Annotated in this window: 47 protein-coding genes and 2 pseudogenes (1 of these 49 running past the window's edge); 20 read left to right on the forward strand and 29 right to left on the reverse strand. The window is 60.2% G+C overall.

The window, feature by feature from the left end; genetic code table 11:
• Positions 1-153: 153 nt before the first annotated feature.
• The 3 genes from IOD40_RS18445 to IOD40_RS18455 are packed head-to-tail and all read right to left on the reverse strand — an operon-like array spanning position 154 to position 2,651.
• Complete coding sequence (locus IOD40_RS18445) at positions 154-1,032, reverse strand: DMT family transporter (RefSeq protein WP_233714047.1); 879 nt, start codon at positions 1,030-1,032, stop codon at positions 154-156.
• Positions 1,033-1,050: 18 nt separating this feature from the next.
• Entirely contained in the window at positions 1,051-1,917 is an 867-nt protein-coding gene (locus IOD40_RS18450; RefSeq protein ID WP_198478177.1) for a prephenate dehydratase, read from the reverse strand.
• Positions 1,914-2,651: a 3-deoxy-manno-octulosonate cytidylyltransferase gene (locus tag IOD40_RS18455; protein ID WP_198478178.1), complete on the reverse strand. Its 738-nt coding sequence runs from the start codon at positions 2,649-2,651 to the stop codon at positions 1,914-1,916. The genes IOD40_RS18450 and IOD40_RS18455 overlap by 4 nt, the downstream gene beginning before the upstream one ends.
• A gap of 209 nt (positions 2,652-2,860) precedes the next feature.
• Here IOD40_RS18455 and IOD40_RS18460 point away from each other — a divergent pair, with 209 nt between their 5' ends.
• The 13 genes from IOD40_RS18460 (at position 2,861) to IOD40_RS18520 (ending at position 21,010) form a co-directional block, all read left to right on the forward strand.
• A complete protein-coding gene (locus tag IOD40_RS18460; protein ID WP_198478219.1) occupies positions 2,861-3,631 on the forward strand; it encodes a c-type cytochrome in 771 nt (256 codons plus the stop codon).
• Between the two features lie 152 nt (positions 3,632-3,783).
• Positions 3,784-5,661, forward strand: a complete 1,878-nt coding sequence (locus IOD40_RS18465; protein WP_233714048.1) for an extracellular solute-binding protein — start codon at positions 3,784-3,786, stop codon at positions 5,659-5,661.
• On the forward strand, positions 5,658-7,535 hold the full coding sequence (locus tag IOD40_RS18470; RefSeq protein WP_198478179.1) for an extracellular solute-binding protein: 1,878 nt from the start codon (positions 5,658-5,660) through the stop codon (positions 7,533-7,535). The genes IOD40_RS18465 and IOD40_RS18470 overlap by 4 nt, the downstream gene beginning before the upstream one ends.
• A 70-nt stretch (positions 7,536-7,605) precedes the next feature.
• The gene (locus IOD40_RS18475) at positions 7,606-8,697 is read left to right on the forward strand and encodes a microcin C ABC transporter permease YejB (protein WP_198478180.1); all 1,092 of its coding nucleotides are present in this window, start codon (positions 7,606-7,608) and stop codon (positions 8,695-8,697) included.
• Entirely contained in the window at positions 8,697-9,845 is a 1,149-nt protein-coding gene (locus tag IOD40_RS18480) for an ABC transporter permease (protein ID WP_198478181.1), read from the forward strand. Before IOD40_RS18475 ends, IOD40_RS18480 begins: the two co-directional genes overlap by 1 nt.
• Complete coding sequence (locus tag IOD40_RS18485; protein ID WP_198478182.1) at positions 9,842-11,470, forward strand: ABC transporter ATP-binding protein; 1,629 nt, start codon at positions 9,842-9,844, stop codon at positions 11,468-11,470. Before IOD40_RS18480 ends, IOD40_RS18485 begins: the two co-directional genes overlap by 4 nt.
• A 22-nt stretch (positions 11,471-11,492) precedes the next feature.
• Entirely contained in the window at positions 11,493-12,443 is a 951-nt protein-coding gene (locus IOD40_RS18490) for a 2-hydroxyacid dehydrogenase (RefSeq protein WP_198478183.1), read from the forward strand.
• 346 nt (positions 12,444-12,789) lie between these two features.
• On the forward strand, positions 12,790-14,370 hold the full coding sequence (locus IOD40_RS18495; RefSeq protein ID WP_198478184.1) for an ABC transporter substrate-binding protein: 1,581 nt from the start codon (positions 12,790-12,792) through the stop codon (positions 14,368-14,370).
• A 169-nt stretch (positions 14,371-14,539) separates the two neighbouring features.
• On the forward strand, positions 14,540-15,517 hold the full coding sequence (locus tag IOD40_RS18500) for an ABC transporter permease (RefSeq protein ID WP_198478185.1): 978 nt from the start codon (positions 14,540-14,542) through the stop codon (positions 15,515-15,517).
• 6 nt (positions 15,518-15,523) lie between these two features.
• Complete coding sequence (locus IOD40_RS18505; RefSeq protein ID WP_198478186.1) at positions 15,524-16,474, forward strand: ABC transporter permease; 951 nt, start codon at positions 15,524-15,526, stop codon at positions 16,472-16,474.
• Positions 16,474-18,102 (forward strand): ABC transporter ATP-binding protein, encoded by a 1,629-nt coding sequence (locus IOD40_RS18510; protein ID WP_198478187.1) that lies wholly within the window; start codon positions 16,474-16,476, stop codon positions 18,100-18,102. Before IOD40_RS18505 ends, IOD40_RS18510 begins: the two co-directional genes overlap by 1 nt.
• A gap of 13 nt (positions 18,103-18,115) precedes the next feature.
• Positions 18,116-18,670: a DUF924 family protein gene (locus tag IOD40_RS18515; RefSeq protein ID WP_198478188.1), complete on the forward strand. Its 555-nt coding sequence runs from the start codon at positions 18,116-18,118 to the stop codon at positions 18,668-18,670.
• Positions 18,671-18,760: 90 nt separating this feature from the next.
• A complete protein-coding gene (locus IOD40_RS18520) occupies positions 18,761-21,010 on the forward strand; it encodes a long-chain-fatty-acid--CoA ligase (RefSeq protein WP_210336977.1) in 2,250 nt (749 codons plus the stop codon).
• Between the two features lie 265 nt (positions 21,011-21,275).
• Here IOD40_RS18520 and IOD40_RS20120 read toward each other — a convergent pair whose 3' ends face one another.
• The 7 genes and pseudogenes from IOD40_RS20120 to IOD40_RS18550 all read right to left on the reverse strand — a co-directional run bounded on the left by IOD40_RS20120 (position 21,276) and on the right by IOD40_RS18550 (position 28,458).
• Positions 21,276-21,533: a formate dehydrogenase subunit delta gene (locus IOD40_RS20120; protein ID WP_325099776.1), complete on the reverse strand. Its 258-nt coding sequence runs from the start codon at positions 21,531-21,533 to the stop codon at positions 21,276-21,278.
• Positions 21,523-22,349 (reverse strand): annotated as a pseudogene (gene fdhD / locus IOD40_RS18525) (formate dehydrogenase accessory sulfurtransferase FdhD). Before fdhD ends, IOD40_RS20120 begins: the two are co-directional and overlap by 11 nt.
• Positions 22,346-22,495 carry a hypothetical protein gene (locus tag IOD40_RS18530; RefSeq protein ID WP_198478190.1) on the reverse strand — a complete coding sequence of 50 codons (150 nt, stop codon included), beginning with the start codon at positions 22,493-22,495 and terminating at the stop codon, positions 22,346-22,348. The pseudogene fdhD and the gene IOD40_RS18530 overlap by 4 nt, the downstream one beginning before the upstream one ends.
• 2 nt (positions 22,496-22,497) lie before the next feature.
• Positions 22,498-25,389 (reverse strand): formate dehydrogenase subunit alpha, encoded by a 2,892-nt coding sequence (gene fdhF, locus IOD40_RS18535; RefSeq protein ID WP_198478191.1) that lies wholly within the window; start codon positions 25,387-25,389, stop codon positions 22,498-22,500.
• Between the two features lie 10 nt (positions 25,390-25,399).
• Entirely contained in the window at positions 25,400-26,956 is a 1,557-nt protein-coding gene (locus IOD40_RS18540; protein WP_198478192.1) for a formate dehydrogenase beta subunit, read from the reverse strand.
• Positions 26,953-27,426: a formate dehydrogenase subunit gamma gene (locus IOD40_RS18545; RefSeq protein ID WP_198478222.1), complete on the reverse strand. Its 474-nt coding sequence runs from the start codon at positions 27,424-27,426 to the stop codon at positions 26,953-26,955. The genes IOD40_RS18540 and IOD40_RS18545 overlap by 4 nt, the downstream gene beginning before the upstream one ends.
• A gap of 135 nt (positions 27,427-27,561) precedes the next feature.
• Positions 27,562-28,458 carry a LysR family transcriptional regulator gene (locus IOD40_RS18550; RefSeq protein ID WP_198478193.1) on the reverse strand — a complete coding sequence of 299 codons (897 nt, stop codon included), beginning with the start codon at positions 28,456-28,458 and terminating at the stop codon, positions 27,562-27,564.
• Between the two features lie 134 nt (positions 28,459-28,592).
• Here IOD40_RS18550 and IOD40_RS18555 point away from each other — a divergent pair, with 134 nt between their 5' ends.
• The gene (locus IOD40_RS18555; RefSeq protein WP_233714049.1) at positions 28,593-29,156 is read left to right on the forward strand and encodes an NADPH-dependent FMN reductase; all 564 of its coding nucleotides are present in this window, start codon (positions 28,593-28,595) and stop codon (positions 29,154-29,156) included.
• 75 nt (positions 29,157-29,231) lie between these two features.
• On the opposite strand, the gene IOD40_RS18560 is transcribed toward IOD40_RS18555, so the two are convergent.
• Positions 29,232-29,636: a YciI family protein gene (locus IOD40_RS18560; protein WP_198478194.1), complete on the reverse strand. Its 405-nt coding sequence runs from the start codon at positions 29,634-29,636 to the stop codon at positions 29,232-29,234.
• Positions 29,637-29,817: 181 nt separating this feature from the next.
• On the opposite strand from IOD40_RS18560, the gene IOD40_RS18565 reads away from it, so the two are divergent.
• A complete protein-coding gene (locus IOD40_RS18565; RefSeq protein WP_198478195.1) occupies positions 29,818-30,999 on the forward strand; it encodes an Mrp/NBP35 family ATP-binding protein in 1,182 nt (393 codons plus the stop codon).
• Here the strand turns inward: IOD40_RS18565 and IOD40_RS18570 are convergent, their stop codons facing one another.
• Both IOD40_RS18570 and pgi read right to left on the reverse strand, forming a co-directional pair.
• Positions 31,000-31,710 (reverse strand): HAD family hydrolase, encoded by a 711-nt coding sequence (locus IOD40_RS18570; protein WP_198478196.1) that lies wholly within the window; start codon positions 31,708-31,710, stop codon positions 31,000-31,002. It lies immediately after the preceding gene.
• Between the two features lie 5 nt (positions 31,711-31,715).
• Positions 31,716-33,368 (reverse strand): glucose-6-phosphate isomerase, encoded by a 1,653-nt coding sequence (gene pgi / locus IOD40_RS18575; protein WP_407649224.1) that lies wholly within the window; start codon positions 33,366-33,368, stop codon positions 31,716-31,718.
• 186 nt (positions 33,369-33,554) lie between these two features.
• On the opposite strand from pgi, the gene pdxR reads away from it, so the two are divergent.
• Together pdxR and IOD40_RS18585 are read left to right on the forward strand one after the other, a co-directional pair.
• Complete coding sequence (pdxR, locus tag IOD40_RS18580; protein ID WP_198478198.1) at positions 33,555-35,051, forward strand: MocR-like pyridoxine biosynthesis transcription factor PdxR; 1,497 nt, start codon at positions 33,555-33,557, stop codon at positions 35,049-35,051.
• Positions 35,052-35,166: 115 nt separating this feature from the next.
• Positions 35,167-36,747 (forward strand): trimethylamine methyltransferase family protein, encoded by a 1,581-nt coding sequence (locus tag IOD40_RS18585; RefSeq protein WP_198478199.1) that lies wholly within the window; start codon positions 35,167-35,169, stop codon positions 36,745-36,747.
• Here the strand turns inward: IOD40_RS18585 and IOD40_RS18590 are convergent, their stop codons facing one another.
• Positions 36,748-37,149, reverse strand: a complete 402-nt coding sequence (locus IOD40_RS18590; RefSeq protein ID WP_198478200.1) for a hypothetical protein — start codon at positions 37,147-37,149, stop codon at positions 36,748-36,750. It lies immediately after the preceding gene.
• 114 nt (positions 37,150-37,263) lie between these two features.
• Here IOD40_RS18590 and IOD40_RS18595 point away from each other — a divergent pair, with 114 nt between their 5' ends.
• Entirely contained in the window at positions 37,264-37,713 is a 450-nt protein-coding gene (locus IOD40_RS18595; protein WP_198478201.1) for an SRPBCC family protein, read from the forward strand.
• 384 nt (positions 37,714-38,097) lie between these two features.
• On the opposite strand, the gene IOD40_RS18600 is transcribed toward IOD40_RS18595, so the two are convergent.
• The 7 genes and pseudogenes from IOD40_RS18600 to IOD40_RS18630 all read right to left on the reverse strand — a co-directional run bounded on the left by IOD40_RS18600 (position 38,098) and on the right by IOD40_RS18630 (position 46,684).
• On the reverse strand, positions 38,098-39,558 hold the full coding sequence (locus tag IOD40_RS18600) for an aldehyde dehydrogenase family protein (protein WP_198478202.1): 1,461 nt from the start codon (positions 39,556-39,558) through the stop codon (positions 38,098-38,100).
• A 1,127-nt stretch (positions 39,559-40,685) separates the two neighbouring features.
• Positions 40,686-41,387, reverse strand: a pseudogene (locus IOD40_RS20125) (ABC transporter ATP-binding protein); the annotation flags it as partial.
• Positions 41,380-42,111, reverse strand: coding sequence for an ABC transporter ATP-binding protein (locus IOD40_RS18610; protein WP_198478204.1), 732 nt, complete (start codon positions 42,109-42,111; stop codon positions 41,380-41,382). The gene IOD40_RS18610 and the pseudogene IOD40_RS20125, both read right to left, overlap by 8 nt.
• Complete coding sequence (locus IOD40_RS18615; protein ID WP_198478205.1) at positions 42,108-43,097, reverse strand: branched-chain amino acid ABC transporter permease; 990 nt, start codon at positions 43,095-43,097, stop codon at positions 42,108-42,110. Before IOD40_RS18615 ends, IOD40_RS18610 begins: the two co-directional genes overlap by 4 nt.
• Complete coding sequence (locus tag IOD40_RS18620) at positions 43,094-43,960, reverse strand: branched-chain amino acid ABC transporter permease (RefSeq protein ID WP_198478206.1); 867 nt, start codon at positions 43,958-43,960, stop codon at positions 43,094-43,096. Before IOD40_RS18620 ends, IOD40_RS18615 begins: the two co-directional genes overlap by 4 nt.
• 70 nt (positions 43,961-44,030) lie before the next feature.
• Positions 44,031-45,230, reverse strand: coding sequence for an amino acid ABC transporter substrate-binding protein (locus IOD40_RS18625; RefSeq protein ID WP_198478207.1), 1,200 nt, complete (start codon positions 45,228-45,230; stop codon positions 44,031-44,033).
• Between the two features lie 53 nt (positions 45,231-45,283).
• A complete protein-coding gene (locus tag IOD40_RS18630; protein WP_198478208.1) occupies positions 45,284-46,684 on the reverse strand; it encodes an aldehyde dehydrogenase in 1,401 nt (466 codons plus the stop codon).
• A 205-nt stretch (positions 46,685-46,889) separates the two neighbouring features.
• Here IOD40_RS18630 and IOD40_RS18635 point away from each other — a divergent pair, with 205 nt between their 5' ends.
• On the forward strand, positions 46,890-47,759 hold the full coding sequence (locus tag IOD40_RS18635; protein ID WP_198478209.1) for an AraC family transcriptional regulator: 870 nt from the start codon (positions 46,890-46,892) through the stop codon (positions 47,757-47,759).
• Here IOD40_RS18635 and IOD40_RS18640 read toward each other — a convergent pair whose 3' ends face one another.
• Positions 47,760-48,020, reverse strand: a complete 261-nt coding sequence (locus tag IOD40_RS18640) for a hypothetical protein (RefSeq protein WP_198478210.1) — start codon at positions 48,018-48,020, stop codon at positions 47,760-47,762.
• 118 nt (positions 48,021-48,138) lie between these two features.
• Here IOD40_RS18640 and IOD40_RS18645 point away from each other — a divergent pair, with 118 nt between their 5' ends.
• A complete protein-coding gene (locus tag IOD40_RS18645; protein ID WP_198478211.1) occupies positions 48,139-48,651 on the forward strand; it encodes a CAP domain-containing protein in 513 nt (170 codons plus the stop codon).
• 6 nt (positions 48,652-48,657) lie between these two features.
• On the opposite strand, the gene IOD40_RS18650 is transcribed toward IOD40_RS18645, so the two are convergent.
• The 7 genes from IOD40_RS18650 to yidC form a co-directional block, all read right to left on the reverse strand.
• Positions 48,658-49,941: an amidohydrolase family protein gene (locus IOD40_RS18650; RefSeq protein ID WP_198478212.1), complete on the reverse strand. Its 1,284-nt coding sequence runs from the start codon at positions 49,939-49,941 to the stop codon at positions 48,658-48,660.
• Entirely contained in the window at positions 49,938-50,882 is a 945-nt protein-coding gene (locus tag IOD40_RS18655; RefSeq protein WP_198478213.1) for an ABC transporter permease, read from the reverse strand. Before IOD40_RS18655 ends, IOD40_RS18650 begins: the two co-directional genes overlap by 4 nt.
• A gap of 262 nt (positions 50,883-51,144) precedes the next feature.
• Positions 51,145-52,194 carry an ABC transporter permease gene (locus IOD40_RS18660; protein ID WP_198478214.1) on the reverse strand — a complete coding sequence of 350 codons (1,050 nt, stop codon included), beginning with the start codon at positions 52,192-52,194 and terminating at the stop codon, positions 51,145-51,147.
• Between the two features lie 66 nt (positions 52,195-52,260).
• Positions 52,261-53,781, reverse strand: coding sequence for an ABC transporter ATP-binding protein (locus IOD40_RS18665; RefSeq protein ID WP_198478215.1), 1,521 nt, complete (start codon positions 53,779-53,781; stop codon positions 52,261-52,263).
• A gap of 117 nt (positions 53,782-53,898) precedes the next feature.
• Positions 53,899-54,906, reverse strand: a complete 1,008-nt coding sequence (locus tag IOD40_RS18670; protein ID WP_233714050.1) for a BMP family protein — start codon at positions 54,904-54,906, stop codon at positions 53,899-53,901.
• A gap of 310 nt (positions 54,907-55,216) precedes the next feature.
• The gene (gene yihA, locus IOD40_RS18675) at positions 55,217-55,873 is read right to left on the reverse strand and encodes a ribosome biogenesis GTP-binding protein YihA/YsxC (RefSeq protein WP_198478217.1); all 657 of its coding nucleotides are present in this window, start codon (positions 55,871-55,873) and stop codon (positions 55,217-55,219) included.
• 98 nt (positions 55,874-55,971) lie between these two features.
• Positions 55,972-57,671, reverse strand: the 3' portion of a protein-coding gene (gene yidC / locus IOD40_RS18680; protein ID WP_198478218.1) for a membrane protein insertase YidC. Its footprint extends 115 nt past the window's final position; only the last 1,700 of its 1,815 coding nucleotides appear in the window; its start codon lies beyond the right edge, outside the window — the gene reads right to left on this strand; its stop codon occupies positions 55,972-55,974.

Here is a 57,671-nt window from a genome sequence, read left to right on the forward strand (position 1 = left end):
GCTCCCCCACGGGCTTGGTGTCCCCAGGTGGCTGCGGCCTCGCATCCGCCACCGCACCAACAATGATAGCAGATGCGGCGGGATTTAACTTACAAGGTGTCGAGGAGCGACGGAGGGGGCACCCTATGCGCCTGAGCCCGAAGGCTCCCCCTCCTACTCCCCGCCCCGGTCCCTCATCGACTTCTTCGGCTGCAATTCACTCACAATCACGCCGACGACGATAAGCGCCGCGCCGAGCAAGGCGAGCGCGGGAAGGCGCTCGCCGGCGATGCGTCCGAAGATGCCCGCCCAGACGGGCTCGCCAGCGTAGATGACCGTGGCGCGGGTCGGCGAAACCTCCTTTTGCGCCCAGTTCATCGTCAGCTGGATGATGCAGCTCGCAAACCCCATGCCGAGGGCAGCTCCTGCCCATATCCAGGAAAATTCCGGGATCGCCTCGCCGGTCACCGGCATGGCCAGCAACGAAAACACTCCGCCGCTCAGAAGTTGAACCGCTGTGATACGCCTGCTGTCGACGTCATTGGCGAGGCGGCCGATCAATATGATCTCGGCGGCAACTGCGACCGCACAAAGTATCGTCGCGATCTCCCCGGAGCTGAGCGAGATGGTGCCTGCATCCGGCCCTGCCAGCAGCACGAGCCCAACGAAGGCGAACACAACCCCGACCCAGCTCATCAACCGTGGTGGACGACCGAGCACCATCCACTGCAGCAAGGGGACGATGGGGACATAAAGCGCGGTGAGGAAGGCAGACTGGCTCGAGCTGATGGTCTGCAACCCGTAGGTCTGCAGGCCATAGCCAATGGCAAGGGTAAAGCCGATAGCCGAGCCACCGACGATCTCCGTGCGCGTAAAGCCGCGCATCGCCTTGTGAAACAGGAGGCAGGTGATGAGCCCGGCGGTCAGAAAGCGCACGCCGACGAAGAAGGCGGGACCGCTGACCGTCATCGCTGCCTGGACGACGAGGAAGGTCCCGCCCCACACGATGGTGATGGCGATCAGCGCAAGCTCATGGCGCGTGAACTTCAACATTCCCGCGCCCGTCATAAATCAGTCGTCCTGAACTTGTGTCAGGCGGAACGGATGGGCGTTGTAGACGCCGAGAATGCGCACTTCCTTGGAGAAGAAGGCGAGTTCCTTTAGCGCTTGCGCAACATTCTTGTCGTCAGGATGCCCTTCAATGTCGACATAGAACTGCGTCGAATAGAACTTGCCTCCAAGCTGGTAGCTTTCCAGCTTGGTCATGTTGACGCCGTTGGTGGCAAAGCCGCCCATCGCCTTGTACAGCGCGGCCGGGATATTGTGGACGCGGAACACGAAGGTGGTCATCATCAACCGCTCGGCGTCGGTGCGCGGGGTCCAGCGCTTTTCCTTCGACAGGACGACGAAGCGGGTGACGTTGTTGTCCGAATCCTCGACATTCTCCTCGATGATGTCGAGGCCGTAGAGGGAAGAGGCCAGGCGCGGGGCCAGAGCCGCCCGCGTTCGATCACCCTCCTCGGAAACAATGCGGGCTGCACCCGCCGTATCGCCAGAGACAACCGGCTTCCAGCGGTTCTTGCGGATTACCTTGCGGCACTGCCCGAGAGCATGGATGTGGCTGTGGACCGATTTGATCTCCTCTTTCGTCACACCCGGCAGCACCATGAGCTGGAAGTGAATCGGCAGGAAATACTCATCGACAATGTGCAGTCGTGATTCCGGCAAGAGGTAGTGAATGTCGGCCACGCGCCCTGCCAGCGTATTCTCGATCGGGATCATCGCAAGGTCAGCCTTGCCCGATTCAACCGCGTTGAATGCATCCTCGAAAGACGGGCAGGGCATCGGCTCCATGTCCGGGAACATGTCACGGCATGCGATATCGGAGTTGGCCCCAGGCTCGCCCTGGAACGCGATTTTGTTGGTTTTCGCGATCATGAATTACGGCTTTCGATGAGAGCGCGGGCGCGCTCGAGATCCTCAGGTGTATCGACGCCCAGCGGCACCGAATTGACGATTTCAGCGTCGATCCGCATGCCCGCCTCCAAGGCGCGCAATTGCTCCAGGCTCTCACGCTTCTCGAGCGTGGACTGCTCCAGCGAGACGAAACGTGCAAGAGCTGCACGGCGCCAGGCATAGATACCGACGTGATGGTAAAGTGGCCCCTCCCCCCAGGGAGCAGTAGCACGCGTGAAGTAAAGTGTCCGCAAACGTGTCTCGTTTAGCGGCGAGCCGACGATTTTCACCACGCTTGGCGCGGTCTTTTCCGCCTCGTCCACGATCGCCACTCCGAGTGTGCCGATATCGACAGCCGGATCTTCAAGCGGTGCAAGCGCTGCCTGAATAACCGCCGGATCAATGGTCGGCAGATCACCCTGAAGATTAAGTACCGTCTCAATGTGACCTTCGGGGTCAAGCGTTTGCAACGCCTCGAACACGCGATCCGAACCCGACTGATGCTTTGCATCCGTCATCACGGCCTCATGGCCGTATGCGTGCGCAGCATCAGCAATTTCAGCCGAATCGGTAGCGATAACCACGCGGCCCAGGCCGCTTCGGCGTGCCCGTTCCGCGACATGGATGATCATTGGCCGACCGCCAATGTCTGCAAGAGGCTTCCCCGGCAAACGCGTCGACGCCATGCGGGCTGGGATAAGGATCAGAACTGACATGCGTTTTTAGTGCTCAATCGCTGGAAAAGTGGCAAAACGTCTCACCGGGATGCGTTCTTATATGTGTTGCAAGGAACGAGCAAAAGACCTAGTTTCCGCGCGATTTTCACCGGCACCCGCCGCACGGGGGTTTTCGCCTGCGCAATGCACAGGTTGAAGTGACGCACGGCGGGCCTAGTTAGCCGGATCAAGGGAGCCTTTGGCAGATGATGGATTCGTTCGAGCTCAATAAGGTGATCGGTGCGTTCCTTGCGGTGGTGTTCGTGATGTTTTCGGTCAGCCTTGCGTCCGATACCATCTTCTCCACCCATGCACCTGAGACGCCGGGTTATGCAATCGAAGTCGCGGAAGACACCGGCGGCGGCGCTGGCGGCGCACCAGTAGAGGAAGGTCCGTCGATTGCGGAACTCCTGCAGACGGCTGATGCAGATGCCGGCGCGAGCGCATTTCGTCCCTGCGCTGCCTGCCACACCGCTGAAGAAGGCGGCCCGAACAAGGTTGGTCCGAACCTCTGGGGTATCTTGAACCGTCCGATCGCGTCTCACGAAGGCTTCAGCTACTCGGCGGCCATGCGTGAGTTCTCCCAGGGCGGCTCGGTCGCCTGGGACTATGAGCACCTGAGCGAGTTCCTGAAGGCTCCGCGCAGCTACATTCAGGGCACCTCGATGGCCTTCGCCGGCATCAAGAAGATCGAGCAGGAAGCAAACCTGATCGCATATCTGCGCACCTTGTCGAACGATCCGGCTCCGCTGCCGGAAGTGATCAGCGAAGAAGCAGCTCCGGCAGAAGAAGCCGCACCAGCTGAAGACGCAGCGCCTGCTGAAGAAGCTGCTCCGGCTGAAGAGGCAGCGCCTGTACAGGAAGAAGCTCCGGCTGAGACCACGCCTGCACAGCCTGACACGCAGGACGATGGCACCTCGGCTTCGCCTGAGACCTCTCCGGCAACGGAGACCCCGGCAGAAGAGCCGGCTGCGCAATAACGCAGTTGTAATCATCCGATCACGAAAAAGCCGGGTTTCGCCCGGCTTTTTTGTTACTGTCGAATCGGCGGAGGCAAATCGACAGGACCGGCAGTTCCATTCCTGGCGCAAGCGTTTAGTCTCCCCAAACCAGAGTGCGGGGCATGAGGATGATGATGGGAATTTCGAGCTGGCGTAAGTTTGCCATTGGCCTGACAGCTATCGCGACCTTATCGGCAACGACGCTTCCGTCCCGGTCCGACGAATGGCGCACCACCTCATCCCTCATTGCGGACCAGACCGAGAGCGCCACCTTCGAGCGCTACCCTTATGTCAATCCGGATGCGCCCAAGGGCGGCACGCTGAGCAGCACCGCTTTCGGCACTTTCGACAGCTTCAACCCCTTCATCGTTCGCGGCACACCCGGCGCTGGCATCTCCCTTCTCTTCGAGACGCTGATGGAGCAGTCGACGGACGAGTCCGGCACCAGTCACGCATTGATCGCCGAAGCTTTCAAATATCCCGATGATTATTCGTCAGCCACCTATCGCCTGAGCAAGGATGCACGCTGGCATGATGGTCAGCCGGTGACCGCCGAAGACGTGATCTGGTCCTTCAACATGCTGAAGGAAATCAGCCCTCTATACAGCCGCTATTTTGCGAATGTGACGGAAGCCATCGCGCTGAACGAGCATGAGGTCGAATTCAAATTCGATCAGGCCGGCAACCGGGAGCTGCCCCACATCATGGGCGACCTCTATGTCCTGCCAAAACATTGGTGGGAGGGCGAGAACGCCAAGGGCGAAAAGCGCGACATCCGCAACCCGACGCTTGAAGCGCCACTCGGCAGTGGCCCCTACAAGATCAAATCCTTCACTCCGGGATCTCGCATCGTCATGGAACGGGTCAAGGATTATTGGGGCGAAAAAATCCCGGTGAATGTCGGTCGCCATAATTACGATGAGCTGGTCTACACCTATTTTCAGGATGACAACGCCGCCTTCATCGCCTTCACCAAAGGCGGGCTGGAAGATGTCCGCCGCGAGTTAAGCACCAGGCGCTGGTCGGTTGAATACAACTTCCCCGCCTTCGAACGTGGAGATGTGATCAAACGCGAGTTTGAGCAGGGCGGCGTCCAGCAGATGCAGGCTTTCGTCTTCAACATGCGCCTGCCCCGCTTCCAGGACCGGCGAGTACGCAAGGCCCTGACGCTCGCCTATAATTTCGAAGAGCAGAACCGGCTGCAGTTTTTCGGGCTGAACAAGCGGCTCTCAAGTTATTTTCAAAACTCCGAGCTTGCCTCCAGCGGCATGCCTGAGGGTAAGGAACTTGAGATCCTGGAGCCCTTCCGTGACCAGCTCCCGCCAGAGGTCTTTACCGACGAATTCAAGCTGCCCGCATTCGAGACCCGCACCGCCGAGCGCGATCATCTGCGCGAGGCCGTGAAGCTGTTCGATGAGGCTGGCTGGACCATCAAGAATGGCCGGATGGTCAACAAGGAAAGCGGCGAGCAGTTCGCGATTGAATTTCTCGGTGGCTCGCCGACTTCGGAAGTCATTTCGGGCGGCCTGATCGCGACATTGAGGCGCCTTGGCATCGATGCCTCGCTGCGGATCGTTGATACCTCGCAATATGTCCAGCGCTACCAGGCATTCGAATTCGATGCGGTGACCGCAGGCTTTCCCCAGACGGAATCGCCTGGGAACGAGCAGCGCGACTATTGGAGCACCAAGGCTGCGGACTCTCCAGGTTCTCGCAACGTCGCCGGCATCAAGGACCCCGCCGTTGACGCCCTGATCGACAAGATCATCTTCGCCAAGGATCGCGAGGAGCTCGTTGCCGCAACGCGCGCGCTTGATCGGGTCCTGCTCTGGAACTACTACGCGATCCCGCAATATTATCAGCCGACCATGCGCTACGCTTACTGGAACAAGTTCCGCATCCCCGATCAGCAGCCGCGCTATGCCGGTATCGATCTGATGTCGTGGTGGGTGATCCCGCAGCGCGAGGCGGCGATCGAAGAAAGTATCGAGAACGAGGCAGCCGAATGAGGAACGGCAACTGCCTTCACCGTCGCGGCTTTCTGGCCCTCGGCGGCGCAGCAATCCTTGCTCCGCAACTGCCAAGCCTTGCCGAAGCAAAGATCAGCACCCAGACGCCGCTGTACGGAATTTCGGTGTTTGGCGACCTCAAATATCAGTCAGACTTCAAGCACCTGGAATATGTGAATCCAGACGCTCCGAAGGGCGGCCGGATCGTGCCCCAGGCGTCTTCGATCGTCTACAATCAGAACTTCAACACGTTCGACACGCTGAACATGTTCGTCCTGCGCGGCAATGGGCCATATGGGATGGGGCTCACCTTTGCCAGCCTGATGCAGTCGCCCGCCGACGAATTGTCCAGTGCATACGCCTATGTCGCCCGCTCGGTCACGGTCAGCGACGACAAGCTCACCTGGCAGTTCGAGATCGACCCGGAAGCGCACTTCCATGATGGCACGCCTATCAGCCCTGCCGATATCGTGTTCTCGCTGAAGGTCCTTCGAGACAAGGGCCACGAGAACCTGGCCAGCTCGCTGCGCCAGATGGAAAGCGTCGAAGCTTTAGGCAACGACAAGGTCGTCGTCAGCTTGCTGCCTGACAGCAACATATCCACGGTCCTCACCATCGTCGGATGCCCGATCTTCTCCGAGAAATGGTGGGAAGGTCGCGATTTCGAGGCGACGCTTTCCGAAGCTCCCCTGGGCTCCGGCCCTTACCGGCTCCGCCAATATTCGTTCGGCTCATATATCGAGTTCGAACGCGTCCCGGACCACTGGGCGGCAAAAAAACCGATCATGATTGGTCGGTACAATTTCGACCGCATCCGCTACGAATATTATCGCGACCGCACCGCCAGCTTCGAGGCTTTCAAGGCGGGCCACATTCAGTTCAGAGAGGAGTTCACCTCAAGGAGCTGGGCGACGGACTACAACTTCCCGGCGATTATCGATGGGCGGATCAAGCGGGAAGAGGTCAGGGATGAAACGCCCTCCGGCGGGCAGGCATGGTTCTTCAACACGCGCCGCGAGAAGTTCGCCGATCCACGAATTCGTAAGGCCATCGGCCTCATGTTCGACTTCGAATGGACCAACGCGAACCTCATGTACAATTCCTACGAGCGTTCGGCTTCGTTCTATGAGAAGACGGAGTACAAGGCGACGGGAACGCCGGATGCTGCCGAACTGGCCATCATGGAACCAATGCGTGACCAGATTCCGGCCGAAGCTTTCGAAGAGCCCTACGTGCCCCCCAAGACTGACGGATCGGGACGGGTGCGAAACCTCGCACGAGACGCCGTAAAGCTCCTCACCGAGTCCGGCTGCAAGCTCGAGGGCGGCCGTTTGCTGCTTCCTTCTGGAGAGCAGCTGGCGCTCGAGTTTCTCGACGATGACAACACCTTCGAGCCTCATCACAACGCGTTCGTGAACAACCTTCGCAGTATCGGGATCAACGCCACCTATCGCGTGGTCGACGCGTCGCAATATGCGTTGAGGCGTCGCGACTTCGACTTCGACATGACGATCTCCCGTTTCTCGATGCCGCTCTATCCGCACCGCTTCATCAAGCAGCTCTTCGGTTCCAGCAGCGCGAATGCTCCTGGCTCGTTCAACCTCGCGGGTGTCGCCAATCCTGCTATCGATGAAGTTCTTGAGAAAATCATCGCTGCCGAGACCCCTGAGGAATTCAAGGTCGCCAGCCGCGTGATGGATCGGTTATTGCGGGCGGAGCACTATTTCGTCTTCCAGTGGCACAAGGCATCGCACTGGCTCGCCTATTGGGACTTCTATGATAAGCCGGCGATCAAACCGAAATATGATATCGGTGTCATAGATACCTGGTGGACCAGACCTGATCGCATTTCAGCAACAGGCATGAGCGGCTAGCAACGCTTGCCATGCCAAACCATTACGATAGCTTTTGCATGAACATATTTGAAGCCGGACCGACGACCTGATGGGCGCCTACATTCTTCGCCGACTTCTGCTGATGATCCCGACACTGTTCGGGATCATGGCTGTTTCCTTCATCGTCATTCAGTTCGCGCCGGGAGGTCCGGTCGAGCAGGTCATCGCTCGCATCTCGGGTGAAGGTGGCAACGCCATGGACCGCATTTCCGGCGGCGGTGGCGATATGGGTGGAGGAGCGGCCGAGCAAGGCGACTTCCGCTACCGCGGCGCGCAGGGCCTCGACCCCGCCTTCATCGCCAAGCTCGAGCAGCAATTCGGCTTCGACAAGCCCCCGCTCGAGCGCTTCTTCACGATGATCTGGAACTATGCCCGCTTCGATTTCGGCGACAGCTATTTCCGGGACATTTCTGTCGTCGATCTCATAATCGAGAAAATGCCCGTCTCCATTTCGCTCGGCTTGTGGATCACGCTGATCTCTTACGCGATATCAATCCCGCTCGGTATCCGAAAGGCGGTCAAGGACGGTTCAGCCTTCGACGTCTGGACCAGTGGCATTGTCATTGTCGGCTATGCGATCCCGGGTTTCCTGTTCGCCATCATGTTGATGGTGCTTTTCGCTGGCGGCTCGTTCTTCGACTGGTTCCCGCTGCGGGGACTGGTCTCCGAAAACTGGTCACAGCTATCGTGGCCAGAGCGCATTCTTGATTATTTCTGGCACCTCACGCTGCCTTTGACGGCAATGGTTCTGTCCGCTTTCGCGACCACGACCCTTCTTACGAAAAACTCCTTCCTCGATGAGATCCGCAAGCAATATGTCGTCACGGCACGCGCAAAGGGCCTATCGGAAAAACAGGTGCTTTATGGGCACGTCTTCCGCAATGCGATGCTTCTCATCATTGCCGGCTTCCCGGCCGCGTTCATCTCGGCGTTCTTCACCGGCTCGCTGCTGATCGAGAATATCTTCTCCCTTGATGGCCTTGGCCTTCTCGGCTTCCGCTCGGTGCTTGATCGCGACTACGCGGTCGTCTTTGCGACACTCTACATCTTCTCGCTGATCGGCCTCGTCGTTGGTCTGATTTCCGACCTCATCTACACATGGATCGACCCGCGCATCGACTTCGACCGGAGGGATGTGTGATGTCGGAGATCGTTACCAAGACCACAGTTGAAACCGTCCGGCAGACCAAGCGGCCGTTCCTGTCGCCGCTAAACCAGCGCCGGTGGGAAAATTTCAAGGCCAACCGACGCGGGTACTGGTCGCTCTGGATCTTTCTGGTCCTGTTCGTGCTGTCGCTGTTTGCCGAGTTCATCGCCAACGACAAGCCGGTCCTCGCTTCTTACAAGGGCGAAATACTCTTCCCGGTTCTCGTCGACTATCCGGAAGAAAAGTTCGGCGGGTTCCTCGCGATAACCGACTATCGCGATCCGGTCATCCAGGAAGAGATCGACGCGAATGGCTGGACCATCTGGCCGCCGATCCGCTACTCCTACCGCACCGTCAACAACGATATTCCGGAAGCAGCACCCGCCAAGCCATCATGGCTCTATGACGCCGAGACCCGGTGCTCGCGCTATTACGAAGGCGTTGATGATCCCAATTGCATCAAGGGCAACTGGAACTGGCTTGGAACGGATGATCAGGCGCGTGACGTGCTCGCCCGGGTGATCTACGGCTTCCGCATCTCGGTCCTCTTCGGTCTCACCCTTACAATCGCCTCAGCAGTGATCGGCGTCTCCGCCGGTGCCGTTCAGGGCTATTTCGGCGGCTGGACCGATCTCATCTTCCAGCGCGTCATCGAGATCTGGTCGTCGATCCCGGTGCTCTACCTGATCCTGATCATCGCCGCGGTTCTGCCACCGGGCTTTTTCATATTGCTCGGGATCATGCTGCTGTTCTCGTGGGTCGCCTTTGTGGGGGTGGTGCGTGCAGAGTTCCTGCGTGCCCGAAACTTCGAATATGTGAACGCAGCGCGCGCGCTGGGTGTGTCGAACCGCACCATCATGTTCCGGCACCTTCTGCCGAACGCAATGGTGGCGACACTGACCTTCCTGCCTTTCATCCTCAACGGATCGATAACGACGCTGACTTCGCTCGACTTCCTCGGCTTTGGCCTGCCGCCCGGCTCTGCCTCGCTCGGGGAGATGCTGCGTCAAGGCCAGCGCAATTTGAACGCACCATGGCTTGGCATCACCGGCTTCCTCACGCTTTCGATCATGCTGTCGCTGCTGATCTTCATCGGTGAAGCCACACGCGACGCGTTCGACCCGCGGAAGACTTTCAGATGAGCCAGTCACTTCTTTCCGTCCGTGATCTTTCCGTTGCCTTTTCGCAGGGCGGCAGAGATTCTGTCGCGGTCGATCACATCTCGTTCGATGTCGCACGTGGTGAGACGGTCGCACTTGTCGGGGAATCTGGTTCGGGCAAATCGGTCTCGGCCCTGTCGGTGCTCAAGCTCCTCCCCTACCCCTCGGCCAGCCACCCGTCGGGCCAGATTATCTTCAACGGCGAAGACCTTCTGGCCAAGAACGAGCGTGAACTGCGCAAGGTGCGCGGCAACAAGATCACGATGATCTTCCAGGAGCCGATGACCTCGCTCAATCCGCTACACACCATCGAGCAGCAGATTGGAGAGATCCTGAAGCTCCACCGTGGGATGAGCGATACCGCCGCACGCGCACGCACCCTGGAGCTTTTGCACGAGGTCGGCATCCGCGAACCTGAAAAGCGCCTGGGGGCCTATCCGCACCAGATGTCCGGCGGGCAGCGCCAGCGCGTCATGATCGCGATGTCGCTTGCAAACGAACCGGAGCTTCTGATCGCCGACGAGCCGACCACTGCGCTAGATGTGACGGTGCAGGCGCAGATTCTGGAGCTTCTCGCCGGGCTCAAGAAGAAGAACAACATGTCCATGTTGTTCATCACCCATGACCTTGGAATTGTCCGCCGCATCGCCGATCGCGTTTGTGTCATGACCAAGGGCAAGATCGTCGAGACCGGACCGACGCGTGAAATCTTCGCCAATCCTCAGCATGAATATACGCGCCATCTTCTGGCGGCGGAGCCGAAGGGTCGCGCGCCCAACCCCGATCCTGATGCAGAGACGGTACTGTCCGGTCAGGACATCAAGGTCTGGTTTCCGATCAAGGCAGGCTTCTTTCGTAAGACGGTCGACCATGTGAAAGCGGTCGACGGCATCGACATCGAGGTAAAGGCCGGTCAGACGTTGGGTATTGTCGGCGAGTCCGGATCTGGAAAGACCACACTTGGTCTGGCTCTCTCGCGCATGATTTCGTCTGAGGGGCGCATCCACCTCGGAGACAAGGAAATAGACGGCTTTACCTTCAAGCAGATGCGTCCGCTGCGGCGTGAAATGCAGATTGTCTTCCAAGATCCGTTCGGCTCGCTGAGCCCGCGCATGTCGGTTTCCGAAATCATCGAGGAAGGCCTGAAGATCCACCAGCCCCAGCTCGACCACGACCAGCGCGATGCCATTGTCGTTGACGTGCTGCAGGAAGTTGGGCTCGATTCCGCGACGCGCTTTCGCTACCCGCACGAATTTTCAGGCGGCCAGCGCCAGCGCATCGCGATCGCACGCGCCATGGTGCTGAAGCCGCGCTTCGTCATGCTGGATGAGCCGACCTCGGCGCTGGACATGAGTGTCCAGGCGCAGGTTGTCGACCTGCTTCGCGACCTGCAAGCCAAGCACCGCCTCGCCTATCTCTTCATCAGCCACGACCTGAAGGTCGTGCGAGCCCTTTCAAACCATGTCATTGTCATGCGCAATGGCAAGGTCGTCGAACATGGACCGGTCGAGCAGATCTTCGAGAATCCTCAGACCGATTATACCAAGGCGCTGATTGCCGCCGCGTTCGACATCGCAACCGCGCCGGAAGGCGTGGTCAGTCAGTAAGCTTCTTCTTGTGGGGGACGTCATGAGCACTTCTGCGCGCAGCCGCGTATTGATCTCGGTTACCGGGTGGGATCCCTCAGACTGGGTGCGCCTGATGTCGGCGGAACACGACGTGGTTCTCGAACCTGAAGGAAGCGCTGATCCGAGCATCGACTATGCCGTCGTCTGGAAGCATCCGCAGGGCATCCTCAAATCGCTGCCAAATCTCAAGGCGATCTTCTCGCTTGGGGCGGGTGTCGACCACATCATGACCGACACCGACCTTCCGGATGTGCCGATTGCCCGCGTCGTTGCGGACAATCTGACCCGCCACATGGTTGAGTACGTCACCTGGCGCGTCATGGACCACCACCGCCAGGGCTCCACCTACCGGGCGCAACAGGCGAAGAAGGTGTGGTCCGAGCCGTCCCAGCCTACCACCGACGAGGTCAATGTCGGCATCATGGGACTTGGCGAACTCGGGCGCGCCGCCGCTTCCGCCTTGCTAACGCTGGGTTTCAACGTCACGGGCTGGGCAAGATCCCCCAAGAATATTGAAGGCGTGACCTGCTATGCCGGAAATGAAGGCTTGGCCGACTTTCTCGCGGCCACCGACATTCTGGTCGTGCTCCTGCCGCACACGCCGGCCACCGAAGGCATGATCAATTACGAGCTGCTTCGGGGCCTGAGGCGCGACAACGCACTCGGCGGCGCATCCCTCATCAATGGCGGTCGCGGCAAGCTGCAAAACGAGGCAGACATTTTGCGTGCCCTTGACGACGGCACTCTCAAGGAAGCCAGCCTCGACGTCTTCCAAGTCGAGCCGCTGCCGCAAACCAGCGGCCTGTGGGAACATCCGCGCGTCTTCATCACACCCCACGCGGCAGCGACGTCGGATCCGGCTCACCTTGCGCCCCTCATCCTCGAGCAGATCAAGCGCTTTGAGCGTGGCGAGCCGCTGAACCATCTCGTCGACATGCAGGCAGGATACTGAAAACCGTCTCTTGGTGAGCGAGACCACTCGCTCACCTTCCTGCCTCGAAGAAGGTAAGTCGACTTTCCATCCGAACTTTCCGGCCCGGATGCGATATTTCAAGATTGAAGCTTTGACCGCTTTGCGCCTGTTACCCTAGGTCAGTACACTCGCGTCACAGTCAATCTCCCCACCGCCTAAGCTTCTGTAAAACAATACTTTATTTCGCCCAAGCAGCCTTCAGGCGAGACTTATAAACAACCCTTCCCAAACAACAAACGCTCCCATAAGGTATTTGCCAATCGTAGGCAGGCGAAGTCCCGCCGCGGGGAACCGAAAAAATTGAACAGATTGCTTGGGAGCTATCATGCGTAAACTTCTGATTACCGCGAGTGTGCTCGCGCTCGGCCTGGCCATCATGCCAGCGTCGGCCGAAACAATCCGCTGGGCACGCAACTCCGATGCGTTGACGCTAGATCCGCATTCGCAGAACCAGGGAACAACCCATACTTTCAGCCATCACATCTATGAAACGCTCGTTGATCGTGACGTTGAAGGCAATCTGATCCCCCGCCTCGCGACCGAATGGAGCGTCAAGGAAGACGATCCGACGGTCTGGGTCTTCAAGGTCCGCGAGGGCGTCAAGTTTCATGATGGCGCTGAGCTGACCGCCGAAGACGTCGTCTTCTCGCTCGATCGTGCGCGCTCCGACAAGTCGAACCTCAAGCAGCTTCACTCTGCCGTCGCGAGCGTCACCGCTGTCGATGATTTCACTGTCGAAGTGAAAATGACGGGCCCGTCGCCGCTCTATCCGAACAATCTGACCAACACCTTCATCATGGACAAGGGCTGGACGGAGACGAACAACGCTGTCGAGGTGCAGCAGGCAGGCTCGACCGACGACAATTACGCGGTCCGCAACACCAACGGCACCGGCCCTTACATTCTGGTCTCACGTGATCCGGACGTCCGTTCGGTGTTGAAGATCAACGAAAATCACTGGGCTGAGAGCAAGCCTGCCATCACCGAGATCATCTACCTGCCGATCGCTGACAATGCGACCCGTATCGCGGCTTTGCTTTCAGGCGAAGTTGATCTGGTCCAGGACGTTCCGGTGCAGGACGTCGAGCGGCTGGCTGGCACTGCCGGCATCCGCGTCGAGACCGGCCCTGAAAACCGCATCATCTATTTCGGCTATCGTCTGGGTGAAGAACCGCTGAAGTCATCAAACGTCACGGACAAGAACCCGCTCGCCGATTCGAAGGTGCGCGAGGCGATGCACCTGGCGATCGATCGCAATGCCATCAAGCAGGTCGTCATGCGTGGTCAGGCCGTGCCGACCGGCGTGGCGACGCCGCCATTCGTCAACGGCTGGACGCCGGAGCTCGACGCCTATCCTGAAAAGGCGGACGCCGCCAAGGCCAAGGAACTGCTGGCAGAGGCCGGTTATCCGGATGGGTTCACCATCACCCTCGACACCCCGAACAACCGCTATGTCAACGATGAGGCGATCAGCCAGGCTATCGTCGGCATGCTCGGCCAGATCGGCATCAAGGTGACGCTCGCTTCGCGCCCCGTCGCTCAGCACTCGCCGCTGATTCAAAACGCCGAGACCGACTTCTATCTCCTTGGCTGGGGGGTTCCGACCTTCGACTCGGCCTACATCTTCAACGACCTGGTCCACACCAAGGAAGGTCAGTACGGCGCTTACAACCCGAGCGGTTACAGCAATCCTGAACTGGACAAGAAGATCCAGTCGCTCGCGACCGAGATCGATGTCGAGAAGCGCAATGCGACGATCGCCGAAATCTGGAAGACCGTTCAGGAAGACCGCGTCCTCCTGCCGATCCACAACCAGGTTCTTGCTTACGCGATGAAGGACAAGTTTACGCTGGCGGTTCATCCTGAGAACCAGCCACGTATCTACGAAGTCACCATCAACGACTAAGCAACGCCGTTATGCTGCTTGCGGCGGACTCCTCCGCCGCAAGCAGCGCATCGTATCCCATCCCGAACACCAGCTCCGCGGCAGTTCCAGTTTTTGAGAGCATGCCGCGCAGCCAAGCGTCTACCTTCGGCGCTTTTCAGTCGAAGACGCCATTGCGGGGAAAGAAGCCATGCTTGCCTTCATCCTGAGACGGCTCGCACAGTCCATCATTGTCATGGCTGTCGTCGCTCTGATTGCTTTTATGCTGTTCCGCTATGTGGGCGACCCGGTCGCTTCATTGCTTGGACAGGACTCGCGCCTTGAAGACTTTGAAGAGCTGCGCGAGAGACTGGGTCTCAACGATCCGTTCTACGTCCAGTTCGGCCGCTTCATCGGCAACGCGCTGCAGGGCGAGTTCGGGATTTCCTACCGGCTTCAACAGCCTGTAAGCGAGCTCATCATCAGCCGTCTGCCGGCAACGATCGAGCTTGCCTTTGCCTCCGCAACGATCGCGCTCGTCTTTGGCCTGACGCTCGGCGTCTTCACCGCACTCAAGCCGCGCAGCTTCGCCTCGGGCGTTATCATGACCCTGTCGCTGGTCGGCGTCTCGCTGCCAACCTTCCTGATCGGTATTGGCCTCATCTACGTCTTCGCGGTCGAGCTGCAATGGTTGCCCTCATTCGGGCGTGGCGAGGTGGTCGATATAGGCGGTTGGAGAACCGGGCTGCTGACTGAAACGGGGCTGCGTTCCCTCATCCTTCCCGCGATCACTCTGTCGCTGTTCCAGCTCACGCTGATCATGCGCCTGGTGCGGGCCGAAATGCTTGAGGTATTGCGGCAGGACTACATCCGGTTCGCGCGAGCACGCGGCCTGTCCAAGCGGGCAATCAATTTCGGCCACGCCCTGAAAAACACGATGGTGCCAGTCATCACGATCACGGGCCTGCAGCTTGGTTCGGTCATCGCCTTCTCCATCGTGACGGAAACCGTCTTCCAATGGCCGGGCGTTGGCTCGCTCTTCATCAACTCCGTTCAGGTTGTCGATGTCCCGGTGATGGCCGCTTATCTGATGTTCATCGCCTTCGTTTTCGTCGTCATCAACCTGATCGTGGACATTCTTTATTTCGCCGTCGACCCGCGACTTCGCGTCGGCGCCGGGCGGAGGTAGGTACCGATGAGCTCCACAAACAACCCTGCTGTCACGGAACAACCACGGTCGCGCTTCCAGCGTATCTGGGACTCGGACATCTTCTTCTCGTTCCGTCGCTCGCCGATCACGATCGTTGCTGCCCTCGTCACGCTGGTCCTGATCCTGTCTGCACTTTTTGCGCCGTGGATCGCGCCTTACGACCCGTTCAATCCGGCAAGCCTCAACCTGATGGATGGGTTCACCCCGCCCAATTCGGAATCGATGATGGGCAACTACTTCCTGCTCGGCAGCGACCATCAGGGACGAGACGTGCTGTCCACGATCCTTTATGGCAGCCGCATCTCCCTGTTTGTCGGCATCTCCGCAACGCTGTTTGCGATGGCGATGGGGATCTCGCTCGGGCTTCTCGCGGGCTATCGCGGCGGCACTATTGACGCCGTAATCATGCGTGTTGCTGACATTCAGCTTTCCTTTCCCGCCATTCTGATCGCATTGCTGATCTTCGGCATCGCACGCGGGATCATCCCTCCCAGCCAGCAGGAAAACATGGCTGTCTGGGTGCTGATTATCGCCATCGGCCTTTCAAACTGGGCTCAGTTCGCTCGTACGGTTCGCGGCGCGACGATGGTGGAGCGGCAGAAGGATTATGTGTCCGCCGCAAAGCTGATCGGCGTCCACCCGCTGCGGATCCTCATCCGTCACGTCCTGCCGAACGTTCTTGCGCCCGTTCTCGTTATCGGGACCATTGGCCTCGCTCTTGCCATCATCGAAGAAGCGACCTTGTCGTTCCTCGGCGTCGGCGTGCCTCCGACCCAGCCGTCTCTCGGCACCCTGATCCGCATCGGACAGCAGTTTCTGTTCTCGGGCGAATGGTGGATTCTGTTCTTCCCAGCCATGACCCTCATCCTGCTGGCGCTTGCCGTGAACCTCCTTGGTGACTGGCTGCGCGACGCGTTGAACCCGAGGCTGCGCTGATGTCTGAGCCGATCATCTCCGTACGAAATCTCGTCGTTGAGTTCCCGCTGCGGCGTGGGCTGTTCACGGCAGTTGATGATGTCTCGTTCGACATCATGCCTGGCGAAATCCTTGGCGTTGTCGGCGAGTCAGGGGCCGGCAAGTCCATGACGGGCGCAGCTATCATTGGCCTGATAGAGCCGCCGGGCCACATTGCCAGCGGCGAAATCTATCTGAAGGGCAAGCGGATCGACAATCTGCCGCCCGAAGAGATGAGCCGTCTGCGCGGTAAGTGGATTGGCATGGTCTTCCAGGACCCGCTGACCTCGCTTAACCCGCTCTACACCGTCGGTCAGCAGCTGATCGAAACGATCCGCCGACACCTGCCAATGAATGAGGCACAGGCACGCCAGCGGGCGATCGATCTTCTGGACGAAGCCGGTATTCCGACCCCGGAGAGCCGGATCGACAGCTATCCGCACCAGTTCTCCGGCGGCATGCGTCAGCGGGTCGTCATCGCACTGGCACTCGCAGCAGAGCCCGAACTGATCATTGCCGACGAGCCGACCTCGGCTCTCGATGTCTCGGTTCAGGCGCAGATCATCAAGGTGCTGAAGAAGCTCTGCGAAAGCCGTGGCGCGGCAGTCATGCTTGTCACCCACGACATGGGCGTGATTGCCGAGACGGCAACACGCATGATCGTGATGAACAAGGGCAAGATCGTCGAGACAGGATCGGTCGGGGACATCATCAAGCGCCCGAAGGAAGACTATACGATCAAGCTGATCGAGGCGATCCCGTCCATCAAGGATGAGACGCGCCGGCATGAAGCGCCTCCGACGTCGACACTGTTGGTCGAGGTCAAGAATCTGACACGGGATTTCGATCTCTCACCCGGCTTCTTCGACAGACTGCTCAAGGGGGCGAAGCGCAACGTCGTCAAGGCCGTCCAGAATGTCTCCTTCGACATTCGCAAAGGGTCGACCTTCGGGCTGGTCGGCGAGTCCGGCTCGGGCAAATCGACCTGCGCGCGCATGCTGGTCGGGCTGATCAAGCCAACTTCCGGGCAGGTTCTGCTTGAAGGACAAGACATCGCAGCCGGCCTTACCCAGGAACGACGCCAGAAGGTTCAAATGATCTTCCAGGATCCCTATGCCAGCCTCAATCCGCGCTGGCGGGTGGCGGATATCATCGCCGAACCGATGCACGCGCTGAAGCTGGTATCTAACCGCCGAGAGGCTGAAGACCGCGTTGCCGACCTTTTGCGACGCGTCCGTCTCGATCCCGTTTCGATGCGCAAATACCCACACGAATTTTCCGGCGGTCAGCGCCAGCGCATTGCCATTGCACGTGCCCTTTCGAGCCAACCTGAATTCATCGTCTGCGACGAGCCGACATCCGCGCTCGATGTCTCCGTCCAGGCGCAGGTGCTTGATCTCATGCGAGACCTTCAAGATGAGTTCGGGCTTACCTATCTGCTGATCAGCCACAATCTCGCAGTGGTGCGCCAGATGGCGGACGATGTCGGCGTGATGCACAGCGGAGTGCTTGTGGAACGTGGTCCGGTCGATGCGATCTTTGATGACCCGCAAGCCGAATATACGCGTATGCTGCTGAATGCGGTACCGGACATTTCGAAAGTGGAATAAAGAGGAGCACGATATGGCAGAAGCTTGGGTCGAGGATGTCCTGGATTTCTGGTTCAAGGATCTTACACGTCAGGACTGGTTCTCGGGCGGTCCCGAGCTGGACGAGAAAGTCCGCGCGCGGTTCTTGCCGCTCTATGAGAAGCTGAAATCGAGTTTTAGCGCGAAGAGCACCGCCGATGCCCGCACCGCGCTTGCTGCGATCATTGTGTTCGACCAGTTCCCACGCAACATGTTCCGCGGCACACCGGCTGCCTTTGCGACGGATGATCTAGCGCTCGCCATTTCGCGGCTCTCGATCGAAAAGAAGTTCGATGCTGATCTCGACGACGATGCCAAGGCGTTCCTCTACATGCCCTTCATGCATTCGGAAGTCGCCGCAGATCAGGAGCGTTGCGTAGATCTGTTCCGGTCACTGCCGAATGCCGAAGAGAGCATCAAATACGCGATCGAGCACCGCGATATCGTCGCTAAATTCGGACGTTTCCCGCATCGCAACTATATTTTGGGTCGCGAGAGCACGGAAGCGGAAATCGAATTTCTCAAGACGCATGCAGGTTACGGCCAGTAGACGCGGTCTTGTGTCGGCGTTCGGCGCGGCCATAATTGCACCTGCTGCGGTCTGACGACACTGATACGCTTGGATACCGGGGAGGATGATTTGGCACGCGAACCAGCAGACAAGATCGAAAAGGTGGTTGACGCGGCTGCCGCCGAGCCGAAAGCGGCACCCAAAAAGACTGCCACGGCCAGAACTGCTTCCAAGCGTACGGCGGGGACAAAGAGCGTGAAAGAGGGGGACGGGTCCCCCTCACCCAAACCTGCTGTGAAGAAGGCAAAGGCTACCAAAGCGCCAGCCGCCGTAAAAAAGGCGCCAGCCGCCAAAGCCGAACCACGTCCACAACCAGCGCAAGCGGATGACGCTGAAGTCACAACCGAGGTAAAAAAAGCCCCGGCGCGAAAGCCTCGCCCGAAAAAGGCAGCTACTACAGCCACCCCACCCGAAGCTGCGGCCACAGCTGACGAGACGGTCACCGGTCAGGAAAAGCCGAAGACAACACCTCGTCGCAAGTCCAGCTCGACCGCAGCAAAGGCTCCCTCGACCAGGAAGGCTACAGCTTCCAAGGCATCATCCGGTAAAAAGAAGGCCGTGGTAGCCGCGAGCGAAGCCGACGCTGTGCCTGCCAACAAGCCCGGTCAGGAATCGGCCCAGCCCGAAACGGCGGCAAACACCGACGTTCCTACCACAGCCTCCAAGCCGTGGCTCGCCAGCTATCCCGATATCGTTCCTCATGAAATCGAGGCGATCGAGGACAAGTCGCTCGGCGACATGCTGTTGAAAGCATGCAGCACCTTTGCCAACCGCCCGGCTTTCATCTCGATGGGCAAGGAGTTGAGCTACGCCGACCTCGAAAGAGCATCGGAGCATTTCGCTGCGTTCCTGCAGTCCCGCGGACTGGAAAAGGGCGCACGCATAGCCCTGATGATGCCCAACATTCTTCAGTATCCCGTCGCACTGATGGGCGCGCTGCGTGCGGGCTACGTCATTGTCAACGTCAACCCGCTCTACACGCCACGAGAGCTTGAGCATCAACTGAACGATTCCGGTGCTGAAGCCATCGTCATCCTGGAAAACTTCGCCGCTACGCTCGAAGCTGTCGTGGCAAAAACCGGCCTCAAGCACATTGTGGTCGCGTCTATGGGCGACATGCTGGGCCTCAAAGGCCATGTGGTGAACATGGTCGTGCGGCGCGTGCGCAAGATGGTTCCAGCATGGAACCTGCCTGACTACATCTCGTTCAAAGATGCGATGAAGCAGGGAAAGTCCCGAACTTTCCGCAAGGTTGAAGTCACACAGGATGACAATGCGTTCCTGCAATATACGGGCGGGACAACGGGTGTGTCGAAGGGCGCAACGCTCACGCATGGCAACATTTTGGCCAACGTTCAGCAGACGGAACTCTGGCTGGAAAGCGCCTATCAGAAGCGCACCCGCCCTCGCGCGCTGACCTTCGTTTGCCCACTGCCGCTTTACCACATCTATGCGCTGACGGTGAACGCCTTCATGGGAATGCGCCTTGGCGGTCATAACATCCTGATTGCCAACCCCCGCGACATACCCGGCTTCGTCAAAGAGCTCGGAAAATACCAGGTAAATGTCTTCCCCGGGCTCAACACGCTCTTCAATGCCCTCCTGAACAATTCCCAGTTCCAGAAGCTCGATTTCCGTTCGCTGTTGCTGACGTTTGGCGGCGGCATGGCGGTTCAAAAGGGCGTTGCCGACCGCTGGCAGCAGGTAACCGGCAGCATCATATCCGAAGGCTATGGCCTTTCGGAAACATCCCCGGTGGCGACCGCCAACCGCTTCGATGCCGACATCTTCTCCGGCACGGTCGGCCTTCCGATCCCCTCAACGGAAATTGCGATCCGGGACGATGACGGCAACGACCTGCCGCTCGGCGAAGTTGGCGAGATCCTGATCAAGGGACCGCAGGTGATGACCGGCTATTGGAACCGCCCCGACGAGACCGCCAAGGTCATGACCGAGGACGGCTTCTTCAAGTCCGGCGATATGGGCTTCATGGACGAGCGCGGGTACATCAAGATCGTGGACCGCAAGAAGGACATGATCCTCGTCTCTGGCTTCAACGTCTATCCGAACGAGATCGAGGAAGTTGTCGCCATGCATCCCGGCGTTCTCGAAGTTGCAGCGATCGGCGTGCCGGATGAGAAGTCGGGCGAAATCCCGAAAGTGTTTGTGGTCAAGAAGGACCAGTCGCTGACCGAGCAGGAAATCATCGACTTCTGCCGCGACAAGCTCACCAACTACAAACGCCCCCGCCGCGTCGAATTCCGCACGGAACTGCCAAAGACCAATGTCGGCAAAATCCTGCGGCGCGAGCTGAGGTAGCCAGATTGGCGACCGAACAGATTCGGCCGAGACCCGAATCTCACAACTCCTCGCTACAAGCCCCCTCCGGCTTTTCAGGCCACCTCCCCCGCAAGCGGAGGAGGATCCGAGTGTCGAGCGCTACGTTTCAGGGATCCTCCCCCATTCATGGGGGAGGCGGCACGGAGCGACGGAGGGGGCGGCTGGCTCCAGCCCTTAAACAAAAACCACCCTCAAGCAGCGCTTAAGGGTGGTTTTTCAGTCTCATCCGGCGATAGCGTGCGCCTTAAGCGACCTTCTCCACCGGGGCCGGGCGCTTGATGCTCGGGGCAGCTTCCAGCACGATCGGCTTCAGCCCCTCTCCGCCAGCGTCGAGAACTTCATAGAGCTGACGCCGCATGCGCGGTTCCCAGAATTTGTTGATGTGCTCGGCGATACCGGCAACACCTTCGGCGCGATCAACCTTCGACTCGAAGAAAGTTCCGATCTGATTGGCCATGCGGATCAGTTTGGTATGCGGATTGGAAGCGGCGTCATGCGACATGGCGGATGGCTCCGTCTGAATGCGATTTGAATGGGTGAAAACGTCAAAATCATCGCCGCGTACAAGCGCGACGAGTGTCATGCCCGATGCGTCAGCCGTGCGGATCGCCAGCGCCGTCGGGGCAGAAACTGCAAGAATGAAGGGCGCGCCAATCGCAGCGGTCTTCTGGACCATTTCGACCGAAACACGTGAGGTCACGACCACTGCGCCGGACGAACCGGATATCCCTGCCTTTGAAAGCGCTCCTGCGAGCTTGTCGAGGGCATTGTGCCGGCCGACATCCTCACGTGCCGCGACGATCCCTCGTCCCGGCACGTAAAAACCTGCAGCATGAACCGCGCCGGTCTGGCGGTGGTAGGGCTGCTGCTCCGACAGAAGGCGCACGGCTTCGGCGACCTCTTCGGGGCTGAGTGTGAGGGGCGCGGACCGAACCTCGTCCACCGCCCGCATCGCCTCGTCAATCGATTCGATGCCGCAAAGGCCACAGCCCACCGGGCCAGCCAATCGGCGACGCCGCGCCTGAAAACGCGTATTCGCCTGATCCTTGAGCCGAATCTGGATATCGACGCCAGCGCCCACATCCTCGACCGCAATCTCCTCGATTTCCTCGAATGTGCCGATGATTCCTTCGGTCAGCGAAAAACCGAGGGCAAAATCGTGCAGATCAGACGGGCTGGCCATCATCACCGCATGAGTGGTCCCGGCGAAAGAGAGCGCCACGGGCGTCTCGTCCGGGACCATGCGATCAGCCGTTTGCATGCCATCTGCGCGGCGCGCGAGCCGGGACGTCGAGGTTACGGGCGGACGGTTCATCATGCTTGCTCCAGCCAATGCACGTCGCCAACGTTAGCACGGGCAGTGTCATTGTCACCGTAAACCGGGACGGCCCGCCTGGCGAAGAGTGTGGAAGCGCGCCGCAAAAGACGCGCTTCGCCTACCCAAACCAGTCTGGGAGCGGCCATTGCTACTCCGCAGCCTCCAGTGGAGCGATGCGGCGTGTCTGGCGAGACAGTTCCTGATAATCCCGCTGCCACTCGCTCGGACCGTTGGATGGACCGACCTGAACCGCTGTCACCTTGTATTCCGGGCAGTTGGTCGCCCAGTCGGAGAAGTCGGTCGTGATGACGTTGGCCTGCGTGTCCGGGTGGTGGAAGGTCGTGTAGACCACGCCCGGTGCCACGCGATCGGTGATCTGAGCGCGCAGCGTCGTCTCGCCGGCGCGGCTGGTCAGGCGAACCCAATCGCCCTCGCGAATGCCACGCTGTTCGGCGTCATGCGGGTGGATTTCAAGAACGTCCTCATCGTGCCAGACCACGTTTTCGGTACGACGTGTTTGCGCGCCGACGTTGTACTGCGACAGGATACGCCCGGTCGTCAGCAGAAGCGGGAAGCGCGGACCGGTCTTCTCGTCGGTCGGCACGTATTCGGTGCGGATGAACTTGCCCTTGCCGCGGACGAAGCCGTCCATGTGAACGATCGGCGTGCCTTCCGGCGCAGCCTCGTTGCACGGCCACTGAACCGAGCCCATCTGCTCGAGGTACTCATAGGAGACCTTGGCGAAGGACGGGGTGGTCGCAGCGATTTCGTCCATGACCTGCGACGGGTGGGCGTAGTTCCAGTCGAGGCCCATGGCCTGCGCAAGCTTCTGGGTGACTTCCCAGTCCGCCAGGCCATTCTTCGGAGCCATCACCTTGCGCACGCGGTTGATGCGGCGCTCGGCGTTGGTGAAGGTGCCGTCCTTCTCGAGGAAGGTCGAGCCCGGCAGGAAGACGTGAGCAAAGCGTGCGGTCTCGTTGAGGAACAGGTCGTGCACGACGACGCATTCCATCGCAGCAAGACCAGCCGAGACATGCTTGGTGTCCGGATCGGACTGCAGGATGTCTTCGCCCTGGATGTAGATGCCGCGGAACGAGCCTTCGACAGCCGCGTCGAGCATGTTCGGGATGCGCAGGCCAGGCTCGTCGGAGAGCTCGACGCCCCACAGCTTTTCGAAAGTCTCGCGCACTGCGTCAGTCGAGACGTGGCGGTAGCCGGGGAATTCGTGCGGGAACGAACCCATGTCGCACGAGCCCTGAACGTTGTTCTGGCCACGCAGCGGGTTCACGCCAACGCCCTTGCGACCGATATTGCCGGTCAGCATTGCAAGGTTGGCTATGCCCATGACGGTGGTCGAGCCCTGGCTGTGCTCGGTAACGCCGAGGCCATAGTAAATCGCGCCATTGCCGCCGGTTGCGTATAGGCGAGCCGCACCGCGAATTTCTTCAGCCGGTACGCCGGTGAACTTCTCGACTTCTTCCGGGCTGCGCTTCGGATCCGAAACGAACTCCGCATAGTCCTCGAACTCGGACCAGTCGCAGCGCTCGCGGATGAAGGCTTCGTCGAAGAGGCCCTCGGTCACAATGACGTGCGCGAGTGCGGTGACAACGGCGACGTTGGTGCCCGGACGCAGTGCCAGATGATGCTCTGCCTCGACATGCGGCGACTTCACCATTTCGGTGCGGCGCGGATCGATGACGATAAGCTTTGCACCCTGGCGCAAGCGCTTCTTCATGCGCGAGGCAAAGACCGGGTGTGCGGCAGCCGGGTTTGCACCGATCACCATAACGACGTCGGAATGCTCGACCGAGTCGAAGTCCTGCGTGCCGGCGGAGGTGCCGAACGCCTGGCCGAGACCATAACCGGTCGGCGAATGGCAGACGCGGGCGCAGGTGTCTACGTTGTTGTTGCGGAAGCCCTGGCGGATCAGCTTCTGGACGAGATAGGTTTCCTCGTTCGTGCAGCGCGACGAGGTGATGCCGCCAATGGCTTCACGACCGTACTGGTACTGAATGCGACGGAATTCGCTCGCAACATGCGCGAACGCCTCTTCCCAGGTGACCTCACGCCACGGATCCGTGATCTTCTCGCGGATCATCGGGTTGAGGATACGCTCTTTGTGGCTTGCATAGCCGTAAGCGAAGCGACCCTTGACGCAGGAGTGGCCACGGTTCGCCTTGCCGTCCTTGTACGGCACCATGCGCACCAGCTCGTCGCCACGCATTTCCGCCTTGAACGAGCAGCCGACGCCGCAATAGGCGCAGGTCGTGACAACGGAACGCTCCGGGACGCCAATCTCGATGACCGACTTTTCAACCAGGGTTCCGGTCGGGCAAGCCTGAACGCAGGCACCGCACGAGACGCACTCGGATTCCAGGAAATTCTGGTGCATGCCCGGCGAGACGCGGCTGTCGAAGCCCCGGCCCTCGATGGTCAGTGCGAACGTGCCCTGTACCTCTTCACAGGCGCGAACGCAGCGTGAGCAGACGATGCACTTCGACGGATCGTAGGTGAAGTACGGGTTGGACTCGTCCTTCGGCATGTATCGGATGTTGGCTACGCTGTCGTTGAGCGCACCCCGCGTCTTGGCGAAGACGTGGTTCTCGCCGTCATAACCGTAGCGGACGTCGCGCAGGCCAACCGCGCCAGCCATGTCCTGCAGCTCACAATCGCCATTGGCAGCGCAGGTGAGGCAGTCGAGCGGATGGTCGGAGATGTAAAGCTCCATCACGCCGCGACGCAGATCCTTCAGGCGGCCGGTCTGGGTGTGAACCACCATGCCCGGTACAACTGGCGTCGTACATGAGGAAGGCGTGCCGTTGCGACCTTCAATCTCAACGAGGCACAGGCGACAGGAGCCGAACGCATCGACCATGTCCGTCGCACACAGCTTCGGGATCGAGATACCCGCTTCCATGGAAGCGCGCATGACCGAGGTGCCTTCCGGAACGGTGACATCAAAACCGTCAACGGTGATGGTCACCATGTTTTCCGACTTGGAAGCCGGCGTTCCGTAATCGATTTCTTGAACGAGACCCATGATACGTCTCCTATTCCGCGGCTTCCGCGACAGGGCGCGGCGCAAAATCTTCAGGGAAATGGGTGAGCGCGCTCATAACCGGATATGGGGTGAAACCACCCAACGCGCAAAGCGAACCGAACTTCATCGTGTTGCAAAGGTCTGTGACCAGCTCGAGATTCTTCTGCGGCTCGATGCCGGCAGCGACCTTGTCGAGCGTCTCGACGCCACGGGCTGAACCAATGCGGCATGGCGTGCACTTGCCGCAACTCTCAATGGCGCAGAACTCCATCGCAAAACGCGCCATCTTCAGCATGTCGGCGGTATCGTCGAAGACGGTAATGCCGGCATGGCCGATCAGACCGTCCTTTGCGGCGAAGGCTTCATAGTCGAACGGCGTGTCGAACATCGAGGCCGGGAAGTAGGCGCCCAGCGGGCCGCCGACCTGAACGGCCTTGACCGGGCGACCCGAAGCCGTGCCGCCACCGATGTCATTGATAAGTTCGCCAAGCGTGATGCCGAATGCGACTTCGAACAGACCGCCATGCTTGATGTTGCCAGCAAGCTGAACCGGGATGGTGCCCCGCGAACGGCCCATGCCGAAGTCGCGGTAATGCTCCGCCCCCTTGTCCATGATGACCGGGACGGAAGCGAGCGAAATCACGTTGTTGATGACCGTCGGCTTGCCGAACAGTCCTTCGATGGCCGGAAGAGGAGGCTTTGCACGGACAACCCCGCGCTTGCCTTCAAGGCTGTTGAGCAGCGAGGTTTCTTCACCGCAAACATAAGCGCCAGCACCGGAGCGAATTTCAATATCGAACGCGTTTGGCGACCCCATCACGGCCGCGCCAAGAATGCCGGCTGCGCGCGCGATCTCGACTGCGCGGGTCATGGTCACGATCGCGTGTGGATATTCCGAACGGATGTAGACAAACCCCTTGGTCGCACCGGTCGCGATGCCGGCAATCGCCATACCTTCGATCAGGACGAACGGATCGCCTTCCATGATCATGCGGTCGGCGAAGGTTGCGGAGTCGCCCTCGTCCGCGTTGCAGACGATGTATTTGCGGTCAGCTACGGTGTCATGCACCGTCTTCCACTTGATGCCGGTCGGGAAGCCCGCACCGCCTCGACCGCGCAGACCGGAATCGGTGACGGTCTTGACGATGTCAGCGGGTGTAATTGCGACTGCCTTTTCAAGGCCGCGCAATCCGCCATGGGCACGGTAGTCTTCCAGCGACAGCGGATCGATTACGCCGCAGCGCTCAAAGGTGAGCCGTGTCTGCTTGGCAAAGAAGGGCAGATCCTCGACCCGGCCGAGCGACAGGCGATGCGCGCCGCCTGCGAGGAAGCCAGCATCAAACAGCGAGGCTACGTCAGCGGCTTTTACCGGGCCGTAGGCGACGCGCCCCTGGGAGGTCACGACCTCGACCAGCGTCTCCAGCCAGACCATGCCGCGGGTGCCGTTACGTACGATCTTTGCATCGAGACCGCGTGCCGCAATTTCAGCAGTGACTGCGGTTGCTACCTTCTCGGCGCCAAGCGCCAGTGCAGCCGCGTCCTTGGGGATATAAATCGTGGTTGTCATTTCCGCACCTCGGCAACGATCTCATCGATGACATTTTCATCGATGCTGCCGATCACTTCGCCGTCGAGCATGGCAGCGGGGGCACAGGCACACAGGCCGAGGCAGTACACCGGCTCCAGTGTGACCGCACCGTCCAGCGTCGTTTCGTGGAAGCCGATCCCGAGGAGGCGCTTGATGCGATCCGCGACCGCGTCAGAACCCATCGACTGACATGCTTCTGCCTGGCACAGCTTCAACACATGGCGACCAGCCGGCTGGCGGCGGTAGTCATGGTAGAATGTGACAACGCCATGCACTTCAGCATTGGAAAGATTAAGCTCGTCGGCAATCACCGGCAGGGATTCCTGCGGGACATAGCCGAACTCTTCCTGAATCTCATGCAGTATCGGCAGCAGCGGCCCTTCGAGCCCCTTCAAGCCTTCAACGATTGCGCGAGTCTGCGTCGCGATCTCGGTACTCTGCGCCTGCATAATCAAGCAGCGCCCTCCCTGTATACACTCGATGACACACCGAGCCGTCATACTTCAGCTGGGGAAGGCTTAAGTCAATAAAGCCGTATCGTTGATCGATAAATTTCTTCTATTGATGAGCTAGACGGTATACAATTAGCGCAGACGACCTTCGCTGGCGAGCCTGGAAGCCACTTCCAGAAGTGCACTGACGAGGGGCGGACGCGGCTCGCGCTCGGCAGCAACCACCCCGACAGTATGACTGGCGTCCGGATCAATAATCGGGATGGCGCGAATGGGCTCGGCAAACCCGAAGGTTTCGGCGAGATTCAACGGCATGATCGAGGCCCATTTGCCCGTGCGGATGTGGCTGAACAGCACGATCATCGAGTTCGACTCAAGCGTCGGGCGCGCGCTTGCGCCAGCGTCGGCCAGGTGCTGATCGATGATACGGCGGTTCTGCATGTCGGGGGTCAGCAGACACAAAGGAAGTTCCGCAACCTCGGCCCAGCTCACTTGCGTGCGGTCGGCAAGCGGACTGCCGATCGCGGTAATGAGACGGTAGCGCTCTGTATAGAGCGGCAGCGAGACGACTGGCCCCAACGGCTCATTATCAAGATAGGTGATTCCTACATCGATATCGAAATTGCCAAGGAGGGACAGGATCTCCACCGACGTCCGCGACAGGATCGTGAACGTCACGCCTGGGTGGCGCTCGCGAAAAGGGGTTGTCAGCGCCGGCACCATCGCCAGCGCGGTCGGGATTGCCGCAATTCGAAGCCGGCCCGAAAGACCGTGGCGCGCAGCCCGCATCTCCTGCTTCATCGTGCGTGCATCGCCAACAATGCGGCGCGCCCAGTTCAACACCTGCTCGCCTTCCGGGGTCAGCCCCTGAAAGCGCGAGCCGCGCCTGACGAGCATGACGCCCAGCTGCTCCTCAAGCTGCCGCAGCGAAGCCGAGAGCGTCGGCTGCGTAATTCCCAGCTCTTCAGCTGCCCTGCCGAAATGTTGTGCCTTGGCCAAGGCGATGAAGAACTCAAGCTTGTCGATCATGATGGCGACCATAGTGCCTGCGCGTCATGCATACCAGACCGCCGCCATTGCGACTTGAGGTTGGATGTCGAATGCCGTTTACAGGCACCATCTCGCTGGGTTCGCGAGTGGTCATTCGTGAATGTGGAATTGAAATGAAACTGAATATCATTATCGGCAGCACCCGTCCGGGCCGCATCGGCCCCAAGATCGCCAAGTGGTTCGAGGGCATTGCTCGGGAACAGGGCGGGTTTGAGCCGGTCATCGTTGACCTTGCGGATTTCAACCTCCCGGTATTCGATGAGCCGAAGCATCCGCGGATGCAGGACTATCAGCACGAGCACACCAAGAAGTGGGCTGCATCGGTCGCTTCTGGCGATGCCTACGTGTTCGTGACCCCGGAGTACAATTACTTCCCGCCCGCGTCGCTGATCAACGCGATCAGCTATCTGAGCCTGGAGTGGAACTACAAGCCAGCTGGCATTGTCAGCTATGGCGGCATCTCCGGCGGTCTGCGCGCCGCTCAGGAACTGCGCCAGCTTCTGACCACTGTGAAGGTCATGCCGCTGCCGGAAACCGTTCCCCTGCCGATGGTATTCCCGCACCTGACCGAGGACAGCGTCAACGCGACCGACCCGATGAATGACGGCGCCAAGCTGATGCTGGACGAGCTTCAGAAGTGGAGCAAGGCTCTGACGCAGATGCGCGCGGCCGCCTGACCAAATTGAGATGAGGCAGCGGGCATCAGATAGCCCGCTGCCTTTTCCCGACACTCGGCGGACACCTGCCGCGAGTTACATGTCCAGTTCTGGATATTGCCGGACGATATCCTGTACCGGTTCCGAATAATCCTCCATCTCCTGAATCTGCCGCACCTCGATCACTTCATTGTCCGCAGCCGGGCATCGTTTTGCCCAGGCAATCGCTTCGTCGCGCGATCCGACATTTATGATCCAATAGCCCCCCAACACGTCGCTCGTCCCGGCAAAGGGGCCATTGGTCACGGTCGGCTGGCCACTCTTGAAGGAAATTCGCGCACCGGAGGACGGGGGATGCAGACCATTAAGGGCAAGAAGAATGCCCGCCTTCTGCAGGTCCGCATTGAATTTCATCATTGTTTCGACACGTGCGGGATCAAGATCGATCCCAGGCGGCGCAGTTTCGTAACCCTTGGGGATCATCAGCAGCATGAATTGCATCGTCATCCTCCATCGCCATATTTGCGGAGATGAAGGATGACTCAGCGGCAATCCGTTGACCAACAAATATGCTTGATTAGTTGATCAAGTCGCGACCGTCCGCCGCGCTTTCTCGCCCAGCGCTTGGTTCGCAAGGGGAATTAGACTATCTCAGTCACAGTCAACCGATAGAGCCGCCGCCATGTCCGTTACCAAAGAACTCGTCCTCGATGCGCTGAAGACAATCAAAGGCCCCGATTTCGAGGGAGATATCGTATCACTCGGATTGGTGTCGGAGATTTTCATCGCCAATTCGAAGGTCTTTTTTTCGATCACCGTTCCGGCAGCACGTGCGCAGGAACTTGAACCGCTTCGCACAGCCGCTGAGCGTGTTGTGAAGGCAATGCCAGGTGTTGAAGGCGCGGTTGTCGCGCTGACGGCCGAGAAGAAAGGCGGCGGGATGGAATCTGCCCCGCCTCGCCCTGTGCCGCCTCGTCCCGCCCCGTCACGTCCGGCAGCGCAAGCAGCGCCACGGCAAGCGCCATCCAGCCCGTCTGGCCACCAACCAGGCAAGCGTGGCGTTCCCGGCGTAAACGCGATCATCGCGGTTGCCTCAGGCAAGGGTGGTGTCGGCAAATCGACAACCGCAGTGAACCTTGCTTTGGGCCTTGCTGCGCAGGGGCTGAAGGTCGGCCTTCTCGACGCGGACATTTATGGCCCGTCCATGCCCCGGATGCTCGGCCTTCAGGGACGGCCCGAGACCATCGATGGCAGGATCCTGAAGCCGATGGAAAAGTACGGCATCAAGGTGATGTCGATGGGCTTCCTCGTTGAGGAAGCGACGCCGATGATCTGGCGTGGCCCGATGGTGATGTCCGCTCTGTCCCAGCTTCTGCGCGAGGTCGAGTGGGCACCGCTCGACGTGCTGGTCCTGGACATGCCACCCGGAACCGGTGATGCGCAACTGACTGTTGCCCAGCAGGTTCCGCTTGCCGGGGCGGTAATTGTGTCCACGCCGCAGGACATTGCCCTGATTGATGCGCGCAAGGGCATCAACATGTTCAAGAAGGTCGATATTCCGCTCCTCGGCATTGTCGAGAATATGAGCTACTTCATCGCTCCCGATACCGGCGCGCGTTATAACATCTTTGGCCATGGCGGCGCGCGGAGCGAAGCTGAGCGCCTTGGCGTGCCGTTCCTTGGCGAAGTGCCGCTGACGATGGATGTGCGCGAGACTTCCGATGCCGGAACGCCAGTCGTGGTTTCCAACCCGGATGGCGCGCAGGCGAAGGTCTACAAGGAAATCGCAGCCAAGGTGCAGGAACGTATCCGGCTGGAGCAGGCGGCATCACAATCCGCAACGCCTGCTATCGTCTTCGAATAATCAAGAGCGGCCGGCCAGATAGGCCGGCAATTCCGCAATCGATCCCAAGATGACATCGGCAAGCGGCTCGAGCGTTTCGCGCGAGCCGGTTCCCGAAAGTACGCCAATGGCAAGGCCCACTCCGCCTGCCTTCGCCATCTCCAGATCGTGGCGATTGTCGCCGACCATAGCCAGTTGCGAAGGTTTGAGGCCCGTTAGGTCGCAAAACGCCTGGACGGTGTCCGGCGCAGGCTTGGGATACGCCACCGCATCGTAGCCGTAAGCTGCTTCGAATAGCTGTGCGATCCCTAGTGCGCTCAAGGTTCGCTCGGCGCTTCGCGTTGAATCATTGGTGGCGACTGCCATGCGTAATCCCGCCGAATGAAGGTCGTGCAGGGTCTGTTTGATGCCAGGCAATTCAACAGGCGTCGCCATGTTCTCGCGCAAGATGAACTCGTCGAAATCCGCCAGAATATCCTGGCGGGCCGCATCAGGCGTGTCGGGGAACCAGGCGGCGACGATCTCGGCATTCGTGCCCGCGGCAAAGATCGAGTTTGGCCGAAAGCCTCGGGCCTCGAAGTCGTAACCGACCAGATCCAGAAGCGCGTCAGCCTTCGCGCGGTCCCCGGCGGCTGCGCGCAGCGCCAGTTGGTCTGCAACCGCGAACCAGGTTGCATGGAAATCGACAAGCGTCCCATCCTTGTCGAACAAAATTCCCTTGATAGTGGCCAAGCCGGCTACTCCGCCCTTGTTAAGTCGTGGACATGTCGCACGAGCCCTGCAGTAGAGGCATCGCGTCCGGCGGCACTTTCCTTCCCTTCCACGACAGGCAGGAGGCCGGTGGCAAGTTCCTTACCGAGCTCTACGCCCCATTGGTCGAAGGCGTTGATCCCAAACAGCTGCGCCTCGATGAACACCCGGTGTTCGTAAAGAGCGATCAGGCGGCCGAGCGTGTACGGATCGAGCTTGCGATAGATTATCGTCATGGAAGGGCGATTGCCCGAAAAGACGCGGTGCGGCGCGATCCGATCGATCTCGTCTTCGGCCACCCCCTTGGCGCGCATCTGCGCCCGCGCTTCCTCGGGGGTGCGTCCCTTCATCAGGGCTTCGGATTGTGCAAGGCAGTTGGCCACCAGAAGATCCTGATGGTGGCGCAGCTCTGGCTCATGTCCCTCGGCTCCCAGGAGAAATTCGACCGGGATGATGTCTGTGCCCTGATGCAGGAGCTGGAAGAACGCGTGCTGACCGTTGGTTCCGGGCTCGCCCCATACCAGCGGGCCGGTGACGGTGCCAACGGCCTCGCCGTCAGTCATAACCGCCTTGCCGTTCGATTCCATGTCGAGCTGCTGCAAATAGGCCGGGAACCGCGCAAGCCGCTGGTCATAGGGGATCACCGCGCGCGCCGAATAAGAGCAGACAACGCGGTGCCAATAGCCGACCAACCCGAGCAGCATCGGCAGATTTTCTTTTAACGGCGCGGTGCGGAAGTGCTCGTCAATAGCGTGCGCCCCGCGCAGGAATTCCCGGAAATTCTTGCTGCCGACTGCGATCATGATCGGCAGGCCGATGGCCGACCACAGCGAGTAACGACCTCCGACCCAGTCCCAGAAGCCGAAGATCCGATCCTGCGGGATGCCGAAGGTAGCAACCTTGTCAAGCGCGGTGGAAACGGCCGCGAAATGATGCCCCACCGCATCCGAGCCACGCGCGCCTTCGATCCATCGACGAGCCGTCTCGGCATTCGTCATCGTCTCGACGGTCGTGAAAGTCTTCGAGGCAACGACAAAAAGCGTCGTCTCTGGATCAAGCTGTTTCAGCGTATCAGCAATGTGGGAACCATCCACATTGGAGACGAAATGTGCCCGCGGGCCGTCATGATAGGGGCTGAGGGCCAGCGTCGCCATCGCAGGACCAAGATCTGATCCCCCAATGCCGATATTGACGATGTCGGTGATCTTCTTGCCGGTGGAGCCGGGGACGGAGCCTGACCGGATGCCTTCGGCAAAAGCCTCCATCGCGTCCAGCACCTGATGCACGTCTTCGACGACGTTCTTGCCGTCAATCAAAAGCTGAGCGCCCTTCGGGCAGCGCAAGGCGGTGTGGAGCACCGCCCGGCCCTCGGTCACGTTGATCCGCTCGCCAGCGAACATGCGATCCCGCTGCGCCCCTACTGCGGCCGCATCCGACAGAGCCGCGAGCAGTGCCAGCGTCTCCTCGCTCAACGCACATTTGGAATAGTCCAACAGGAGGTCATCGAACCGGGCCGAGAATTTTTCGAAGCGTTGCGGATCTTCAGAAAACGCTGCGCGCAGATCAAAAGAATCCTGCGCAGCTCGATGATCTTTAAGCGCATTCAATGCGGCACCGACATCGTTTCGGTCCATGATCACTCCAGGTCGATCCAGGTTGCACGTGACACTAGCAGGCCATCGAGAAATGGTAACCCCACCCGATGGATCAAGCCTGACCTATCGCTGGTACAAATTGGTACGATCAAATCTTTTGATTGGCGTAAACGGTTAGGCCAGCCCTTAATGCATTGAGCCAGAACTGGCTAGCTTGGGAGGGTTAAGTCAATGTCGTCACGCACGGATCCTGCGATCTGGTCAGGTTTGTTTCGTATATCGCCCGATTCGGGCCAGACCTTACAGGCGCAGATCAGGCAGGCGATCGTCGCTGCTATTCTTGATCGGCAGATTGCGGCTTCCATGCCGCTTCCATCATGCCGTGTACTTGCTGAAAAACTCGGTGTTGCGCGCGGCACGGTGGTGCTGGCGTTCCAGCAATTGGTCGACCAGGGATTTCTGATCGCGCGGGAGAGACGCGGTCACTTCGTCAATCCGGATATTCTGGCTGCGCCGGCAGGTCTGCGCGAGGTCGCGACCAGGACGCCAAAGGAAACGATCGACTGGCGCGCGCGCCGCCGCGTCTTTGCGTCGGACATGCCAGAGCCGGTCAAGCAGGAGAACTGGATCAAGGCGTCCTATCCGTTCGTCTACGGCCAGTTTGATCCGGCGCTGTTTCCAACCGCCGAATGGCGCGAGTGCAACCGAATGGCGCTGGCGGTACTGGAAATCCGCAACTGGGCCGCGGACATGGTCGATCGTGACGATCCGCTCCTGATCGAGCAGATCCAGGCCCGCTTGCTTCCGCGCCGCGGCATCTTTGCCAATCCCGACGAGATAATCGTCACGCTTGGGGCTCAAAACGCGCTCTACATGCTGGCAACCCTGCTGATGGGCAAGGGCACCAAAGTCGCGATGGAAAACCCCGGCTATCCCGATGCACGAGCGATTTTCCGCCTTGCAGGAGCCGAAGTTGCCTCCGTTCCGGTGGATCACGAAGGCATCGACCCGATGGCGATCCCTCGTGACAGCAACTTCGTCTTTGTGACGCCCAACCATCACTGCCCAACCATGGTCGCACTGTCGGATGAGCGCCGAAATTTCCTGCTTGAAGATGCCGAGCGCAATGACCGCATCATCATTGAGGACGGCTATGACAGCCAGCTGATGGACGAAGCGCCTCAACAGGCTCTGCGCAGCATCGACCGTTCCGGACGCGTCATCTATGTCGGCTCCATGTCAAAGACGCTGGCTCCTGGGCTTCGCATTGGCTTCATCGTCGCATCGGCCGGGCTTATTGCTGAATTGCGGGCCTTGCGTCGCTTCATACTGCGCCATCCCCCCGCCAACAATCAGCGCGCAGTCGCCCTCTTCCTGTCGCTTGGTCATCACGAGGCGCTGGTGCGCAGACTTTCCACCGCCTTTGCGGAACGCCGCCGACGCCTGACGCAGGCGGTTGATGCCTTCCTGCCCGAATGGCAGGCGATCAATGCTCCGACTGGCACGTCCGTCTGGCTCAAGGGCCCACGCGGAGCAAATGCCCATTCTCTTGCCGAAGTTGCGGCAAGCCGCGGCGTCCTGATTGAGCCGGGTGCGCGTTTCTTCGACCGCCCCGAGAACAACGCGCATTTCGTGCGGCTCGGCATTTCGTCGATCGCCCTTCAGCACATCGAGCCCGGCATCAGGGAGCTGGCAACGGCGGCGGGGAGACGTCCCGCAGCCGCCTGACCCAACGGATTGATCCAGCGACTTCAGGCTGGATCAGTTCCACGCTTGAGGTGGCTCATCACGCATTGAAGAATGCCGCACATAGTTCTCTTCGGCCCCTGTTGAGGAGACGTGCATGACCGACACGTTGGAAGAGCAGATTGCAGCCAGTCCGTCCCGCCGTGCCGGTGGTCGGGAAGCCAGGCGTGCCCTTCGCGCCGCACCACTTGGCGAGGACATTCGCCCGGTAAAGGCCGGCCTTGAAGGCGGCCGCTACAAGCCCCTCAACGATGCCGATCTCGACCGCATTCATGAAGCTGTCCTTACGCTTCTCGAAACAGTCGGTTTCGCGAATGCAATTCCTTCCTGCATCGAGGCCCTGACCGGCGCGGGTGCCGATCTTGGCGCGGATGGACGCATTCGCTTTCCTCGTCAGCTGGTTCTGGAGACGATCCGCAACGCTGCGCGCAACTTCACGCTTTGCGGGCAGGATCCCAGGCATGACATGCGGGTCCAGGGAAGCCGCGTGCATTACGGCACTGCAGGCGCTGCGGTGCACGTCGTCGATGTCGAGAAGCGCGAATACCGTGAATCGTTGCTGCAGGACATCTATGACGCGGCGCGGATCGTTGACGTCATGGACAACATCCACTTCTTTCAGCGCCCGATGGTCCCGCGCGACATGGTCGACCCAGCCGATCTCGATCTCAACACGCTATACGCCTGCGTCACAGGCACCACCAAGCATGTCGGCACCTCGTTCACCGTCCGCGAAAACGTCGCGCCTGCGCTCGACATTCTCCACGCGATTGCCGGCGGCGAAGAAAACTTCCGCGCCCGGCCCTTCGTTTCAAACTCCAACTGCTTCGTTGTCCCGCCGATGAAGTTTGCCGAGGATGCCTGCGGCGTTCTCGAGGCCTGCGTCGAAGGCGGCATCCCGATCCTGCTTCTCTCTGCCGGACAAGCCGGAGCAACTGCGCCCGCCGCAATCGCCGGTGCTGTGGTACAGGCCGTTGCCGAGGTTCTCGCCGGCCTCGTCTACGTCAACGCGCTGAAGCCCGGGCACCCCTGCATCTTCGGAACGTGGCCGTTCGTGTCTGACCTTCGTACCGGCGCCATGTCCGGCGGGTCAGGCGAGCAGGCGCTTCTCACCGCCGCATGCGCGCAGATGGCGCAATATTATGACCTTCCGGGTGGCTCTGCCGCGGGCATGGCCGATTCAAAACTCCCGGACATCCAATCGGGCTACGAAAAAGGCATCACGGAAGTGATGGCCGGGCTGTCTGGGCTGAACCTGATCTATGAAGCGGCAGGAATGCACGCTTCGCTCCTCGGCTTCAGTCTTGAAAGCCTGATCATCGACAATGACATGATTGGGCAATGCCTGCGTTGTGTTCGCGGCATCGAAGTCTCCGACGCTGCCTTGTCTCTCGATGTTATCTCGGATGTCTGCCTCAACGGCCCGGGACATTATCTCGGCCATGAGCAGACCCTCCGCCTCATGCAGACCGAATATTTCTATCCTGCGGTTGCTGACCGGTTCAGCCCGAAGGAGTGGAAAGAACGGGGCAAGCCGGATCTTCTCCAGCGTGCGATCGCGGAAAAGCAGCGCATCCTCGGCAGCCATTTTCCGCGGCACGTGCCAAGAGAGGTCGATGACGCGATACGTGCCCGCCACCCCAACATCCACCTGTCCCGAAAATCCATGGGCTGGTAGCTATTCGGCGCTGAGGTCGAACCTGGCGAGGACTTTCGGGTTTACGAGCTTGGCGTGCAGCGACAACAGGACCAGTTGCGCGTCGAGGCTCCCTTCCCGGTCAAGCGCCAGTTCTATCCGCCGCTCGGCATCCTGAACCGCTTCATCCCCGTTCGCCTGCCGGAAAAGGTCGGGACCGATCAGGCAATAGGCAAACAGCCTTCCTACCGCGCCATAGGCCTCGATCGGCGGCTCTCCATGCGGCCACTGATCCTTCATCAAATTGACGATGGTCAGCTTCACACCTTCAGGCACCTGCGCAGGATGCAGATCGGCCGCTCGCAGGGCCATATCCAGATTGCGCAAGTCTTCCGAGCGACCGAAGCGGCCGAGAAAACCCAAGGATGAGTTGCGCCGTGTCATCAAGAAGGCCCCATATCATTCGTTTCGTGCGCCAGGCACCTGCAAATACGTTCGGCTTATTGCATGGTTGCACGAGCTTGGGCTACCACCCTAGCAAATTGGAGGATGAGAGATATGGCACTGGTCATCGAAGGTGAGGAACGCATTGCGGCTTCGGTCGACAAGGTCTGGGAGGCTTTGAACGATGTCGAGGTGCTGAAGGAGTGCATCCCTGGATGCGAGAGTCTCGAAAAGACCTCGGACAATGAAATGTCTGCCGTCGTTTCTTTGAAGATCGGGCCGATCAAGGCCAAGTTCAACGGCGCAGTCGAATTGGTCAACCTCACCCCACCCACCGCCTACACCATCCAGGGCGAAGGCAAGGGCGGCATCGCCGGCTTCGCCAAGGGCGGCGCTGACGTAACGCTCGAGGCCGACGGCGACGAAACCATCCTGCGTTATTCTGCCAAGGCCGATGTCGGCGGCAAGATCGCCCAACTCGGCAGCCGCCTGATCGATTCCACCTCGCGCAAGCTCGCCGGACAATTCTTCTCCTCGTTCAACGAGAAGGTCAGCGCGGGTTAAGGGTCAGCCACCAAGCCCCCCTCCACCACCTACGGTGGTCCCCCTCCCCCGTAAACGGCGGAGGATCAGAACGTCGAGCACTACGATTCCCGCGGATCCTCCCCGATCTGTGGGGGAGGTGTCGCGAAGCGACGGAGGGGGCGGCTGGCAGATCCCCGTCCGGCGATTCTCCCAAAGCCACACCTGGCAAGGCCTCACACTCGAGGCCACTTTTACCGCCGCGCAGGGGAGGATCGGAACGGCGAGCACAGCTTCTCCGGGATCCTCCCCCCGTGGGGGAGGTGTCGCGGAGCGACGGAGGGGGCTCGCGGGCAAACAGGTTTCCACGAAAAACACCCCTACACAAAAAAAGCCCCGGACGCTTCCGCCCGGGGCTTTTCGTGATCAGAATACTGGCGGGTAAGGACGGCCGCCGCGGTCGAGGGTGATCCAGCGGGTCTCGGTGAAGGTTTCGAGCGACCAGCGACCACCGTGCTTGCCAACGCCCGAGGCCTTGAAGCCGCCAAACGGAACATGCGGCTCATCATTTACCGACGAGCAGTTGACGTGGCAGTTGCCCGTCTCGAGGCGGTTGACGATGGCGAGCGCACGCGCTTCATCGCGGCTCATCACGCCAGCCGACAGGCCGTATTCGGTGTCGTTGGCAATGGCGATCGCTTCGTCGTCGGTTCGGAACGGGATCACCGGGACAACAGGACCGAACGTCTCTTCCTGATAGATCTTCATGTCCGGGGTAACGCCGGTCAGGATCGTCGGCTCGACATAACGGCCTTCAATCTTGCCACCGAGCACCACCTTGGCGCCCTTGGCAATGGCATCTTCCAGCTGCTCCCTGACGCGCGCGACCTGCTTGTCGTTGATCAGCGGGCCGATGATGTGTTCCTTGCTCTTGGTCGGATCGCCAACCTTGAGCTTCGACGCGCGTTCAACAAAGCGCTTGAGGAAATCGTCAAAGATCTTCTCATGCACGAGCACTTTTTCGACGGCCATGCAGATCTGGCCCTGGTGCATGAACGAGCCAAAGTTGGCGGCCTGCGTTGCCCGCTCCATTTCCGCATCGTCCAGAACGATAATCGAGTCCTTGCCACCAAGCTCAACGCAGCACTTCTTCAGATGCGCGCCCGCCTTGGCTGCGATCTGGCGGCCAACTGCTGTCGAACCCGTGAACGAGATACCCTTCACGTAAGGATGCTCGATCAGCTCGTCGCCAACTTCCTGAACGTTGTCGCGCGAGCAGGTGACGACATTAAAGACGCCCTTCGGCAGGCCGGCTTCCTCGAAGATTTCCGCGAACAGAAGACCGCCGAGATACGGGGTTTCTTCCGATGGCTTGAGAACGATCGTGTTGCCGGCGGCCAGCGGGAAAAGGAAACCGCGTGCAGTGAGGATGCACGGAAAGTTCCACGGGCTGATGACCGAGACGACGCCCATCGGGCGGCGAACCGCCATCGACACCTTGCCGTATTCCGACGGCATCACGTCACCGACCGGGTTCCACACCGAAGCTGCAGCAGCATGGAAGACTTCGGTCACATAGCCGGTTTCGAACATGCCCTTGCCGAACCAGCCGCCGCCTTCAGCCTGGATCGCGTCGATGATCTCCATCTTGCGACGTTCCCAGATCTCGGCGGCCTTTGTGATGTAGCCAGCACGCTTGGAAAATGGCAGCTGCGACCATTCGTGGAAGGCTTCCTGAGCAGCTTCGATGGCAGCTGAGGTTTCGGCGCGGCCGCAATCCGGCACCTCGGCCCAGACCGAGCCATCAGCCGGATTATAATCCTTGAACGTATTCTTTGCGCCGGTCCATCCGCCGCCAATATACATGCCTTCAAATACGCGAGCCATGGGTGAGGCCTCCTTGGTCAGTGGTTGTCGCCCCGTGCGGGGTCAGTTTCTGGAACAGCCGGCCGCATCAAAGACGGCTGCGTTGGAATGGTGTAGGCAGTCAGGCCCTTGCGGTTCTTCGCAATGTGCGCCGCCTGTATCGAAGCTGCGCGTGAGACGAGTTCGCGGACAGAGGCATCCTTCGGACCTTCCACCAGCACATTGTCCGCAGCATTCGCTGGCGGAGCCGCTGTCGTAGGAGCTACGCCGATTTTCCGGGGCTCTGGAGGCTGCCATTGCGGAATGTCTGCGATCTTCGTCCGGCGAAGGCGCGCTACATGTTCGGCGTGGCGCGCGGCAGCGCGCGTTGCCATATCCGCAAATGAATCCGCCTGTGGCGCGGTGGCAGTGAGCGTTGTGCCCGCAGGTTCCCGCGTCACAGAACTTAAATCGGAAACCTGCGCGAACTGGGCAAGCCCCTTGCGCCGCATGGCGATATGCGCCGCCTGAATCTGTGCGGCCCGTGCCGCAAGGTCGGCTGCGGACAGTCGCACGGGCTGATCCACCTTCTGCCGGTTCCCGCGCGGCTCATCCTCATCATCGATCGACAGGCCACCGCTATTATGCCCGATCAGGCTGGGGCGCGGCTCTGGGGCTACGTCCCGGATTTCCGGCGTTTCGGGATTAACCGCGACAGGCTTCTCCGGAAGCTCCTGACGAACCAGTGCCTTTTCAAAAGCGCTAGGACTCGGCGCCGTCAGACGTGACGAGGTGATGTGAGCAGCAAGCCGCTGCGAAGCGCGAAGCGCATAGTCACTCGCGCTCTCGGCAAGGCGAGCGGCATCCGCTGCCGCGCTGCGCGGCGTGTTGGGCACGAATGCAGGCGCCGATGCTTCTGCCACCGCGATCTCAGCCCATGGATCCGGGATCGTCTTCGGATCATAACGCCCGACGAAGGCCGATGGCGGGGGTGCATCACGCCGTAGGGCGCGCACAAATGCCCACTGGATGCGCCCTGCCCGTGCCGCCAAAGCGGAGACAGCCCGCCCCAGCGCATCAACCGACAAGGGCAAGCGCAGTGCAGACGGCAGGCTGAAGCGAGGCTTGACCCCGTCCTTCTTGGGCGCAGGCGCAGTGCCCGACTTGGCACCTCCAAGGTAAGCGCTGACCACGGCCGGATCGTTCATCAACGCTGCCGCCGTGTTTTCGCCGGTGACGAGACCGTTTTCGATCAGATAGCCGCGCTGTGCGATCTTCAGGCTCTGCCGCGCATTCTGCTCAACGAGCAGAATGCCTACACCGGTCTTGGCGACTTCCGCCAGCGCGCGGAAAAGCTCTTGCGACAGGAGCGGCGACAGACCGAGCGATGGCTCGTCTAGCATCAGGATGTCGGGTTTCGACATCAGCGCACGGCCGATTGCCACCATCTGCTGCTCGCCGCCCGACATGGTGCGGGCGATCTGCGTCTTGCGTTCGCCAAGGCGCGGGAACAGGCGGTAGATGTCGGCGAGTGTCGCCGTCTCGCTCGAGCGTGCACGTTTGGCGAAGGCACCAAGCTGCAGGTTTTCGGCCACCGTCAGATCGCCGAAAATGCCACGGCCTTCCGGCACGAGCGCGATGCCCTCCTCGACGATCTGGTGCGCCTTGAGGGTGGTGATGTCCTTGCCGTTCATGATGACAGAGCCGCTTTCGCTCTTCACCATGCCGCCAATCACCTTGAGCAGCGTCGACTTGCCGGCACCGTTGGCACCGAGAATAACGCAGATCTGACCCTTATCGACCTTCAGGCTCGTTCCCTGTAGCGCCCGGTGACGGCCGTAGGAAACGGATACGTTCCTGACCTCAAGCATCGTCGTCTCCCAGATACGCACGCACAACTTCGGGATCGGACAGCGTCTCGGCGACGCCACCTTCAGCAATCTTCACGCCGCTCGACATCACGACGCAGCGGTCGCAGAGCGTGCGGATCGCGTCCATCACATGTTCGACCATGATGATGGTGCGCCCTTCAGCGCGCAGTTCGGCAATGAGTTCGATGCCGATCTGCAATTCGCTCGGGTTAAGGCCCGCGAGCCATTCGTCGAGCAACAGAACGCGCGGGTTCGACGCCAGCGAACGGGCAAGCTCCACACGCTTCTGATCGATATAGGTCATGGCCGAGACGGGCATGTGTGCACGTCCGCCAAGACCGACACGCTCAAGAAGCTGGTGAGCAAGCTTGCGGGCTTCCTCACCCCACAGGCGCTGGTGCCCGAAGACGGCACCGGCCATGACGTTCTCTTCAGCGTCGAGCGACGGCAGGACGCGGACGAGCTGAAATGTGCGCGACACCCCCTTGCGGGCAATGTGATGCGCCGACAGGCCGGAGATGCGCTCGTGTCCCAGCTTGATTTCGCCGGCGGTAGGCTTCAGTGCGCCGGAGATAAGATTCATCATCGTCGTCTTGCCGGAGCCATTCGGGCCGATCAGGCCGAACAGTTCGCCGTCAAAGACGTCGAAGGAGACATTGTTAACAGCAACAAGCCCGCCAAATTGCTTGCGAACGTTGCGGACGGAAAGTGCGTAAGCGCTCATGGATGCGCCTCCGCAGGCTTGTCAGCTGTCGCGTGAGCCGCCGTTCGCGCCTGCCACTTCGCCCTGGCCTGCTCGAGAAGCCCGGTGATGCCATTCGGCACGAAGTAGACGATGGCAAGGAATGCGATACCCATCACGATCGGCATCTGGTTCGGCAGCTTCGCCGAGACGAAGTCCATGACGAAGATGAACGGCACGACGCCAACCAGCGGACCCCACAGGCGCTTGGTGCCCCCCAGGAGAGACATGATGACCACGAGGAACGAGATGTTCGGATTGAAGGCGGACGGCGGCTGGATGTAGGCGTAGCGAGGTGCGCAGATGGCACCCGCAATGCCTATGAAGGCGCCCGAGATCATGAAAAGCAGGATCTTCGAGCGCGCGGTGTCGATGCCGACATGCTTGGCCACCGTCTCGTCATTGCCGATGATCTGCATGGCAAAGCCAAGGCGCGAGCGGTTGATCGCCCAGCCGGTGATGAAGATCACGACGGTCAGCGCTAAGAGCATCCAGAAGATGTGCATCTCGCGGAAGTCGGTGAAGACGTAGAGGCCCGTCTTGCCGGTGTATTTCGCCTGCGCCCAGGTCACGACCTGACGGACGAGCTCGGCAAGACCAAGCGTGAAGATGACAAAGTAGACACCGGAAAGGCGCAGCGTCGCTGCACCGACCAGCCCGGCGAGAATGGCCGCCGCCAACGCGCCGAAGATGACGAGAATCGGGAACGGAATACTCTCGATCCCAAGCGCGACCGCATAGGTGCCGAGACCAAAGAAAGCGGCGGATGCCAGCGACACATAGTGGGTCGGGCCGGAGAACAGCGTCCAGGCGGTGCAGAGCGCCGCATAGAGCATGAGGTTAACCGACAGGGACAGGTAATAGCCCTGATCGAACAGGGGCAGCAGCGCTGCGACTGCCGCAGCGACGGCAATCCCTATGCCAATGCGCAGCTCTTTTTGCGTGATGCCGAACGGAAGTTCGCTCATGTGGTGCGCCTCCCGAAAATCCCTTGCGGGCGAACAAGCAGGATGAGGATGAACAGGGTGTAAGTCGCTGCGAGCGTGAGGCCCGGGTCGATGTAGGTGGCGACCAGCGTTTCAGCGATGCCAAGGATCAGCGCTGCCACCACCGCGCCGCGTACGTCGCCTACACCACCCATGATGACGATGATCAGAGCCTTCATAGTGAAGGTCACGCCCATCGAGGCGTTGAATGTGTAGAACGTCGACAGAAGCGCGCCACCGCAAGCGGTGAGCGCCCCGCCGAGCGCGAAGGTAACTGCCGCAACCTTGGCAACGTCAATCGCCACCAGATTTGCGGAATTGGGGTCGACTGCCACCGCGCGCACGGCCGTTCCAAGCCGGGTGCGGTAGAGGAAGTAGTACAAAATGGCGGCAATAATGACCGCCGCGATGAAAGCGACGACGCGGTTCAGGCCGAACGCGTTGCCGAAAATCATGAAGCGTTCGGAGAGGAACTGATAGGAAAAATACTCGCCGCCGAAGCCGGAAATCATCAATCCCTGCAGAAGGAACATCAGGCCGAACGTTGCCAGGATCGAATCCACCTCGAGCTGGCCCCGGCTCTTGGCCCGGTCCACCAGTGGCTTGAGCGCTACCTTGTAGATGCCCCAGTTGAAGGCAAATGCCAGCGGCGCAATGATGAGAAGCCCGAAGATGGGGTTGATCGCGAAAGAGGCGAACAGCCAGAAGGCGATGAAGCATCCAGCGACAAGCGTCTCGCCATTGGCGAGATTCATGATGCGCGCGACGCCGTATTGGAGCGTAAGGCCTAGCGCTATCAGCGCGTAGGTCCCGCTCAACAATATGCCGGTGACGATGATCTGCATGAAACTCTTCTACCGATGAGATCTTCCGGCGCGGTTCTCGCGCCGGAAGATTCAGCTGCTAGGTTACGGCTTATTCCCAGCCGTTCTTCTTGACCGGCTCGGCCGAGATCGACATGCCATCAGCTGCAACAGCAACGAAGTTGCCATCGCGCCACTGGCCAACGGTCCAGACGTTCTGATTCACGTTGTCGACGAACTTCACCTCACCAATTACCGTGTCGAAGGTGCCCGACTTGATCGCTTCGATCACAGCCGCGCGGTCCTTGGTTCCGGCGGCTTCGATAGCCTGGCCGAGGATCTGCAGACCAGCATAGGTCGTCGCGCTCGCCCAGAAGTCAGGGCCAGTGCCAGCAGATTCAGTGTGACGCTTGATGTAGTCGGCAACCTTCGGGTTATCGATGTCGATGCCGCCAATGCCCATCACGCCTTCAGCGGCCTTGCCGAAGCGAGCGGCGAAGGGCGGGAATGCCGTGCCGACACCGGTGTAGAACGCGCCGACTTCAAGGTTCTGGATCTGCGCCTGCTCTGTCAGGGCGAACGTCTCGCCCGGATAGGAGAAGCCGACGAACGCGTCCGGAGCAGCCGCCTTGGCAGCGGAGATCACCGGAGCCAGATCCTGCGTTCCGAGCGGGAACGATGCTTCGTAGACGATCTCGAAATTCGCGGCTTCAAGCGCTGGCTTGGCTGCACCGACAAGTTCAAGACCGAAGGCGTCGGCAACGTGAACCAGAGCCACCTTATTGCCGATGTCACCCTTGTCGCGCAGCTTTACCAGTGAGGCGACTGCCCCTTCTGCCAGCTGGGTTGCGGTGCCGAGCATCCAGAACGAGTTCGGCCAACGTGCAGCGAATTCGGCTACGCCGTCGGTTGCCGCGCTGGTGGTGATGTGCGGGAAACCGTACTGCGCGATGATCGGCGCGGTCGCAACGTTGATGCCGGTCGAGTACGGGGTAACGATGAAGTCAACCTTGTCGACGGTCGCCAGACGCTGGATGTTCTGGATCGCGGTTTCAGCCGAGGTCTGATCGTCATATTCGACGACTTCGATCGTGTGCTTGATGCCGCCAATGTCGAGGCCGCCAGCTGCGTTGACTTCGTCAACCCAGAGCTTGATGTTCGGCCAGTGGGTCATTGCGCCGCCGCCTGCGAGCGGGCCGGTCTTCGGCGCGCTGGCGCCGATCTTCAAGACTTCCTGAGCATAGGCGCCGGTAACGCCCAAGGCTGCCACGGCAACCGATGTGCCCAGTGCAATGAATGTTCTTCTCAACATGTCATAACCTCCCTTTGAATAGTCACGATTGCGGTATCCCCCGCGGGTATGCGTCAGATCGGGTAATCCTGTTTCCCGCTCTGAATGGTGATCCACCGAAGCTCGGTGAACTCATCGATGCCGGCGCGGCCGCCAAACCGGCCCCATCCCGATGCCTTGACGCCCCCAAAGGGCATCTGCGGCTCGTCATAGATTGTCGTCCCGTTGATGTGGCAAATTCCGGTTTCAAGCCGCCGTGCCACATCAAGCGCGCGGCCGACATCCCGTCCGAAGACGGCAGCCGCGAGGCCGTATTCCGTGTCATTTGCGATCGAGACAGCTTCATCGATATCGGCATACCGGATGACGCAGGCGACGGGGCCGAACGTCTCCTCGTAATAAATCCGCATGTTCGGTGTGACGCCATCGAGAATGGTGGCATCGAGCCAGGCGCCCTCGTGCCGCCCGCCCGCGACGAGGCGTGCGCCTTTCGTCACCGCATCATCGATCAAACCACGTACGCGTGCTGCTGCCTGCTCGGAAATCATCGGCCCGATGCGGCTTTCCGGCTTGTCCGGATCGCCGACAGTCATGCGCTCCGCACGAGCCTTCATCGCGTCAATGAAGTCATCCGCGAGGTCTTCGTGAACAATTAGGCGCTCGGTCGAGATGCAGATCTGGCCCTGATGGAAGAACGCACCATAGGCGGCAGCGGCAACCGCCTCGTCCGTGTCTGCATCATCGAGAACAATCAGCGGCGCCTTCCCACCCAGCTCAAGCAAGGAGCGCTTGAGGTGCTGTGCGCAGATAGATGCGATGACCTTGCCTGCCCGGGTGGAGCCGGTGAAATTCACGCGCCGCACGGCGGGATGAGCGATCAGCGCCTCGACGATTTCCTCGGCGTGGTCGATTTCATTATGGATGACGCCAACCACACCTTGAGGCAAACCGGCTTCGTACAAAACCTGCGCAATCAGCTCATGTGTCTGCGGGCAAAGTTCGGATGCCTTGAAGACGACCGTGTTGCCGCAAGCAAGTGGCCATGCGAGTGCCCGCGTCGCCAGGACGATCGGTGCATTCCACGGGGCCATCGACAACACGACGCCACAGGGCTGGCGCAGTGCCATCGAAATCGCTTCCGGCTTGTTTACAGGAACGACCTCGCCGGTGATCTGCGTTGCCATTGCTCCGGCTTCACGCAGAATCGAGGCGCCAAGCTTCAGATTGAGATCACTCCAGGCGGCCGTTCCGCCGGTCTCTTCCGCAATGAGCCTGACGAAATCATCGCGATGGGCGAGGAGAAGATCGGCGGCCTTTTCCAGGATATACCGCCGTTGCTCGGGAGCGGTCCGGGACCAGCGCGGGAAAGAAGAGGCAGCGACATTGGCCGCATGCTTCGCCTCGGCGACAGTCGAGGCTTTCCAGCTTCCCGCCAAATTGATGGTCGTGGTCGTGTCGCGCACGGCCTTGTTCAAACTTGCCTCCCCTACCGGGCCTCCAGCCCAGTGCTCGCCATCTCCTCAGTAGGCGAGCTCCAACCTTTAGGAGCAAACAACAAGGAAAGCACGTCCGATATGGATAAATCTGGCGATCTCTTGTAAAAATCTGGCGTCCGCCATAGGAATCTCGGCGCACTGCATAAGCAGTCAGCGTGGTATTTCCGACAAATGGCGGTGAAGATTGAAAGCAGAGCGGGTTGAAAGCAGCCTCCATCCAAGAATCTGGTCCTTTAACAGGCAAGCAGATTCATCCGGTCGACAGTTTCTTCTTCTGACCGACGGAGATGGAGAAGCGGAAAGCGAGCAGCATCGCTTTTCTATTGCCGCACCTGCTTGCGTCTGGATCGGCTCACTTTCCGCGGGCAAACTGCGCGTGGATGCTGGAGCGACGGGCTATCGCTGCTGGGCCTCGGAACCGCTGGTGATCGCGGCAATCGGCGATCAGGCGGAGTCCGTCAGCCTGCATCAGCTTGCCGACAGAAGCTTTTCGCTCTCGCTTGCCCGCCATGAAGACCATGCTGCCACGCTGGAACGCTGCTGTAACGGCATATTGCGGGAGTTGCGGCAACCGATGGACGGCTCGCCGCTCCTCCTGTCAGCGTTCTTGCGCATCATGCTCGTCTCCATGCTGCGGATTACCGGCGGCGAGGACGCAGCCGCGTCGGGAAGCGGCGCGCGGTCAGGAATCTTGCGCAGGTTCCGCCAGCTGGTGGAGATGAATTTTCGCAGCCATTGGCCGGTATCGCGCTATGCCGCCTCACTTGGGATTTCCGCTGATCGTCTCCACGCAATCTGCACCTCGGAAATCGGCAAGTCGCCCAAGGCGCTCATCTCCGAAAGACTGGCACATGAGGCGGCCCTGCGGCTTGAGCGATCCTCGCTGACGATAGAGCAACTTGGTCATGCGCTGGGCTTTCAGGATCCGGCGCATTTTTCCAGCTTCTTCAAACGCATGATCGGGATGCCGCCAGGGCGCTATCGAAAGATCGCTGCCAACCTCCAGCAAGAGGGCCGCAAGACCCCCGCACCGGGCTTTGCCGACTGGCCCTGATCATTTGCGGTCCCACCTGACGGGCACCGGCACTGGCTGGTACACGACCCAAGGGCGGCTATATTCCAGCGAGGCGTAGCTCGCGCGCCGTTCGGCGCGGCGATCCAATTCCAGCCGCAACAGGCACTCGGCCATGGCGTCATTTCGTTTGCTGAAGCCATAGGAACGGCAGGTTTCCTCATCCATGGCGCGCTGCTCTTCAGCGGTCACGCAACCGGCAAGAAAAACGAGCAGAGCGGGAGCAATCAATTTGCGGAACATCACAATTCCCCTTGGAGACAAGGTCAGTCTGTCAGGAAAATGACGGCTGCAGGAATTGGTTGCACTTGCGCACACCGTCCGCCCGCGAATTGCCATCTTCCCCATTAGTGTCTCGCGCATGACAATTCTCGACAGCCAAACCTCCACACCGATCGCGCTTGATCGCCGCTTCGTCCTTACCGGTGTCGGTGCAACCCTACTGCTCGGCCTGGCCGGCTGCGGCACGATGCAGACGCCGACTGGTTCAAGCAGTGGTGCGTCGTCAGAAGGTACGCCCTTCCTGCGCCGCATCCGCGAGCAGTACGGCCTGCCGTTGATGTCACCGGATCGCACGCTCGAACGCGCGGCGCTCGAACAATCCGCCTTCATGGCGCAAGCGGGCAAGATGGATCACACGACCGGCCCTGGCCGTGACTTCGCTTCACGCGTCAAGAACAACGGCATCAAGGGCGCGGCCGCAGAAAATCTTGCTGTCGGCCGCTTTGGCATGGAGAAGCTGTTTGACATGTGGATGGCATCGACCGGCCATCGCAACAACATGCTCAACCCGGCATTCGGCAAGTTCGGCCTTGCCTATACCTACGATGCCAGCGGCGAGCGCCGCTATTGGGCGCTCGTGCTTGGCAGGTAAGCTGCCTTAGTTCGGCATCGTGTGACGGCGATTGACGTGCACGGGGCGGCCCGGCAGGTTCAGCTTGGTGTCGCGGCGCGGACGCTCGGCCACCACATTGCCCTTCGAGACAACAGCAATGCGTTCGGCGCGCAGGCGGATCGCCTCGATCGTGTCATTGGCGTCGAGCACGACGAGGCTCGCCGTCTTGCCGACCTCAAGGCCATAACCTTCAAGGTTCATGACCGCCGCGTTCTCACGGGTCACGATGTCGAAGCATTTGCGCATATCGTCCGGATGCGTCATCTGCCCGACATGCAGGCCCATGAACGCAACGTCGAGCATGTCGCCATTGCCGAGCGAGTACCATGGGTCGAGCACGCAATCCTGACCGAAGCCGACGCGGATGCCATACTTGAGCATCTCCGGCACGCGGGTCATGCCCCGGCGCTTTGGATAGGTGTCGTGACGGCCCTGGATGACGATGTTGATCAGCGGGTTAGCGATCGCCGAGACCTGCGCTTCCGCCATCATCGGTAGAAGCTTCGAGACGTAATAATTGTCCATCGAATGCATCGAGGTCAGGTGCGAGCCGTTGGAGCGGCCCTGAAGCCCAAGGCGCTGCGTCTCGTAAACCAGCTGTTCGATGTGGCGCGACATCGGATCGTCGGTTTCGTCGCAGTGCAGATCGATCATCTTGCCGCGTGCGGCTGCGATCTCGCAAAGTTCCGTCACCGAGCGACGGCCATCTTCCATCGTGCGTTCGAAATGCGGAATGCCGCCGACGACGTCCGCGCCCATGTCGAGCGCACGGATCGTGTTTTCGCGCGCGGTCGGGTCGCGATAGAGGCCGTCCTGCGGGAAGGCGACCAGTTGCAGATCAAGATAGGGCGCGACTTCCTTCTTGACCTCGAGCAGCGCTTCGAGCGCCAGCAAACGGTCATCGCAGGTGTCGACATGCGTGCGAATGGCGAGAAGGCCCATCGAGACGGCCCAGTCGCAATAATCCAGCGCGCGCTGCTTCACGGCCTCATGCGTCAGAAGCGGCTTCAGCTCTCCCCAGAGCGCAATGCCTTCCAGAAGCGTGCCCGACGCGTTGATGCGCGGAATGCCGTAGCTCAGCGTCGCATCCATATGAAAGTGCGGATCGACGAAAGGCGGCGAAACCAGCGAGCCTTCGGCGTCGATGACGCGGCCGGCCTCGGCTTCGATCTTCGGTTCGATCGCGGCGATCTTGTCGCCGGAAATAGCTATGTCGGCGGTGCGGCCATCCGGCAGCACACCGTTCTTGACGATCAGGTCGAAGCTCATCTTTCGCCTTTCTGGTAGGGGATCATTAGCGCCTTCGGATAGGAGGCCCGGCGCGACATGACAATCAGCGCAAGGATCGACAACACGAACGGCATCATCAGGAACAGCTGGTAAGGCACTGCGCCACCTGTCAGCTGCTGCAAACGAACCTGATAGGCATCGAATGCGGCAAAGAGAATCGCGCCCAGAAGCGCCTTGCCCGGACGCCACGAGCCGAAGACGACGAGCGCGATGCAGATCCAGCCACGGCCGTTGATCATCTCGAAGAAGAACGAGTTGAAGGCGGACATGGTCAGGAACGCGCCGCCAACCGCCATCAGGGCGCTGCCAACCATCACTGCGCCCATACGGATCGCGGTGACGCTGATGCCTTGGGCTTCGACAGCCGACGGGTTTTCACCCGCTGCCCGCACGGCAAGGCCAAGCGGGGTGCGATAGAGCACCCACGCGACGAGCGCGACGGTGACGAAGGCAAGATAGGTCAGCGGCGTCTGGTTGAAGAGCGCCGGTCCAATGATCGGGATCTCGGACAGAACCGGAATCGGCAGCGGCTGAAACGCCTCGATACGCGGCGGCGACGTCACTTCCGGCAGCACCAGTCGATAGGTGAAGTAGGAAAGGCTCGTTGCGAGAAGCGTGATGCCGATGCCGACAACATGCTGCGACAGGCCAAGTGGCACCGTCAGCGTCGCATGCAGAAGACCGAAGGCAGCGCCAGCTAACGCGGCGACCATGACGCCGAACCAGAGATCACCGCCAAGATAGACGGTCACCCAGCCCGAAAACGCCCCCGCAACCATGATGCCCTCGATGCCGAGGTTCAACACGCCCGCACGCTCGCAGATAAGTTCGCCCATCGTCGCAAAGATCAGCGGCGAGGCGATGCGGATAGCGGCAACCCAGAAGGATGCTGTGAGAAGGATATCGAAGGCTTCGATCATAGCGAGGCCCCCTCCACCATGCTGCGCATGGTCCCCCTCCCCCGCTTCGATGGGGAGGATCCGAAGTCACCGATCCCGCTTGCCTGGCGCCTCCCCCGCTTCGCACGGGTGGATCCGACGTTGCCGCTGCTGATCCTCCCCCGTTCACGGGGGAGGTGGCGCGAAGCGCCGGAGGGGGCGGCCATCGTGGGGGCGGCCATCGTGGGGGCGGCCAACGGGGGGGCGGCCAACGTGGGGGCGGCCAACGAAAACATCATTGTCATCACCGCCACCTCACCCTGAACCGTGTCATCATGATCGCAACGACCATGGTGAGCAGCGCGGTGGCGACCATCACGTCGGCGATATAGGAGGGAACGCCGGCGGTGCGGCTCATCGCATCTGCGCCGACGAAAATGCCGGCAACGAAGACCGCCGCGAGCACGACGCCAAGCGGGTTCAGCATCGCCAACATCGCAACAACGATGCCGGTGTAGCCAAAGCCCGGAGACAGATCGAGCGTCAGGTTGTTTTTCAGGCCCGCGACTTCTGAGAAGCCGCCAAGCGCCGCCAGACCGCCCGACAAAAGCGCCGTCTTCATCAGGACGCGGTTGACCGGGATGCCAGCAAACCGCGCAGCCTCCGGATTGTGGCCGACTGCGCGCATTTCATATCCAAGCGTCGTCTTCTTAATGATGATCCAGACGATGAAGGCAGCAACGATCGCAATCAGGAAACCAAGATGCAGGCGCGTGCGCGCGATCAGCTTCGGCAATTGTGCGTCAGCTATGATCTTCGGCGAGCGAGGCCAGCCCATTCCCATCGGGTCTTTCAGAACGCCTTCAAGCAGCATCGACACAAACAGGAGCATGATGAAGTTGATGAGGAGCGTCGTCACGACCTCGTCGACACCAAGCCGCGTCTTCAGAACAGCGGGCCCAAGCAGCAACAGACCGCCCGCCAGCATCGCCGCAATCATCAGGATCGGGATGAGTATCGGCGCTGGCAGCGGCAGCGCGCCAGTCGCGAGCACCACAGTAATCAGCGCACCCGCGTAAAGCTGCGCTTCGGCACCGATGTTCCAGAGCTTGGCGCGGAAGGCCACCGCAACCGCAAGGCCGGTGAAGATCAACGGCGTTGCCCGAGTCAGCGTCTCCATGATTGCAAAACGTGACCCCGCCGCACCCTTCACGACGAGCGCAAAGACCGAAAATGGCGATGCGCCTGCGGCAAGGACCAGCAGGGAAGCGAGGATGAAGGTTACCGCCACCGCGCCGAGAGGATAGGCAATTGTCTCGATCAGCGTCGGTGCTGGTTTGGGCTCAAGCCGCATGGTGTGGCCTCGAAGCTGAAATACAAACCGGCAACGCAAGGCGTTGCAGAGCGATACTGGCTAGCATCAAGCAGCCTCCCCAACCGAATGACCGGCCATCAATTCACCGATCTCGCGGACGCTGCGTTCGCCGCGCAGGGAGGCCGAGGACAGCTTGCCCTTGTAAATGACCCTGACCTCATCCGAGAGGCGCAAGATTTCATCCAGATCTTCGGAGATCAGAAGGATCGCAGCGCCTCTTGCACGCGCCTCAAGCAGGCGCTTGTGAACATAGGCGACGGCACCAACATCGAGACCACGCGTCGGCTGGTTGGCGAGAATGACAACGGGGTCGGGGTCAAGTGCACGGCCGAGGATCAATTTTTGCATGTTACCGCCTGACAGAAGGCGGATACGCGCCTCCGGTGACGGGCATTTGACGTCGTAGTCGCGAATCAGTTCTTCGGCGAAGGCACGGGCCGCTTTCCAGTCCATGATGCCGTGGCGGCTGAAACGGCGGGAGCGATAGCGCTCGGAAATCACGTTCTCCGTCACCGACATGTCGCCGATCGAACCTACGGCATGGCGATCTTCGGGGACGCGCGCGATGCCCTTCGCCACAGCTTCACGCGGCGACCAGCTTGAAACGGTTGCGCCACCAGTGCGAATGGACCCAGCAACCGGCTTTTCCGTACCTGACAGCAAGGCCGCGAGTGCCGCCTGCCCGTTACCTGAAACACCGGCCAGACCGGTGATCACGCCACCATGTAGCGCAATCGAGACGTCCTGGAGCGGACTTCCGCCAGCACGCGGCGCAGTGGAGACATTCTCCAGAGAGAACAGTTCGGGACCGCGCGGCATTGCCTCAACGGGAGGAAAGGAGACCTCCTGGCCAACCATCAGCGCGGCCAGTTCCTGACGCGTCGCGCCTGCCGTGTCGCGGCCGCCGACCATCTTGCCACCGCGCAAGACGAGTACGCGGTTGCTTACCGCCATCACCTCATGCAGCTTGTGGGAGATGAAGATGACCGACATGCCTTCGGCGACGAGCATCTTCAGAGTCGCAAACAGCGCGTCCGCCTCGAGCGGCGTGAGGACCGCGGTAGGTTCGTCCAGGATCAGGATGCGCGCATTACGGTAGAGCGCCTTTAGGATCTCCACCCGCTGGCGCTCGCCAACTGACAGCTGAGCCACTATGCGATCGGGATCTACTGCGAGACCGAAATCTGTCGAAAGCTGGCGAATGCGTGCACGGGCTGCAGAGCGATCCAGCTTCCACGACCAGGCGCTCTGAGTGCCGAGCGCGATATTTTCGAGGACAGTCATATTGTCGGCCAGCGTGAAGTGCTGGTGGACCATCCCGATGCCGGCATCAAGTGCGGCCCGCGGATCTCCGGCGGGCAGAACCTTGCCGAACGCTTCGACGCTTCCCTCGTCAGCCACATAATGACCGAAGAGGATGTTCATCAGCGTTGTCTTGCCAGCCCCATTCTCACCCAGAAGCGCGATGACTTCGCCTTCCTGCAACTCCAGTGAGATGGAATCATTAGCCACAAGCGGGCCGAACCGCTTGGTGATGTTGGTAAGGCGCAGAACCGTTTCAGCCATGAGTCCGCAGATGTGTCGACAGCAGAGGCTGCCCGTCAAGGACAGGGCAGGCAGAAGGGTGTTTCCTCCACCTGCCCCATGAAATTCTGCCTCCCGTCGGGGAGGCAGAGTGATGTATCAGCTCGACTTCGGTTCGGTGTCGTTGATCTCGACCACCAGATTACCGGAACGGATCGCCTCTTCCTTCTCGGCGACCAGCTTCTTCACCTCATCCGGAACCTTGTCCTCGAAGGTTCCGAGCGGTGCGAGCGCGCAGCCGCCTTCCTTCATGAACGAGTAGACGCCGTAATCGGCAGCCTTGAAGGTGCCGGCGCGAATTTCGGAAAGGGCCTTGTCGAGCGTCGGCTTGAAGTCCCACAGCGCGGTCGCAACGACCGTCTCGGGATATTCCGACTGCGTATCGATAACGTTGCCGATCGCCAGAACGCCGCGCTCCTTGGCAGCGTCAGAGACGCCGAAACGCTCAGCGTACAGAATATCAGCGCCAGCATCGATCTGCGCGAATGCCGTTTCCTTTGCCTTCGGAGGATCGAACCACGAGCCGATGAAGGCAACCTGGAACTTGGTGTCGTCGCCAGCCGTCTCGCGAACGCCCTGCATGAAGGCATGCATCAGGCGGTTCACTTCCGGGATCGGGAAGCCGCCGACAAGGCCGATATTCTTGGTCTTGGTCATTGCGCCGGCAACGAGACCGGAGAGGTAGGACGCATCCTGGATGTAGTTGTCGAAAGGCGCGAAGTTCGGCACTGCATCGTCGGCCGGGAATGACGAGCCCATCAGGAAGGCGACTTCCGGATAGTCGGCTGCCACTGCGCGCGCCTCATCTTCGACGCCGAAGACCTCGCCAAGGATCAACTGATAGCCCTGCTCGGCATATTCGCGCATGACGCGCTCATAGTCGGTGTTCGAAACGTTTTCGGTCGCGACATATTCGATTTCGCCAGCTTCCTTGGCAGCGTTAGCCGCAAGATGGAGACGGCTGACCCACTGCTGCTCGAACGGCACGGTGTAGACGGCAGCGACCTTGATCTTCTCCTGCGCGAACAGGCGCGTCGGAAGCCCTGCGAGGCTGAGTGCGGCACCCGCCCCTACGCCCTGCAGCAGACGACGCCGGGAAATCGGCATCACACTAGAACCTTTGGAAAAGCTTGGCATTTGACCACCTCTGGCTGGCACGGATTCAAAAAACGTCCGTTTTTATCTTTCAGCGAACCTATGCGAATTTCCAGCACCCGGCAATCGGATGACTTTCTTTCGCGCACACCGGTTTTACTGCGATAAAATTGGGCGACATGGTCATGGCCGCCCGCCTGAACGCCCTTCGAGGAAGGTCCCCACGTTCGACCCTGATCGGCTTCTCCTAGCGCCTGAACGCCCGTCTTCCTAGCGCCCTTCGCATACATCCACTGATTTAGGGATTTTTCCGGCGCTAGGCTCAACCACCATTGACGACAAGCGCAATCGCCTCTCGCAACTCGTCTATCCCCTCCGCCTTTTCCGACGAGGTCGCGATCAAAACCGGAAAAGCTGCTGGCCGCTTGCGTATCTTTTCCTGAGTCTCCGCCATCAGGCGAGGCACGCCGGCAGCCTTGATCTTGTCAATCTTGGTCAGGACGATCTGATAGGAGACCGCAGCTTTGTCGAGGAGGGTAAGAACATCCTCGTCATTCTTCTTGATGCCGTGGCGGGAGTCGATCAGGACGTAGACGCGCTTTAGCGTCACCCTGCCCTTCAGATAATCGAAGACCAGGTCGGTCCAGGCGTCCACCTGGGATTTCGGCGCCTGCGCATAGCCGTAACCGGGCATATCGACCAAAGCCATCGGCGGCAGATCGCCAGCCGCGCCCGAGTAGCCGTCCGGCACGAAATAATTCAGTTCCTGCGTGCGGCCCGGCGTATTCGACGTGCGAGCCAGCCCCTTGCGGCCCACCAACGCATTGATCAGCGATGATTTACCCACATTTGAACGTCCCGCGAAGGCGATTTCCGGCGGCCCCTCAGGCGGGAGGAACTTCATTGAGGGAACGCCGCGGATGAATACCCACGGGCGCGTGAACAGACCCGCGGTTACTCCCTGCTGTGCTTCGCTCATTGCTTGCTCCTTAAGTGTCGCGGTTCCTTAGCTGATCCGGATACAAAAACAAAGAAGGCCCGCGCGAGGCGAGCCTTCTTCAATCAGATTTCGGCGTCTTATTCCGCCGGCTTCGGCTTTTTCTTGAACAAGCCGATAAGGTTGTCCCAAAGCTCGATCCTGGCACCCTGGCGCTTCATGATGATGCCCTGTTGCGTGATCGAGAGCAGGTTGTTCCACGCCCAGTAGATGACGAGACCAGCCGGGAACGATGCCAGCATGAAGGTGAACACGACCGGCATCCAGTTGAAGATCATCGCCTGGGTCGGATCCGGAGGCGTCGGATTCATGCGCATCTGCAGGAACATCGTGATGCCCATGAGGATTGGCCAAACACCGATCAGCAAGAAGGCAGGCACGTCGTACGGCAGCAGGCCGAACAGGTTGAACAGCGAAGTCGGATCCGGTGCCGACAGATCCTTGATCCAGCCAAAGAACGGCGCGTGGCGCATTTCAATGGTGACGTACAGCACCTTGTAAAGTGCGAAGAACACCGGGATCTGGATCAGCACCGGCCAGCAGCCGGCCAGCGGATTGATCTTCTCGGTCTTGTACAGCTCCATCATCGCCTGCTGCTGCTTCATCCGGTCATCGGCATAACGCTCGCGGATTTCCAGAAGCTGCGGCTGCACCTTCTTCATGTTTGCCATCGACTTGTAAGACTTGTTGGCAAGCGGGAAGAAGATCGCCTTGACGATAACGGTGGTCGCGAGGATCGCGAGACCGAAATTGCCAAGTGCATGGAACAGGAAGTCGATGACGTAGAACATCGGCTTCGTGATGAAGTAGAACCAGCCCCAGTCGATCAGAAGGTCGAACTGGCGGATGCCGCGCTCTTCTTCATAGGCGTCGATCTTGGCGGTTTCCTTGGCGCCGGCGAAAACCATGGTCTCAAGCGTATGGGCCTGGCCTGGCGACACGACGATAGGATCGGTCAGATAGTCTGCCTGATAGCGGATGCCGCCATCATCGAAATAGGCGTAGCGCGGCTGGAACGGCTGAGCTCCGGACGGCACCATGGCGACCGCCCAATATTTGTCCGTGATGCCAAGCCAGCCATCCTCGGATTTTCCGGGCTGAATCTGGCGCTTCTCAGCAAGATCGGAATAGTCGATCTCCTGCAGGCCCTCGGTTCCGGTAACGCCGATCAGGCCTTCATGCAGAATGAAGAACCCTTCGGTCGCCGGCGTCCCGATGCGTGCAATACGGCCATAGCCCGACAGGGAGACTGCCGCCTCGCCGGCATTGGCAACGCTGTCGGAGATCGTGAACATGTAATTGCCGTCAACGGCAATCGTACGCGTGAAGGTCAGACCACGATCGTTGGTGAAGGTCAGCTTCACCGGAGTCGACGGAGTCAGCTTCTGCTCGCCCTCGAGCGTCCAGACAGTTGAAGGCCCCGGGACCTCGCCGGTCTCCGCATTTCCGACGAAGCCGACTTCGGCGAAATACCCATCCGGGCGGGCCGACGGATTGAGAAGCTCGATATTATCGGATCCTGGCTCAACCGTAACGCGGTAATCCTTGAGGATCAGGTCATCAATGCGACCGCCCGTCAGGTTGATCGAGCCAGCAATACGGGGGGTATCGATCTCGACACGACTGCTTGCAGCAATGGCCGCTTCGCGGGTTGCTGCCGCCTGAGGTGCGCCTGCGCCCGGGACGACCGCCGGGGTCTGACCAGGAACATCATTGGCTGCGCCGGGCGTAGGAGCTCCATCGAGCTGAGGCGCCTGGGTCTGTGTCTGCTCCTGCTCGA

Source organism: Aquamicrobium zhengzhouense (assembly GCF_016124105.1).
Taxonomy (GTDB): domain Bacteria; phylum Pseudomonadota; class Alphaproteobacteria; order Rhizobiales; family Rhizobiaceae; genus Aerobium; species Aerobium zhengzhouense.

Bases quoted from the DNA above. Each gene is read 5' to 3' on its own strand.
- IOD40_RS18650 (WP_198478212.1), bottom strand. From the start codon at position 49,941: ATGAGCTTCGACCTGATCGTCAAGAACGGTGTGCTGCCGGATGGCCGC.
- IOD40_RS18655 (WP_198478213.1), bottom strand. From the start codon at position 50,882: ATGATCGAAGCCTTCGATATCCTTCTCACAGCATCCTTCTGGGTTGCC.
- IOD40_RS18485 (WP_198478182.1), top strand. From the start codon at position 9,842: ATGAGCCAGTCACTTCTTTCCGTCCGTGATCTTTCCGTTGCCTTTTCG.
- yihA (WP_198478217.1), bottom strand. From the start codon at position 55,873: ATGAGCGAAGCACAGCAGGGAGTAACCGCGGGTCTGTTCACGCGCCCG.
- IOD40_RS18645 (WP_198478211.1), top strand. From the start codon at position 48,139: ATGACAATTCTCGACAGCCAAACCTCCACACCGATCGCGCTTGATCGC.
- IOD40_RS18510 (WP_198478187.1), top strand. From the start codon at position 16,474: ATGTCTGAGCCGATCATCTCCGTACGAAATCTCGTCGTTGAGTTCCCG.
- IOD40_RS18610 (WP_198478204.1), bottom strand. From the start codon at position 42,111: ATGAGCGCTTACGCACTTTCCGTCCGCAACGTTCGCAAGCAATTTGGC.
- IOD40_RS18615 (WP_198478205.1), bottom strand. From the start codon at position 43,097: ATGAGCGAACTTCCGTTCGGCATCACGCAAAAAGAGCTGCGCATTGGC.
- IOD40_RS18530 (WP_198478190.1), bottom strand. From the start codon at position 22,495: ATGGCCGCTCCCAGACTGGTTTGGGTAGGCGAAGCGCGTCTTTTGCGG.
- IOD40_RS18550 (WP_198478193.1), bottom strand. From the start codon at position 28,458: ATGATCGACAAGCTTGAGTTCTTCATCGCCTTGGCCAAGGCACAACAT.
- IOD40_RS18460 (WP_198478219.1), top strand. From the start codon at position 2,861: ATGGATTCGTTCGAGCTCAATAAGGTGATCGGTGCGTTCCTTGCGGTG.
- IOD40_RS18445 (WP_233714047.1), bottom strand. From the start codon at position 1,032: ATGTTGAAGTTCACGCGCCATGAGCTTGCGCTGATCGCCATCACCATC.
- IOD40_RS18595 (WP_198478201.1), top strand. From the start codon at position 37,264: ATGGCACTGGTCATCGAAGGTGAGGAACGCATTGCGGCTTCGGTCGAC.
- pdxR (WP_198478198.1), top strand. From the start codon at position 33,555: ATGTCGTCACGCACGGATCCTGCGATCTGGTCAGGTTTGTTTCGTATA.
- IOD40_RS18600 (WP_198478202.1), bottom strand. From the start codon at position 39,558: ATGGCTCGCGTATTTGAAGGCATGTATATTGGCGGCGGATGGACCGGC.
- fdhF (WP_198478191.1), bottom strand. From the start codon at position 25,389: ATGGGTCTCGTTCAAGAAATCGATTACGGAACGCCGGCTTCCAAGTCG.
- IOD40_RS18560 (WP_198478194.1), bottom strand. From the start codon at position 29,636: ATGCAATTCATGCTGCTGATGATCCCCAAGGGTTACGAAACTGCGCCG.
- IOD40_RS18450 (WP_198478177.1), bottom strand. From the start codon at position 1,917: ATGATCGCGAAAACCAACAAAATCGCGTTCCAGGGCGAGCCTGGGGCC.
- IOD40_RS18500 (WP_198478185.1), top strand. From the start codon at position 14,540: ATGCTTGCCTTCATCCTGAGACGGCTCGCACAGTCCATCATTGTCATG.
- IOD40_RS18455 (WP_198478178.1), bottom strand. From the start codon at position 2,651: ATGTCAGTTCTGATCCTTATCCCAGCCCGCATGGCGTCGACGCGTTTG.
- IOD40_RS18585 (WP_198478199.1), top strand. From the start codon at position 35,167: ATGACCGACACGTTGGAAGAGCAGATTGCAGCCAGTCCGTCCCGCCGT.
- IOD40_RS18480 (WP_198478181.1), top strand. From the start codon at position 8,697: ATGTCGGAGATCGTTACCAAGACCACAGTTGAAACCGTCCGGCAGACC.
- IOD40_RS18555 (WP_233714049.1), top strand. From the start codon at position 28,593: ATGAAACTGAATATCATTATCGGCAGCACCCGTCCGGGCCGCATCGGC.
- IOD40_RS18620 (WP_198478206.1), bottom strand. From the start codon at position 43,960: ATGCAGATCATCGTCACCGGCATATTGTTGAGCGGGACCTACGCGCTG.
- IOD40_RS18515 (WP_198478188.1), top strand. From the start codon at position 18,116: ATGGCAGAAGCTTGGGTCGAGGATGTCCTGGATTTCTGGTTCAAGGAT.
- IOD40_RS18505 (WP_198478186.1), top strand. From the start codon at position 15,524: ATGAGCTCCACAAACAACCCTGCTGTCACGGAACAACCACGGTCGCGC.
- IOD40_RS18665 (WP_198478215.1), bottom strand. From the start codon at position 53,781: ATGGCTGAAACGGTTCTGCGCCTTACCAACATCACCAAGCGGTTCGGC.
- IOD40_RS18475 (WP_198478180.1), top strand. From the start codon at position 7,606: ATGGGCGCCTACATTCTTCGCCGACTTCTGCTGATGATCCCGACACTG.
- IOD40_RS20120 (WP_325099776.1), bottom strand. From the start codon at position 21,533: ATGTCGCATGACGCCGCTTCCAATCCGCATACCAAACTGATCCGCATG.
- IOD40_RS18565 (WP_198478195.1), top strand. From the start codon at position 29,818: ATGTCCGTTACCAAAGAACTCGTCCTCGATGCGCTGAAGACAATCAAA.
- IOD40_RS18545 (WP_198478222.1), bottom strand. From the start codon at position 27,426: ATGCAGGCGCAGAGTACCGAGATCGCGACGCAGACTCGCGCAATCGTT.
- IOD40_RS18540 (WP_198478192.1), bottom strand. From the start codon at position 26,956: ATGACAACCACGATTTATATCCCCAAGGACGCGGCTGCACTGGCGCTT.
- IOD40_RS18470 (WP_198478179.1), top strand. From the start codon at position 5,658: ATGAGGAACGGCAACTGCCTTCACCGTCGCGGCTTTCTGGCCCTCGGC.
- IOD40_RS18670 (WP_233714050.1), bottom strand. From the start codon at position 54,906: ATGCCGATTTCCCGGCGTCGTCTGCTGCAGGGCGTAGGGGCGGGTGCC.
- IOD40_RS18495 (WP_198478184.1), top strand. From the start codon at position 12,790: ATGCGTAAACTTCTGATTACCGCGAGTGTGCTCGCGCTCGGCCTGGCC.
- IOD40_RS18625 (WP_198478207.1), bottom strand. From the start codon at position 45,230: ATGTTGAGAAGAACATTCATTGCACTGGGCACATCGGTTGCCGTGGCA.
- IOD40_RS18660 (WP_198478214.1), bottom strand. From the start codon at position 52,194: ATGCGGCTTGAGCCCAAACCAGCACCGACGCTGATCGAGACAATTGCC.
- IOD40_RS18465 (WP_233714048.1), top strand. From the start codon at position 3,784: ATGATGGGAATTTCGAGCTGGCGTAAGTTTGCCATTGGCCTGACAGCT.
- IOD40_RS18590 (WP_198478200.1), bottom strand. From the start codon at position 37,149: ATGACACGGCGCAACTCATCCTTGGGTTTTCTCGGCCGCTTCGGTCGC.
- IOD40_RS18640 (WP_198478210.1), bottom strand. From the start codon at position 48,020: ATGTTCCGCAAATTGATTGCTCCCGCTCTGCTCGTTTTTCTTGCCGGT.
- IOD40_RS18490 (WP_198478183.1), top strand. From the start codon at position 11,493: ATGAGCACTTCTGCGCGCAGCCGCGTATTGATCTCGGTTACCGGGTGG.